Here is a 57,671-nt window from a genome sequence, read left to right as displayed (position 1 = left end):
CCTTTTTCCCTCGCGTCGCGTTCTTTCTTTGGCGTCGCCTTTTCGGTTTTTTCGCTCACGGCACTTTTACCAACAGGTTCAGCAGAAACTTCAAATCGAACCAGCGTCCGACCTCGGCGTTACCCAGATCGAGCAGCGTGGGCAGATACACGAGTAGAAACAGCAAACCGATAACGCTCTTGGCCGGCATCGCCAGAATCGAAACATTCAGTTGCTGGGCATAAAGACCGACGATGGCGAAAGCGGCCTCAATCAGCAGCAACAGGCCTATGAACGGCGCCGCGTAGAGCAATGCGTGCTGCAGGGTCCTGTTCAGCTCGCCAAGCAATATGTCCAGCCCCTCTACCGTCAGGATCGGCATCCATGCGGTGGGCGGCCAAATGATGTAGCTGTCCCAGATGACCTGGGTAATCAGCGAGAGGCCGCCGGACAGGATGACCAGCATGATCAGCACTTCCTGCAGCAACTCGCCCAGTGGCGTCGCGTCGGGCCCGAGGGAAGGGTTCATCTGGCCGCCGCTGAGGGCGCCGCGCTGGCTGTCGAGCAAGGCGCCTACCGTCGCGAACATCCAGAAAGGCATATACAGCAGTAACCCCAACAGAACGCCCAGGACCATTTCCTTGAGCAACAAACCGCCGATCATCAGCCAGTTTTCATGTTGTCCGGACAACACCCGCCCGATGCTCGGCGCTGGAACCATCGCAACCGCGCAGGTCACGGCATAACGCAGCGGCCCCTTGAGGTATTTGAAGCAAAACGCAGGCACCAGCATCATGCACGGCAGAATCCTGGCCATGGCTAATGCGATACCGAGCATCAGTTCGAACAAATACTCGGCATTGAATGGCATCAAACGGCGCCTCCGGTACGCGCGATAAGGTCGAACGCGGTGTTGATGAACAGGATCAATTCAACACCGATCCAGCGGCCGGTCGCCGCCAGGGTCACGCCCACGGCGACCAGCTTGATACCAAAGGGCAGGGTCTGGTCCTGGATCTGCATCAAGGCTTGCACGAGCGACGTCAGCACGCCCACCAGCACCGCGACCAGCAGCGGTGGTGCGGTAAGAATCACCACCAGATACATGCCCTGTTTGAACAACTCCAGCGCTTCCACGGCAGCCTCACAGATAGGAATAGAACAGACTGTCGAGTAACCGCGTCCAGCCCTGGACAAGGACGAACAGCAGCAGTTTGAGCGGCAGCGAAATGGTCATGGGCGAGACCATTTGCATGCCAAGCGCAAGTAGCAGGTTGGACACGATCAGATCAATGACGATGAACGGAATGTAAATCAAAAAGCCGATCTCGAACCCGGCCTGCAGCTCCGACAATACGAAGGCTGGAATCGCCAGCAGCAGATCCTTGCTGCTGGCTTTTTCGGCCAGTTCCGCAGGCCACATACGATGGGTGTTGTCGACCAGATGCGTCAGCACGTCCGGATCGGTGTTACGGCTCATGAAGTTTTGCAGCGGGGCGATGACCGTGTTCACGCTGGCTTGAAGTTGTTCGGTAGTGCCTATCTGCAAAGGATTTTCAGCCACCCGTTGCTGGATTTCATAAGCCACCGGAGCCATCACGAACATCGTCGCCGCCAGGGCAATGCCGTACAACGCCATATTGGGCGGAACCTGTTGAACGCCGATGGCATTGCGCGTTATCAGCAACACCATGGAGATTTTCAGAAATGCGGTGCAGACAATCAAAAACAACGGGATCAGCGAGAGCGCACCCAGAAACAGCGCGAGCATGATCGGGTTCATGCCATCCAGAATCATTGATCAAATACCAAGCGAGTGATTTGCATACCCAAGCGTCCATCCACGTCTACCAGCTCACCGTAGGCGACCACCCGCTCTTCATGGCACAACGTCGCTGCGCCCGGTGCCATGCCCGTGACATCCACCACGGAACCGGCCGCCAGCCGGCCGAGCGCTTCGAGGCTCAGCTTCACTTCGCCACACCGTACGGTCAACGCCAGGGTCACGCCGGACAAGGGCGATGGCGGTTGCGTCGCAGCGTCTTGCGGGAGGGCGTCGTCTGGCTGTGCTGAATCGAGCCGTTCCTGCTGATCGTCGTTCGCGTCCTGGGCCGCCAACTCATCGTTATTGTCGAACTCGTACAACGGTTCTTCATCCTGCGGTTCATTGCTCATGAATGGAGCCTTCTTCGTGAATCAGCCTGAGCTGTAAGTGATCATTGCGGTCTTCGCTACAAACCGCCCAACGCCGGTTGCCCAGTTGCAGGTTTCCTCGACCTTGAACGTCGAAGACTGCCTCGGCAGGCAACAGCACATCGCCTGGACGTAATGAGCGCAGCTGATTGACCAGCAAGTCCATGCGCCCAACGATGACCGGATGAGCCAGGACCCAACGCTCAGGCACGGTTTGTTCGATAAATCGCCACGGTGCATCATTCAGTAACTGCAGCAGCGATTCGGCGCCGAGGCTTAGCGTTCCGTAGGCTTTCTCGCCATGGCGCTCGATGAGCACGCGACAATCCCAGCGGTCATCCAGTGCCGGCTCCTCGGCCAGTGGAGCCAACGGTGCGAGCAGGTCGGACAGCACTGGCGCCATCCGTTGATTGATCAACTGCCAATACCACGCTTGTGGCGGCTCGACGGTGAGCACGGGAACTTCACCGCACAGGCTCAGCAGCGCATCGGCGTTCGACAACAGCAGGGGGCCGTGTCGGCTGGACAAGCCTATCCAGCATTCATCGGCACTGGCGCCGCAGGGTGTCAGCGGACCGAGTGTCATGCGTATCTTTTCAGCTCCGCTGGTGAACTCCAGGAAACGGCCGCGCCCCAAGGCCAGGGAGGCCATTGCGGCCGTGCTCGACAGGCGTCGCAGGCTGAGTTTTTTCATGCGGGCCCCGTCGGCTGTAATCTCAGCTCGACGTCATGGTCCAGCGCCTGGGCGAATGCTTGCTGGCAGGCACCATGATGCTTGGTCAATCGCTCCAGGACGTCTGCGCGCTCCAGACCAAGCTCGATGTCCCAATGGCTGTCTCGTTTCTGGGCGCGAATCTGGACCTTGCCCAGATTGGGCATCAGCAGGGTGGCGCTGAAAGGACGGTTGCCGTGTTGCGGCAACTGCAGCGCCAGCTCATCAATCAACTGTGTCGGTATGCCGTCGAGCGGCGCGAACATCGAGAACGAGCTCGAACCATTGCCCGAGCTGCCCTGGTCGTCCGAATGGGCGGGCGGTAGTGGTACAAGCATCTGCATGAACAACATCGCATCGGCGTCCAGCGGCCTGACGCCGTCGTTGGCAGATCTGACCTCGACCGGACGATTGCGCTGGACCTCGGCGCCTTTGCTCGACGGCGCCGAGGATGCTGCGGCAGTGGGTTTTGCAGCAGGCGCGGCAGGTGCCTGTGGAGCAGGGCGTTGGGGTGGCGTGTGCTTGATGGGGGCAGTCATGTCTCACTTATTCCTCACTGAGTGTCTCGCTCATGCAGGCGAGTTTTTCCACTGCGCGTTGCCGTGCCTTGGCGTCCAACTGTGCTTGTTGCAACGACTGCTCCTGCGCTTCGATGTGCAAGCGCAACTGGCTGACGTCCTGGCGGATCTGGGCGAGGCGATCAAGCATGCTTCGCTCCTTTTCGTGCCAGCGGTCGATATCAGCCAGTTCCAGCGTGGTTTGCAGGTGGGTATCGGCTAACGATCGCCGCTTGCGCTTCTGATTGGTACGCTCCTGGTTCATTGAGCGTTCGCTGGCCAGCAGTTGCTCGCGCAACCTCGCCACCTCTCGTGCAAGGCGTGCACGGGCACGTTCGGCACTGGCCTGGCGGTGCTGGCGCAAAGGACCGAGCAGGCCGATGACGCGCTCCAGCGCCTGGCGCTCCGGGTCCATATCGAGATCTTCGTCCAAGGTCAGTCCACCAGTTGCGAAGTAATGTGATTGAGTTGGGCGAGTGTTTCTTCAAGCGCTACCGGCCCGCGCAGGTCCTGGCGCAGGAAGCGGTTGATGCTGTCGTTCAGCTGTACCGCCAGATCAGTGACCGGGTCGGCGCCGGCCTGGTATTCACCCAGGCGCAGGAGCATTTCCACCTGCTTGTAGGCCGCCATCAGCTGGCGCAGGCGATTATTGGCCTGGACATGCTCGCGGCTGGTGACGTTGCCGAGGATCCGGCTGATGCTCGCGGACACGTCAATGGCCGGATAGTGCCCACGCTCAGCCAACTTGCGCGACAGCACGATGTGCCCGTCGAGCAACGACCTGACTTCGTCGGCGACGGGATCGTTCATCGAGTCGGCCTCGATCAGCACGGTGTAGATGGCGGTGATCGAGCCGTTCTCGCTCATGCCCGCCCGCTCGACCAGTTGCGGCAGCAGCGTGTAGACCGAGGGGGGCAGGCCGCCACGTCCGATCGGTTCCCCGGCGGCGATGCCGATTTCGCGTTGAGCACGGGCAAAACGGGTGAGCGAGTCAATCAGCAAGAGCACTTTCATGCCGCGCTGACGGTAGGCTTCCGCGATAGCGGTGGCGGTGAAAGCGGCGCGTGCACGCTCCATGCTGGAGCGATCGGAGGTGGCGCAGATCAGTACCGAACGCCGGCGTAATTCATCATCCAGTTCATGGTCGAGGAACTCGCGCAGTTCCCGTCCCCGTTCGCCGATCAGGCCGAAAACAATGACGTCACAGTCCATGTTCCGGGCCATCTCCGCCAGCAGCGTGGTCTTGCCGCAGCCCGCTCCGGCAAACAATCCAACACGTTGCCCTTCGCCCAACAGGATGGCGCTGTCAATGGCGCGAATACCGGTGGGCAGCGGGTTGCTGATGCGTGGTTTTTGCATCGGCGGCAGGGCATCGGCGATCACCGCCGTGGTGCTGCGACCATCATGGACATCGGCAAAAGCGCCGAGGCCGTCGCCCAGCAACGGTCGACCGAAACCATCGAGCACGCTTCCGAGCAACTGGTCATCCACCCCTATGCGGTGAGCCATCCCAAGCGGTTGGATACGGGCGCCGACTTGAATGCCGGCAGGGGTGCCAAGGGCGCTGAGCAGTGTGCATTGATCGGTAAAACCGACAATTTCCGCCAGCATTGAGCTGCCGTCCGCCTTGCTGACCTCGCAAAGATCGCCAATCTTGGCCGCGGGCACCTGGCATTCCAGCAGTATCCCGCTCACCGCCGAAACCTTGCCGCTGATTCGCACGGCAGAACAATTGGCCAGTCGCGCACGCTGTTGTCGAGCCCATTGTTCAAGCGCATCGGTCACCAGCTCACCTCGATATGCTGGTCGCCATCGAAGATGATTTTGTGCTCATCTATCCGCGTCAAACGCAGGCCCTGCACCACGTCGCCAACATAAATCTGCAGGCCGTCGGCGGTCACCAGGTGAGCGTTGTTGCCGGCGATGATTTGCACCAGGGTGAACGGCAAGCTGGTCCTGACGATGCCGACTTGATCGACCATCGGGACCGTGGTGGGGTAGCGCTCTTTGAAACTCTTGAGCATTCGCTGATAGACCTCCAGCGCTTCCTCCTTGAGATTGCCTTTGAGCACCAACCCTTCGTCAAGCTCCTCGACGGTGACCTCTGTAAGCAGGCGTTCCGCCAATTGAGTGGTCAGGAGCCGGCGGATCTCTTCCCGATCTTTCAGGCTGGTGTTACCGGAGGATTGGGCGGAAGCCGTCGCCGGGGAGGGCTGCGCCGGACTTTGAGGCGCCTTGGCCGCGGTAACCTTGACGGCGCTCGGCGGGGCTTCGGACTGGCTAAGGCCCCAGGCGCCACCGACCAGGCCTACGACCACGCCAGCGACCACCGCCGATATCAGCTTCAAGGATGGCACGCCTGGCATCGATCTACGCGCGGGAGACGCTGACGACTGAGGCGGTTGGCCGTTGGCATCCGCAGGCGTAGCCAGAGCCGGTACATCAGGCCAGGGCTCTTCGGCGGATGCCAGGCACAGCCAGACGTTTGCGACGGCGAACGGTTGGTTCGGCGTCAGTGTGATGGCATTTGACGCACGCCCTTCGTCGTCGTTGACCGGCATCTGTTCGGCCGCCAGGTTCCAGCCTTCCTCGGTTCTGCTCAACCGACAATGGAGGGAGGCGATGCCCGGGTCGTATAACGCCAGATCGTGGTCGTCGTTGGCGCCGATCACCCATTGGTCACCGACCAACGGCAATGCAGCGCCCTGGTGCAGCCCATTCAGTACACGTAGTTCAAACATCGCGAAGGCACTCGACATCAAGCCGCATAGTCGTCTTCCAAGGGCAAAAATTCATTTTCCAGGTCGAAACGGCCGAGGACCTTCACCTCGGAGGCATTGGTAATCTCGGCAAAGGAGAGCACCGGCACGTGATGGAACTCGTCCTGCAATAACGTGCGTAGCGGAGCGCGCAGATCCTGGGCGACCAACATCACCGCACGTTCTGACGATCGCTGCGGGAAAGCCATGCGCAATTGTTGAACCAGCATCAGGCTGGATTCGCTGTTCAGGGCAAAGAACGTCTCGGTTTGCGTCTGACGCAGGCTGTCACGCAGGATGCCTTCGCTCTCAGGGGTGAACAGCCAGACGAGCAATCCCTCCTGGCTGCAATACTGGTTGTAGATCAGCGACTTGAGGGCAATACGTACATAATCGGTGAGGGCCAGGACATCACGCTCATGTTGCCCATGTTCGATCAAGGTTTCGGCGATCACCCGGATACCGCGCAGGGGCACGCATTCGGAAGCCAACCGCTGCAGTACCTGAGAAAAACGCGCCAGAGGCATGACGCGCTGCAGCTCCTGCGCCAGTTCCGGTTGTTCTGTTTCCAGCCAACCGAGGATCGCTTTGGTTTCCTGCAGCCCGATGAATTGCGGCCCGCAGATCTGCAGCGCGCGCTCCATGCGTTCGATAATCAGCGTACTGGGGCTGATAATTTCCACGTCGCAATTGTTCAGGTGTTCAGCATCGGCCGGTACCCAGATCCATTGGCTTTCCTGCCGTTCCGAACTGCCTTTGCTGTATTGCTGGTCGTTCTCAATGACCTGTGAGGAGCCATCGATAGCCACCAGGGTCTCGCTGAACGTGGCCTTGAGTACAGGAACCTCATAGACCGTAAAGCGGAATTCATCCGGCTCCAGATGCGCCTGGTGTTCGATGATGAACGAGGGCAGCGTCAGCCCGAAGTTCACCACCAGGCGATTGCGCCGTTGACGAATCTCGCTGACCAGGGCTTCGATCCGCTCAAGACTCTGGCTGGGATGAAATTGCAGGACAAACTGGCGGCTGGGCAGGAACATTCGCAGGTCTTCCTGTCCGTTATTTTCCGGGGTTGTCGGGGCGGCTTGCTCTTGATTGCCCTTGGGCTTGGCGCGATTGATCTGCAACAGGCCGCCGCCGCAACAGATGATGGCGATCGTGATGAACACCAGGGTCGGCATCCCGGGCATGGCGGCGAAGCCGAGCATCGCTGCCGAGGCGATGATCCAGGCCTTGGGCTGGCTGGTGATCTGTTCGGCAATTTCACGGCCGATATTGGCCGGCCCGGCGGCGTCTTCGTTCGGCACGCGAGTGATGATCATGCCGGCCGTCACGGAGATCAGCAGCGCGGGGATCTGTGCAATGAGGCCGTCGCCGATGGTCAGTACCGAATACAGCTGCACGGCATCGCCGGCAATCATGCCGTGTTGTATGACGCCAATGGTGATACCGCCAATCATGTTGATCGCGACGATGATCAGGCTGGCGATTGCGTCGCCGTTGACGAACTTCATTGCTCCGTCCATTGCGCCAAACAGCTGGCTTTCCTTGCCAAGCTCCGAGCGCCTGCGCTTGGCCTCGTGGACGCTGATGAGGTTGGCACGTAAGTCGCTGTCGATCGACATCTGTTTACCGGGCATGGCGTCAAGCGTGAAACGTGCGCCTACTTCGGCCACCCGTTCCGAACCCTTGGTGATGACCATGAAGTTCACCACCGTCAGAATCATGAAAATCACCATGCCGACCGCCAGGTTGCCGCCCACCACGAATTGTCCGAACGCTTCCACGATGTGCCCGGCGTCCTGGTCCAGCAGAATCAGCCGGGTCGTGGCAATCGACAGGGCCAGGCGAAACATGGTGGTGATCAGCAGCACCGAAGGGAACGTCGAGAAGGCGAGTGGGCGAGGCAACTGCATGGCCAACATGATCAGCAGACAGGAAATGCAGATGTTCACCGCGATCAGAATGTCCACCAGCCAGGTGGGTATCGGGGTAATCATCATGAACACAATGGCCAGCACGATAAACGCGCCGACGACTTCTGAGCGGCGCATCGCCGCGAGTGCCAGACGGTTCAGCAGGTCGATAATCAGATTCATCAGGCCGGGTTCCCCTTGAGCTGGTTTTGCTCTTGCTGAGTGAGTTCGGCCATCAGCAACAACAGGTTCCCCAAAGCATTCTGTCGGGACTTGAGGTCTTGCCACAGCAAGATAGGCAGCTGTTGGAGCATCGGCCGCAGGCCGTTGAGAAACGACAACTGATGCTTGAGTTGCGCGCCGCCGATAAATTGCGTGAGTTGCAAGGTTTCCTGCAGGTTCATGCCCTTGCCCGAGAGTACGAGCAAGTGTTTGAGAAACGTCGGTGCGCTCACCTGCAGTTGCGGGTTCTTGTCACGCATGCGCCCGAGCAGGTGTTCGCAGCTTTTAAGCAGAGTCGATACATGCCTGGCGGTATTCACGCCATGCATCAAGGTACGTAATTGCTGGCGAGGGCTCGATGGATTGGCTGAGGCAAGGTCGTCGGCAATGGCACGACGCAGGTCGCGCAAGGTCGGCTCGAACTGTGCTTCGCCATCCTCTTGACCCAGTAGCGTGTCGATGAGGCTGGTTATGGTGGGCTGGCCTACGACGCCGTTGTAATACAGCTCCCGCAGATTCTTGCGTCGCTGCGAGTCCAGCCCGGATCTGGAAAAGGCCCGGGCCGTATTGATCCCCGCGCGGGCTCTGTTGCCATGGCGCTGCCTGAGCGCGCTGGCGTGATCCGACAACGCCTGGTGCTCATCCCGGGCACCTTCGTGATGCGCTTGTCTCATGGCTGCTTGCAGCATGACGTGCGCTTTGGCCGGGTCCCCGCCAGCGAAGGCGAGCACCCGGCCAAGCATCGACTCATCAGAGCGTTGACGTTTCAGGGTCTGGCGCAGGGTACGCACTGCTTCATCCAGCCTTTTGTCATGACTGCCCATCAGCATCTGATAAAGCTCACCGAGCTTCATCGCCTTCGATTGCAAGACGGTACCGCCGATGACCAGCTCACGCTGGCTGAGCTCTTTGCTTTGTTGGATCAATGCCGAGGTGAATCGCGCCATCTGTTGTGGCGTGGTGCCCTGGTCTTTTGCGATGTGCGACGCCGTCTGCGTAGCGGATAACGCTGGGCGGACGTTTACCGGATTGACCGAATGAATCGCGACTGGGGTGAAACCGGGGATTTTCATGGGACGGCATCGATGCAAAGAGTCATGCGCAATGAGTGGCGCAAACCCACCATCGGGTTCCTGAACTCAGCACTTTCGCGCGGGCGTGCATAAATGCGCGACGACTTCGATCGGTTTATGCAAAAGATTGCACGGACAGAAAAAAACTTAAAAAAATCTTCATGAAGAACAGCGACTTAGATCGCGCAAACGGTTGGCACACATATCGCTCTTACAGCCGGACTTACCGCCAAATGGTTATTGTCCATGTGTGTAATCAACTCGATCACGTATCCGGCTCCGGCTTCTCTCCTTCGTCAGCTCGATCGCAGGATGGTGCAGAAGGTGCGGTTGTTTATCAGGGCAAAGGTCGCGAACCCTGATGATGCGGAGGATCTGCTCCAGGCAACCTTCCTCGAAGCGCTACGTAACGAGCACAAGTTCCGGCACGACTCGCTGCTGCTGACCTGGCTCTGCGGCATTGCGCTCAACCTCATTCGCAGCCATTTCAGGCGCCTCTACAACCAGCCGTATCATGAAGACCTGCAAGAATGCGGCGTATTGGAGATGGCCGACAGTCGCGATGTTGTGTCCGAGGTCAGTGGTTTGCGTCAGCTGGTGCGAGTCTTTCGTGCGATGGAAACCTTGCCGCCGAATATGGAGGAGGTGATTCGGGTCGCGATGGAAATGGAAGGTAATTACCTGGAGACCGCCGCTCGGCTGGATATACCGGTTGGCACGGTGCGTTCGCGCCTGTCGCGGGCCCGTGAGCAACTCAAGCGGCGAGTCTCCAGCGAGTACTGAGCCCAGGCGAATCTGCACCACGGCGATAAGAACAGGGAACCTCTTTCGCCTCTGGCTCCACGCATTATTTAGATCCCATCTTCACGGAGTGCCCGGTATGCGAATTTGCATCGCTTACAACCAGGGTCCTGATGACAATTCGAAGGCCGGACAGGCTATCGCACGGGTTCCGAACTGGACACTCGAGACAGCATCGGTAAGCGCCGGGAACGTGTGCGCGAACCTGGCCTCCAGCCGAACATTGCTTGTATTCAGGCCAACCGGCATCGAGCTGGCGTTGCAGGAAGCGACCAGGGCGCTCGTCGAAAAATCGCCTTCCGCCAAACGTCAGTTTGCTCGACTGATGAGGCGATTGTTTGGAGTCAACAGTGCCCAGGCCGGTGGTGTGGCTGGCAGTCCGGCCTTGAGCGGTCAGGGTGGGTTGCACTTGCCCGCGCAACTGGAGCCGTATCGCCAGGATATCGTGGATCGGTGGCGACATCGGCGCAGGGCTGCGCGCCTATAACGCCGGCCCCGACAAGGTGAATCGCAACGATTTGGCGGATACCGGAGGGGTAGGGGATCCCGGTTATCCGGCCAACGTATTGAAATTCGCCGAGATCATTGGAAGCGGCAGAGGCCAAAACTGCCTGGCTGATAGACACGTCGCGTTTGCGCAGGACATAAACCCGCATGTAAGGAGTAGCACCTCATGGATATCAATAGAGCCGGCTCGCCCGTGCCACTGCGCACATTAGAGAACCATCACGTTGACGATGCGCGATCAACGCATCTGGAGCGAAGCGGGGACGTGTCGTCTGTTAATGGAGACAACTCTCCAGAGCTGACCGCGTTGAAAGCCAAACTTGACGGCCTGTTCGAACCCCACAGGACGGCTGAGAACCATGAGGCCATCAATGCCTTGATTCATGATCGCGCCGTTGAATTGAAGGAAATGGGAGAGACGCCGGAGACGCTCGATGCGTTGCTCGACAAAGCGGCGCGCATGGATCGTGTCACGGCTCCGATACAAGGTGCGGTGGCTTCCGTACCCTTTGCGGCGGCCTCGGTTATTTTGGACAAGGTGCCCGAGGTGACGGCTCATGTTGCCGATAATCCAGCCTTGACCGGCTTTGTGGCGGGCTCCTTTTCCGGTGCGATGGATGCGGTAGGCGGTGGTCTGCTGGCGAGAGCCACGCACGACACTTATTGGCTGAAGCCGCCGCCGGAAACCTTGGAGCCGGTGATGCAGCAAGCCCTGACCAGCAAAAAGGAGCAAACCAGGGTGAGTAACGCTGGGGAGGCTGCGCTGTCCTGGCAGACCTTCAGTGCTCGCAATGCTGTGCGCTTGGGGGTAGCGGGCGTCATGAATGCCACAGTCGGACCGAAGGCTGCCTCGGCGGTTGATACGGCTATCGCCTCAGCGGGAGGTTTGGCTGCCGGCGCAGGTTATGCCCATCTTATGACCAAAAACGACTTGCAGGCCCATCGTGCCGGGCCCGCCTATCTTTTAGGCCGCACCGACTGGAAGACCCAATATCAAGCGCTGAAAGAAAGTACGGCACTGAGCCCGATGGCAAACGGTGCCAAGCGTATGGCCAAGCTTCCCCTGGACGTCGTGACCGGTACGGCAGAGGCTTTGAGTGGCGCGTTGTCCTTTCAAAGTCTGGTCTCCAACTTGGGCGTACTGGGTGGCGGCTTCGGTTTGGCATCGCTGGCTCGCGATGCGGCCAGAGATCTGGCAACCCAGAAAGGTCTGGGGCCAGGAGAGGTCGCTGCGGTAGATCACACGGTCAACCTCGCCATGTCGGCGCTTACTTTTGGTTCCTATGGGGTGGCCAGTATTGCAACCGAGCCCCTCAGCAATGCGGCCGTAAAAGTATTGCAAGAGGACGTTCCCGCCAAAGCGCAGGAAGTTGCTGATGCAACTCTAGAGGCCGGCAAGGCGCTGGCGCGAGGCGCTGTCACTACGGCGAGAGAAATAACGGACCGCGCGCTGGAGCATCGCAGACTCAGAGAGGGCGGAGGTGCGACGGAGAATCCCGTCTGATTCACGCGTCTCGGATGATGTCGATAGGCGGCAGTCTGGGCTATGAGTATGCGCTTGGCATTTATGCCAAGCGTTTTTTGTGTCGCAGCAAAATGGTGGGGCATTTTAACGCTGTAAATACCTGGCTAAATGTAAGGCGCCAGGATGATCGGCATCACCCTGGATGTTTAGCCTCAGATGTCCTTTATGCGATCCGATCTGTCTATCTGGCCCAGCGTTGAAGCTGAGCCAGTCTGGCCTTGAGCCCTGCTTGCTGTGGGGCAGGCGCCCAGGCAACTTCTCGGGTCGCGGAAGATAGCGGGTTGAGCATAGGCAACGAAGGTGTGTAGTTCGTTGCATATAAGTTTTCCATTGCGCTTACATGTTGCTCGAGCGCGGCGCCTAGCTCTTGCTCGGGTAGGTGCTGCAACCCATGCAGGTTCATATGCCTCAAGGTCCAGGCCATCTGGTCTTTTGTTGTTGTCCTCATTCTCATCGGCTGGGCCGACGTGACGACATCGCGCAACTTGCTTGATGCGGCCAAGCCTGTAGTGGCCAAGTCCGGCGCACGTGTGAGACTCAATAACGGCGAAATTGCGCTCGCGAGCCTCATGCTTTGACGGGGTGAAGTATCAATTAATGATAGAGACTGCTCGATCGTTTTTTTCAAGTGCTCAACGTCTCGAGTGCCGGTGTTTAATTCTGAAAGTTGGCGTTGCAAATAGGTTGTCAGGCGGCGACTCAGTTTTTCATGATCTGCCGGGTGGAGGGGTGAGGCTAATAACCTAAAGGCATCGTCTATTACCTGGGGGGCAGCGCGTCCATGACCAGCATTGAGCTGGCGGAACAATTCCTGCAATTGTTTATGCTCCCGGCCGGCGGTGGGTAAGGTCTGGTGGTAAGCGCGCGCTGTGCTGGCGAGCGCAGCCTTGTCTTTCGCAGGCAAATGACTGGCCACCTCAAGAAAAATTTCTGGCGGAACATTGCTCAAAGGGCTGGGCCGAAGTGAGTGGCCTGCAGATGAATGTTCAAACTGAATGCCCGTCAAGAGTGACGCGCGTGGATGGTTCGCGGGGGCATGCGGTCGCGTTAAGGATGAGTCTCTTGCGGTATCTTGCGTATCGTGTGGATGAGCCGCGGGACCATCGGTAGTCGGCTCGGGCGATGATGGAGCGACCGTGGTGGCGTCCATGTGATTATTGCGCACGCGGGAAATACAGTTACCACCCATTGTGATCACTTCCTTAGTATTAAATCCAATGTGTGGTTCCAGATTCTCTGCGGGTTCCCATGTCGACCAGCCATTCGTTGCCCCTAATCTTCAGTCAAAGGGGCGCCGCCAAAGGCGAGTAACTCCGTGCATACAATCTGTTACCGAACACCTTGAGGACGGCGTTGCGCATCGGAGTCGGCCACGCCCGCATTTTATCCCGGGCTGCGCATTGCTTTTGCGTCCATTCAACGCGGTGTCTGCGTCCGGCGGTGTAACTCGCGAGCGCGCCATCTGGGCTCTCTGCTGCGGCTATCGACTCTGCCAATACCAGCGCATCCTCAAGCGCCATGCCCGCGTTCTGCGCCATACTCGGTGAGGCTGCGTGAGCCGCATCGCCAATGAGCACAACCCGCCCCTTTACCCAATCGTCCATGACGACTTGTTCTATTTTGCTGAAATGCACCAGAGTGCCGGCAGGTATCTGCGTAATGAGCGGCAAAATAGGACCGGAAAAATCGTTGAACAGTGCTGGCAGCGATGCTTGCGCAGTTGTGCTCTGAATGTCCTGGAAGGCGAGCGCGGTATCGGCGTATACATAAATGTCATTGGCGTTTACCGGAATTGCGAGCAAAGCTTTGCGATGACCCAGCATCGCCGTCCAGCTATCAATTGCCGTGGTGTTACGCGTTATGAAACGCCAGCTGACATTGCCGACGTAGGTCGGATTGATCGCCGGGAACAGCATGCTGCGTACCGATGAACCAATACCGTCAGCACCGATGACAATGTCGTAAGTGGCGGATGAGCCATCGGAAAAGTTCACCTGGCATGTCCTGGCTGATTGCTCGATTGCTTCTACCGCCAATCCAAAACGTAGCTGAGTCCGAGACAAGGATTGGCGCAGAATGCCGTGCAATCCAGCGCGAGGAAGTGAGAGGCAGGGCCCACATGATCCCCACACGTCTTGGGTCTGTGTCACAGATAATTGCCTGCCGTTTTTGTCGAGGATGCTTTGGGTGCGGATGACGGCGGCGGCACTTTGAACACGGTCGAGCAGGCCCAGTTGCTTGAGCGCGCGGCCAGCGTTTCCTGGCAGAAACAGTCCTGAGTCACCAGAGATTTCGTCAGGGCGGCGTTCAACCAAATCTGCCTGGTAGCCTTTGAGCTCAAGCGCCCTGGCCATGGAAAAACCGGCGATTCCGCCACCGACAATCAAAATTCTCATCCACAAGCCCTTAGTCATGTTAAGTCTTTGTTACAACAGCCGAAGTTGGCAATTTATTGCGTCGGTGCAATGCAATGATCAGGTAGGGCAGCCATTATCTTCGTGACGTTCGGCGAGGCACGTGAATGACTTGGCGTACTGGAAACTGGAGTGGATGACGCAGCCCTTTATCCTTCAAACACATTGTCGAATCGATGAGTGGTTCCACCGTTACAAAGAGTTCCCAGCGTTGTGTGAGCGCAGATTTACCCCAGGCGCAAGAGATGAGAAGAGCCTGGCCAGCGGTTTTGGCTGGGTCGCAGGAGTACATGCCCTCAAGTTGATTTCAATCAAGGGCAGCGCAGGGGAGTGGGTCCTACCATGATCGCCAAGATCCTGTCCTTAAGCCCTGGCGTCCATGACCCCTTCCTTTGTGATGCTGCACCCGTCCCGCTTCTGGCTCCATGGGCTGTTCGTTCTCCTGCTGTTGATCGCAAACCTCGCCCAGGCCAAGGACTACGGTGATATCCAGCAACAGCGCATCCACCACGTCCTGAGCGCGGTCGATTCGATCTCCGAACCCGAAGGCGCCTTCAACGTGCGCATGCTGTCCGCGGCGGGCAAGGTCGTGGGCTATGTGTTCCAAAGCCTGGACGTGGTGGACATTCCCGCTTATTCAGGCAAGCCGATCAATCTCCAGGTGATCCTCGATCCGGCCGGTGTGATCCTCGACGCCTACGTGCTGGAACACCATGAGCCGATTTTGCTGGTCGGCATCCCGGAGCAAAAACTCCATGATTTCAGCGCCCGCTATAGCGGAATCAAGGTCAGTCAGCGAGTGGTGGTCGGGCATTCCAGTGACACGAATGCGGTGACGGTGGATGCGATTGCTGGCGCGACCGTGACGGCGATGGTGGTCAACGAAGTCATCATGCGCGCCGCCCACGATGTCGCGGTGTCCCTGGGCCTGGTCAAGGGCGATGCGGGGTTGGCCGTGGCGCCGGCCCGTGTGCGCGAGGATCTCTACGAACCCGCCGACTGGAAGGCCCTGACCGGCAATGGCGCCGTGCGTCGCTTGCATCTGACCCGCGGCCAAGTAGACACCTCCTTCAAAGGGACCGATGCCGAGCAAGTCGAACTCGCCAGCGCCGAGCAGGCAGACGACACCTTCATCGACCTGTACGTCACCCACCTGAACCCTCCCACCATTGGCCGCAACCTGCTCGGTGACAGCCAATACCGCACGTTGATGAACGAACTCAAGCCGGGCGAGCAGGCCATTGCCGTGATGGGCAGTGGTCGCTACTCCTTCAAGGGTTCTGGGTATGTGCGCGGCGGCATTTTCGATCGGGTGCTGCTGCGCCAGTTCGGCGATGCCATCAGCTTTCGCGACATGGACTTCCAGCGCCTGGATGATGTCGCCGCCGAGGACATGCCCGAGTTCGACGAAATGGCGATCTTCATCGTCCGTGCCGCACACCATTTCGACCCAGGTTCTCCCTGGAGCCTGGAGCTGCTGGTGCGTCGCCAGACCGGGCCGGTCAGCGGCATCTTCAGCAGCTTCGAGTTGGCCTATCAACTGCCCGAACCGTACTTGGAGCGGCCATTGCCGACGGCTGAGCAACTGGCCGCGGCCGAAGAAGCCAGCCGGCCGCTGTGGCTGACGCTCTGGTATCAGAAAAGTGTCGAGATCACGGTGTTGGGCGTGGCCCTGCTGGTGCTCACCACCATCCTGTTCCTCCAGGATGCATTGGCCCGGCGTCCGCAATTGCTGCATTGGGTGCGCCGGGGCTACCTGGTGTTCACCGTGGTGTTTCTCGGGGGCTATGGGCTGGCGCAGCTGTCGGTGGTCAATGTACTGACCTTCGTTCACGCACTGTTCGAAGGCTTTCGCTGGGAATTGTTCCTCACTGATCCGCTGATCTTCATCCTCTGGGTGTTCACCGCTGGCAGCATTCTGCTCTGGGGACGCGGGGTGTTCTGCGGCTGGTTGTGTCCGTTCGGCGCGCTGCAGGAGCTGATCAACGAACTGGCGCGCCAGTTCAAGGTGCCGCAATACGAGCTGCCGTTCGCCGTTCATGAGCGACTCTGGGCGATCAAATACATCATTTTGCTGGTGCTGTTCGGTGTCTCGCTGGAGTCGATGGCCACTGCCGAACGGCTGGCCGAAGTGGAGCCCTTCAAGACCGCCGTCACCCTCAGGTTCGACCGCCAGTGGTGGTTTGTCGCGTACGCCGTGGGCCTGCTGGTGATCAACCTGTTTACTCGCAAAGTCTATTGCCGCTACGTCTGCCCATTGGGCGCGGCCCTGGCGGTGCCGACCCGGTTGCGCCTGTTCGACTGGCTAAAACGGCGCAAGGAATGCGGCAACCCTTGCCAGCTGTGCGCCAAGGAATGCGAGATCCAGGCGATTCATCCCGATGGCAGGATCAATGCCAACGAATGCCATTACTGCCTCGACTGCCAGATGACCTGGCACAACGAAAACAAATGCCCGCCGCTGATCAACAAGCGCAAGAAGCGCGGCAAGGCGACCGCGGCCGATCCGCAATTGATTCCCGTGGTGCAGGTGACCCCGGCGCCTTGAGGTACCCCAACGATCTGTCCCTTGATTCTTTCATTCTTCATGGAGCACACAGCATGAGCGACAAGAAAACCCCAATCCCTGGCGCAGTGGAAGAACCCAGGGGCGTCAGCCGGCGCAGTTTCCTGGGCACCGGTGCCGTCACTGGCGCGGTGTTGGCCGGAGCCACGGCGCTGGGCACGGGCACGTTCACCCGTGAGTCCTGGGCGGCAGCGGCCAAGGAGGCCAAGTCCAAGGTCCATGTCGGCCCCGGTGAGCTGGACGAATACTATGGTTTCTGGAGCGGCGGTCATCAGGGCGAGGTGCGGGTGCTGGGCATACCGTCGATGCGTGAGCTGATGCGCATCCCGGTGTTCAACGTCGACTCGGCCACGGGCTGGGGCCTGACCAACGAAAGCAAGCGCATCCTGGGGGACAGTGCCAAATACCAGAACGGCGACTGCCACCACCCACACATCTCCATGACGGACGGCAAGTACGACGGCAAGTACCTGTTCATCAACGACAAGGCCAATTCCCGGGTCGCGCGCATTCGCCTGGACATCATGAAGTGCGACAAGATACTCACGGTGCCCAACGTGCAAGCCATCCATGGCCTGCGCCTGCAGAAGGTGCCGTACACCAAGTACGTGTTCGCCAATGGCGAGTTCGTGATCCCGCACCCTAACGACGGCCATACCTTCGACCTGCAAGACAAGAACAGCTTCACGATGTTCAACGCCATCGATGCCGAGAAGATGGAAATGGCGTTCCAGGTGATCGTCGACGGCAACCTGGACAACACCGACGCCGACTACACCGGCAAGTATGCCGCGAGCACCTGCTACAACTCCGAGAAGGCCTATGACCTGGGCGGCATGATGCGCAACGAACGCGACTGGGTGGTGGTGTACAACATCCCGCGCATCGAAGCGGCGATCAAGGCCGGTAAATTCATCACCCTGGACGGCTCCAAGGTGCCGGTGGTGGACGGTCGTAAAACCGATGGCAAGGATTCCGAGTTTACCCGCTACATCCCGGTGCCGAAGAATCCCCATGGGCTCAATACCTCGTCCGACGGCAAATATTTCATCGCCAACGGCAAGCTGTCGCCGACCGTCTCGATGATCGCCATCGACCGCCTGGATGATCTGTTCGCCGACCGCTTCAAAGACCCGCGCGAAGTGATCGTCGCCGAGCCGGAACTGGGCCTGGGGCCGCTGCACACCACTTTCGACGGACGCGGCAATGCCTACACCACCTTGTTCATCGACAGCCAGGTGGTGAAATGGAACATGGAAGAGGCGATTCGCGCCTACAAGGGCGAAAAGATCAATTACATCAAGCAGAAACTTGATGTGCAGTACCAGCCTGGTCATAACCACGCGTCCCTGACCGAGACCAGCGAGGCCGACGGCAAATGGCTGGTGGTGCTGTGCAAATTCTCCAAGGATCGCTTCCTGCCCACCGGCCCGCTGCACCCGGAGAACGATCAGTTGATCGACATTTCCGGTGAAGAAATGAAGCTGGTGCACGACGGCCCGGCGTTTGCCGAGCCCCACGATTGCATCCTCGCCCGGCGCGACCAGATCAAGACCCAGAAAATCTGGAACCGCAACGATCCGTTCTTCGCTGGCACCGTGGAATTGGCGAAGAAGGACGGCATCAACCTGGAAACCGACAACAAGGTCATCCGCGACGGCAACAAGGTGCGGGTGTACATGACCTCGATGGCGCCGGCCTATGGCCTGACGGAGTTCACCGTCAAGCAGGGTAACGAAGTGACGGTGACGATCACCAACATCGACCAGATCGAGGACGTGTCCCACGGCTTTGTCATGACCAACCATGGCGCCAGCATGGAGATCAGCCCGCAGCAGACCTCATCCATCACCTTCACCGCCGATAAGGCTGGCTTGCATTGGTACTACTGCAGCTGGTTCTGCCATGCGCTGCACATGGAAATGGTCGGGCGCATGTTGGTTGAAAGGGCCTGAGTCGGCTCATCGAGGAGACAGGTTCAATGACCGGGAACACGCAGTACCCTAGGGGCCACGCTCGTCGACCGGTCATTGCGCTGGTGCTTTGTCTACTGTCGGGCGGTGCGTTCGGCGCGCCGCAGCCGATAACGAATCTGCCTTTGCAGGCTGAGGGCGAGCAGCAATGGCGCCTGCCTGCGGGGCAATACCGGGGCTCGTTCAGCATTGATCAGCCGATGATCCTCACCTGTGCGCCGGATGCGGTATTCCAGGGGCAGGGCGAGGGCAACGGATTGATCATCCGGGCCCCGAATGTCCAGGTCCAGGGCTGTACGTTCCTGGACTGGGGCCATGACCTGACGGCCATGAACGCGGCCGTCTTCATTCAACCTGCCGCCCAGGGAGCGGTGGTTCGCGCCAACCGGATGCAGGGCCAGGGCTTCGGCATCTGGGTCGATGGCACCCGCGACGTGAGCCTGATCGACAACCGCATCCAGGGCGACCCCAGCCTGCGCTCCCAGGACCGTGGCAACGGTATCCATCTCTATGCGGTGCACGGCGCCCGGGTCATCGGCAATCAGGTGCGCGAAACCCGCGATGGCATTTACATCGACACCTCCAGCGGCAACCTGCTCCAGGGCAATGTCCTGGAGGACTTGCGCTACGGCGTGCATTACATGTTTGCCAACGATAACCGCCTGCTGGACAACATCACCCGGCGTACCCGCACCGGCTATGCCTTGATGCAAAGCCGCCAGTTGACGGTGATCGGCAATCGCTCCGAACAGGACCAGAATTACGGGATCCTGATGAACTACATCACCTATTCCACCCTGCGCGACAACTTCGTCACTGACGTACGCGACGGGTCGACCGGCGACACCATGATCACCGGCGCCGAGGGCAAGGCCCTGTTCATTTACAACTCGTTGTTCAACCGCATCGAAGGCAATCACTTCGAGCGCAGCGCCGTGGGCATCCACCTGACGGCTGGCTCGGAGGACAACCGCATCGCCGGCAACGCCTTCGTCCACAACCAGCGCCAGGTCAAATACGTGGCCACGCGGCTGCAGGAATGGTCGGCCGACGGCCGCGGTAACTACTGGAGCGATTACCTGGGTTGGGACCGCAACGGCGACGGCGTGGGGGACGTGGCCTACGAGCCCAACGACAACGTCGATCGCCTGCTGTGGCTGTACCCGCAGGTGCGGTTGTTGATGAACAGTCCGGGAATCGAACTGCTGCGCTGGGTGCAGCGGGCATTCCCGGTGATGAAATCCCCCGGGGTAATGGACAGCCACCCGTTGATGGAAACACCGGTCCATCCACCATCACGCAACAGTGCTCAGGAGGACGCGTCTTGAACGTCGTCGAGATCGAAGGCGTCAGCCAACACTATGGCGATGTCGCCGTGCTGCACGGGCTGAACCTCAACCTGGCCCAGGGCGAAGTACTCGGGCTATTCGGGCACAACGGTGCGGGCAAGACCACCACCATGAAGTTGATCCTCGGTTTACTGCGGGCCAGCGAAGGGCAGGTGCGTGTCTTCGGTCGCGAGCCCAGCGACCCGAGCGTGCGGCAACTGCTCGGTTACCTGCCGGAGAACGTCATGTTCTACCCGCAATTGAGCGGGCTGGAAACCTTGCGTCATTTCGCCCGGCTCAAAGGCGCGGCGCCGGAACAGGTCGAGCGTTTGCTGGAGGAGGTGGGGCTGACGGACGCCGCCCGGCGCCGGGTGCGCACCTACTCAAAGGGCATGCGCCAACGGCTCGGCTTGGCCCAGGCCCTGCTGGGCCGGCCGCGTTTGTTGCTGCTGGATGAGCCGACCGTGGGCCTGGACCCCATCGCCACCCAGGACCTCTATCAACTGCTCGACCGCCTACGTTGGCAGGGCACCAGCATCATTCTCTGCTCCCACGTCCTGCCAGGCGTCGAGGCGCACATCAACCGCGCCGCGATCCTGACCCAGGGCCGCCTATTGGCCTTGGGCAGCCTGGCTCGGCTGCGCGAGGACGCGGGGTTGCCGACCCTGATCCGCGCCTCGGGGCTGACCCGTTCCGCGCAGCTGCTGCAACGCTGGCGCAGCGACGGGCATGTCACCCAGGGTTGGGGCGCCGCAGGTTTGCAGGTGTCCGCACCGGACGGCAGCAAGCTCGTTTTGTTGCGCCAGTTGCTGGCGCAAGACACCCCCACGGACGTGGAGATCAAGCCGCCGTCCCTGGAGGACCTGTACCGGCATTACATGGTCCGCGCGGCGGCCGAGGAGGCCAGCCAATGAACCCGATCTGGAACATGGCCCGCAAAGAGTTCAGCGACGGCCTGCGCAACCGTTGGCTGTTGGCGATCAGCCTGTTGTTCGCGGTGCTGGCCATCGGCATCGCCTGGCTTGGTGCGGCGGCGTCCGGTCAACTGGGGTTTACCTCGGTACCGGCGACGGTGGCGAGCTTGGCCAGCCTGGCAACGTTCCTGATGCCCTTGATCGCCTTGCTGCTGGCTTACGACGCGATTGTTGGCGAGGACGAAAGCGGCACCTTGCTGCTGTTGTTGACCTATCCGTTGAGTCGCGGCCAGTTGCTGTTGGGCAAGTTCGTCGGTCACGGCTTGATCCTGACGTTGGCGACGGTGATTGGTTTTGGTTGCGCGATGTTTGCCATCGGCCTGCTGGTGGACGATGTCGAACTGAGCCTGCTGCTCTGGGCCTTCGGTCGCTTCATGTTGTCCACCACCTTGCTCGGCTGGGGCTTTCTCGGGCTGGCCTATGTGCTGAGTGCTCTTTCGGCGGAAAAATCCACCGCCGCCGGGCTGGCGCTGGGCGTGTGGTTTTTCTTCGTGCTGGTGTTCGACCTGGTGTTGCTGGCGCTGCTGGTGCTCAGCGAGGGCCGGTTCAGCCCGGACTTGTTGCCGTGGTTGCTGCTGTTCAATCCCACTGATGTGTATCGCCTGATCAATTTGTCGGGGTTCGACTCCGCATCCAATGGTGCCGCAGTGCTGACGCTGGGCAGCGACCTACCGGTGTCGGGGCCTTGGCTGTGGGTGTGCCTGGGGCTATGGGTGGCATTGCCGTTGTGGCTGGCTTATCGGTTGTTCAATCGCCGTTGCCCGTGATTTCTGATCTTGATAAAGGAGCATGTAACGATGAACAAGCTGTACTTCAAGGCGAGCCGACTCTTGGCCGGGGTGTTGGTGTGCCTGGCACTGGTGGCGTGTGACAAGGCCACCTCGCCACCGGCCGTTGAAGCATCACTGGCGTTTCACCCCAGCGATGAGTGCCACGTATGTGGCATGGTCATCAACGACTTTCCCGGGCCCAAGGGCGCTGCGGTGGGGGCCGGTGACGTCAAGAAGTTCTGTTCGCCGGCGGAAATGCTGGGCTGGTGGTTGCAGCCGGAAAACCATCGGGCTGACGTGAAGCTGTACGTCCATGACATGGGGCGCAGTCAGTGGAGTACGCCCGATGATGCTCACCTGATCGATGCCAGGACCGCCTATTTTGTGATCGGCTCCGGGCTCAAGGGGGCCATGGGCGTTGTATTGGCCTCGTTTTCCGATCCCCAGGCGGCGGAAAAACTTGCCAGGGACACTGGGGGGCGGGTCCTGCGCCTGGAAGAGATTGATCAGAAGGTGCTGGGGCAGGCGACGGCCATGTCGCCGATGAGTCATTGAAGCGTTGGGGGCATGTCCCGTATCTGTGTAGCTGAACCACCGCTATCGCGAGCAAGCTCGCTCCCACATTGCGCAACTTGCGCTACAGCCACCGCGGAGTCGTAAAGAACGAAGCCATTTCCGAACGAGCCAACGCCGAGCCGAAGTAGGGGCCTTGCACATGGTCGCAGGCCACGCTACGCAGTTGGCTGAATTGTCGGGCGTTCTCGATGCCTTCGGCGGTGACCATGAGCCCGACGCTGCGGCTCAGCCGGATCATCGCCAGGACGCCTTCCTGGTCATGCTCCAAGCCCAGTTGGGCCAAGATATTGCGGTCGAAACGGATCCCGTCGAACGGCTGGTTCAATACCTCGCGAAGGGAGGCAATACTGGTGCCGAACTTGTCGATGTTGATCCGCACGCCGAGACCTTTCAGGGCATGAAGGGTACTGGCAACGCTCTTATGGTCGGCCAACAGAACCCCTTCGGCCACTTCCAGGGTCAGCCGATGAGGCTCCAAACCGCTTGCCTCAAGGGCCGTTTGCACTTGGTTGAACAGAAAACTACTGCTGAACCACTTGGGCGAAACCGCGATGGACACGCTGACGGCAGTCGGCCAGGTCGCCGCTTCTTCACAGACGTTGATCAACATCCAGTCCCCCAGCCCTTCCAACTGGCCCGACGCTTCGGCGACCGGGATGAAGTCGGACCCACCCAGTTCGCCTTTCTCGGGATGATGCCAAAAGGTCTGGGCTTCAAAACCATGCAGTTGTTCGGCGCTGACGTTGAAACGTGGCAAGTAACGCAATTCCAATTGATCCTCATGCATCGCCTGGCGCAATTGTTGTTCGTATCGTCGACGGTCGCGGGCCACATTGCCCATGGCCTCCACATACACGCGCCAGGTGTTGCGGCCCCCCGCCTTGGCCGCATACAAGGCGATGTCGGCGTGGCGCAACAGTTCATCGGCGTGTTCGACCCCAGGTTGCGCCCAGGCAACGCCGATGCTGACGCCCAGGTACAGCGTATTGCCGTCCAGGTGCATGGGGCGCTGCATGCAATCGATCAAGCGCTCACAGAGTTGATCGAGGTCGTGCGCATCGCCAGGGTCGGGCATGACGATGACAAACTCGTCGCCGCCCAGACGGGCCACCAGGTCGGTGCCACGCACGTTTTGCTGAAGAATATGCGCCACTTCCCTGAGCACCTTGTCCCCCACGGCATGACCCAGGGAGTCGTTGACCGGCTTGAAGCGGTCCATGTCCAGGTTCAATACCGCCAGCGATGTGCCGCCAGATCGATCCAGATGCTCGCGCAAGCAATCGAACAAGCGGTTTCGGTTGGCCAACCCGGTCAGTGGGTCGTGCAGGGAAAGATGTTTGATCTGGGCCAGCGCCCGCAGCTCGTCGGTGATATCGGTAGCGGTGCCGCGAAACCCCAAGGTGCCGGCCTCGATGGCTCGTACCGACAGCTTGCAGGTGCGTATGCGTTGGTTACGCGCGGTGTATTCGCATAACAGCGGAGCGGATGAGGCGCTATCGGCCCCACCGAGCAACCATTGGGCAATCGAAATCGACCCGCCGTGAGGGTGCAGCAGTCGGTGAAGGGGTTTGCCCAGCCACTCCGTAGGGCTGAACCCGGTCACTTGTTCGAAACGGTCGGACAGGTAGGTCAGCGTTCCGGTGGAATCGATTTCCCACAGCCAGTCGGACGACACTTCGGCAATGTCTCGGAAACGTTCTTCACTGCGTTCCAACGCCCTGCGGTGAGCCAGAAGACTGGTGTATTGGCCTTCCTGGGCACGGAGCATCGCCAGCGCATGGCGCAACACCGCCAGTGCCAGGATCCCGAGGAAGAGCAGCGCCAGGACCAACAGGGGCAGCAATACCTTGCGCAGGTCCTGGCCGGGGGTTGGCGGCCTCCAGGCCAGCGCTTCCTGGGCCTGATCGTCAAGCGCCAGCTCGGCCATCCCGACCTGGGCCGTGGTGCTGGAAACATGGGCATCCGGCAGGGCAAAGTCCCGCGCCAGGTTTTGCAGGGTTGTGTCATCGAGCACTTTCACGAACAACAGCAGACTGGGAGGACCCGGAATCTCAGGCACGCTGGTGTCCGTGCCGGTCGTGATGGCGGAAGCAGCGACGAACGCCGGCATGCCCTCGTGGTGCAGCAGCTCCACGACGACTTCATCACGCTTCTCTGGCGTGCTGGCTTTCTTGCCCAGCGCTCGCAGGTTGCCGGCCAGCCAGGTGTCGGCATCGACCTCGCTCATCTGGCCATCGATCACCGAATAGACGGTTTTACCTGTCGGGGATATGACAAACACGGCCTGGTAACCGTAAAGGCTGAAAACGCTACTGCCGACATTTTCCTGCTCGTAGGCCCAGTCTTTATCGACCACCACATGAAGGTGCCGGTAGGCGTCGCTCCACTTGGAATAGTCGCTCAGGTCCCGCGCGATACCGGTGCGGATACCGTCAATGGCCCGCTGGGCAAAAAACAGGCTCTGTTCACGAGCGCGCTGGTCCTGGGCCCCGGTGATGTTGAGCAACACCGCGATAGCCAGGGCGGACATGACAAACAGCAGGAACATGATGGCTGGGAACGTGCGACGGGTGAAACTGCGGGTTGGCGAGCCCGGAGGGAAAACGGAGGAGTTGTGGCCAGCATCTTCAGTCATAAATAAGTCGTCAGCTAAAAAGCGATATCACCCGCACATCCTCTATATCGGCTGTCAGGCTGATTAACTTAGTCATGTTCGATAATGGTGCGCGGGGTAGTGACGATCAACAGCACCGAAAAAGCGGCAAGCGCCGCCAAGGCCATGTCTTTTTGCGAGTCCCACGGGGTCCTGCTGCGCGCCAACAAAGGCCTTGGCGGTGTCTACGGCCAGGTAGGCACCGCCCAGCCATTGGATGATTTCGTAGATGGCCGATGACGACAGGATCAGGTTCCAGGTCAGAAAATACCCGCTGAACCCTTTGGCCGGCACGATCCGCAGCAGCGCTTTGGCTCATAAGATCTAGGCTTTTGGTACGCAGGATCCTGGTTTCGCAAATAATGCATCCACGCTCAACTTCCCCGGCCCCTGCAACAGCAACGGCATCAACGCCACCAGATAAATCAACGGCAGCTTGAAGTTGCCATGGCCCTTATTGGTAATCGCATAGCCTTGGGCCAGTTCGCTCAAGGTTGACCAATCCGCCGGCCAGTGCACGGCGGCGGTGGCGACCAGGGTGACGACGATCAGCACGAGCGCCGAAACGCGTGTGCCCAGGCCGATCAGCAGGGCGATGGCGCAGATCAGCTCTGCCCACATCGACAGTTCCCAGTTCCAGCTGGCCGGCACGTGGTTGAAGGGGAAGGGGAAGGCGGACTGGATCTCGGCGAACCAGTTTTCGCCCTGCCATTTTTCCAGGCCGGATTCAAAAAACTCCCAGGCCAGGAACAGCCGCAGGCCTAGTGGCGCGAGCCACGCTCCGGCACGGTCGAGATTGAGGGGCAGCGCTTTCAGGGCGTTCGAGGGGAGGGTAGGCATGATGAGTCTCCTTGGCTGTCGAAACCCAGCCGCGATACCGGCCGGGAGCACAGGAGTCTTTCAAGCAGGTGTAAGCGAGGTGTGTCTGGAATACCGGCACGTGAAAGTCTGTGTAAGCGTGCCGGTGGCAGATACATTGCCATACAACGTTCAGACCGGCTGGAGCATCACTCGGCCAACAACACCGCCGCGTCGAACCCCACCCGCAGGTTGCCCCAATGGCGGCCGCCGAAGAAGAACGGTACGTCGATCTCGGTCATGATCTCCCCGGTATCGCGCAGGTAGGTCTGGAGCAGGAAGCGCTGGACATTGCCGGCTGCGCGCAGGCCGATCGGGTCGGCGAAGATGCGTTTGTTGCGGCACACCGGCAGGTCGACGGCTTGATCACCGGTGGGTGGCTTGGAGACCCAACTGTTGTTCACCGGGCAATAGCCCTTGCTGTCGACAATGAACGAAACCTTGCCCCCCGGCGTACTGCGGGTGAGCTTGTCGCATTCTTCCTGGCACGCCTGGGCAAAGCGTTCGGTGTAGCTGGTCATGTACTGCTTGGGATCGGTGCCGGGGACCAGTTGGTAACTCTGGTCGAACAGGTTCAGGCCTTCCCTTTGCAGCGCCTCCAGGCGTACCTGGAGAACGTCGCGGCACTGGCTGGCGCGGGTGATGGCGGCATCCAGCTTACCGTGGCCGAGCACGAACCGACCCAACAGAGCCTGGACCTTTTCGGCAACGCCGGACAGGTCCCGGGTGGCCGTCGCCGAATGCTGCATGCGCTGGTCGATCAACTGGCTGTCGGCGTGGATCTGGGTGACCCGCTCGTTGATGCCCGTGTTGCTGTCGGCGAACTGCTGGATATGGGTGGCGATGTCCGCCAGCTTGCCATTGGTGGATTCGAAATCGCCGATCATGCTTTCGAAATGGCCGGAGGCGCGTTCCACCACTTTCTGGGTTTCCCGGGCGCTGTGGCTGATCTGGGTGGTCTGTTCGTGGGTCGAACCGACTTCCTCTAGCATGGCGTCGATGTTGCGCGAAATGTCGTCGGTGGCCCGGCTGACGTTCTGGGCCAGGGTCCGCACTTCATCGGCCACCACCGCGAAACCCCGGCCGCTTTCGCCGGCCCGGGCGGCTTCGATGGCAGCGTTGAGTGCCAGCAGGTTGGTTTGGGCAGAGATCTGCTGGATCAATCCGACGATGGACTTGATGCTGGAGGAGCGTTGGTTCAAGGCCCCTACGAGCGTGGCGAACTCATTGAGGCTGTTGGAGATTTCGCTGATATTGCCGGTCACTTCCAGCAGCTCGGCATAGGAGTCGCGGGCCATGCTCAGGTTCTGGGCGGTGGTGCTGGAAATGCCTTGGGTCTGGCGCGAAACTTCTTCGATGCGGCCTACGGCGGTGTTGCTCTGGTCCATCACTTCCTTGGCGAAGCGCGCCTGGTGGGTGGCGCTGTCGCTGGAATCGCTGATGTTCTTCAGCGAGCGGGCCGACTCCACGGCGATGTGCACGGTCAATGCCTGGACATTACTGATGATCTCCCGCTGTTTGGCCAGGAAGCGGTTGCAGGTGCCGGCTAGTACACGAATTTCGTCGTGGGTCACCAGGGGAAGGTCTTTGGACAAGTCGCCTTCACCGTTGGCGATCTCTTCCAGGGCCTTGGTCATGGCGGTGACGGGGCGCACGATGAGGTGGCGGAAATACCAGACCATGAAACTGATCATGCCCAGCGTCAGGAGCGTGCCAAAGAGCAGGGCGTGGGTAAGGCTGTCGAGCCGGCCTTCGATCTGGCCCAGCAACCCTGCATCCAGTTGTGCGTTGCGCAACTGCAAGACAATGTCTGCGCGTGCACTGAGGGCGACCCAGTACAACAGCCCGCTGACCACGACCAACAGGAAAAGGCTCGACAGCTTTTTGGTGAGCGTATCGAAAAATTGCATTTCGATAGACTCGTACAAGGCCTTTAACGTCTGCATGCCGCTGCTCCTGGGCAAAAAATTGGCTCAATGGAATACATTCGACCGCTGGCGCCAAAGCTTTAGCGCGCTGAGGCGATTTGATATCACTTGCGTGATGTTAGCTGGGTTTGGTGTACCGGGATCCTGTGTGAGCGAGCTTGCTCGCGAAGGCTTAGTGTCAGGTTAATCCGGTATCACTGACACACCGCTTTCGCAAGCAAGCCCGCTCCCACAAAGGTTTGGGGTGATCATCAATTGATACAAAAGATTTACTGGGAATTATTCTCAAAGTATATTCGCTCTCATTAACGTCCCCCTCCCTATGAGTGCCGCGTCTTGAATCGTTCCACCCCCCTCGCTAATCGCAACGTCTTCATCAAGTGTGTATTGCCGACATTGTCCTGCTGCTTCATCGCAAGCCCCGTGTGGGCCCAGGACACACTTGAACTGCCGGCTACGGACATCCAGGGCAGTCGCATCATTCAGGACGAGGGCTACACGGCGTCGCAAGCCAGCACGGCGAGCAAAAGCGACGTACCGATCAAGGAAGAAGCGCAATCGATCAATGTCGTGACCCAGCAGACCCTGGACGATTACCAGGTGCGCTCGCTGGCCGACGCGATGAAGTTCGTCAGCGGTGTGAGCCAGGGCAATACCCTGGGGGGCTCGCGGGACTCGCTGGTCAAGCGCGGCTTTGGCACCAACGACGACGGCTCGATCCTGCGCGATGGCGTGCGTTCGAACCTGGGCCATAACTTCAGCGCCACCACCGAACGGGTCGAAGTGCTCAAGGGGCCGGCCTCGATGCTGTACGGCGCTCTGGAACCCGGCGGCCTGGTCAACGTCATCAGCAAGAAACCCGAGTACATCCAAAGCACCACGTTGAGCGGTTCAGCCTACAGCGAAGGCGGCGGCACCATGGGCCTGGATACCACCGGGCCGCTGGGCGATACCGGCCTGGCTTATCGGCTGATTGCCGAGCGTGGGCATGAAGATTACTGGCGCAACTACGGGGTCAACGAGAGCACGCTGGTGGCGCCGTCCTTGGCTTGGACCGGCGAGCGCGCCTCGTTGAACCTGAGCTATGAGTACAACGAATACTCCAATCCGTTTGATCGCGGTACGGTGTTCCGCAATGGGCATCCGGCGGACATCGACTACGACAAGCGCCTCGACGAGCCGTGGGCCAAGAGCGTGGGGATTCGCGAAACGGCCACGGCGCGGTTTGAGTATGCGCTGAGTGACGCCTGGAAGACCCGGGTGACTTATGGGTGGAACAATGACCGCTACAGTCTTTCGATTGCGCAGCCCAACTCATTGACGGGTAACACACTGCGCCGGGCGGCCAACGGTGCTCATTACGATGATGAAACCCGTTATGCCAGCTGGGATTTCATGGGTAAGCAGGAGCTGTTCGGCCAGCGGCATGATCTGTTGATCGGTGTCGATAACCAGGTCTCCGACCAATATCGCGGGAAAACTTATCGCAATGCGGTTCGCGGTAGTTTCGATATCACTTCACCGGTTTATGGCAACCTTCCGGAGCCCAGCGTGGTTAGCGCTGCCCAAAGCGATCTGCGCAATGAACTCATCTCCAGCTCCATCTACCTGAAGGATAACTGGCACCTCGACGACCGCTGGATCCTGGTCTTCGGTGGTCGCTACCAGCATTACGATCAGTACAGCGATCAGGGACTGGGCAGCAGTTACAAGCTCAACCGTGATGACAACGGTGACGCCTTCGTGCCGTTCCTCGGTCTGGTCTACAAAGCCACCGAGACCCTGTCGCTGTATGGTAATTACAGCCGTTCGTTCAAGCCGAACGATACTGTGGATGATGCCGGCAAAACCTTTGATCCGGAGGAGGGCCGCAGCTATGAGGTCGGCGCCAAGTACGACCCGCTGCCAGGCTTGAACATCAACCTCGCGCTGTTCGACATCGTGAAGAAAAACGTCGTGACGTCCTCCACCGTCAATGGCGTGACACTGGCTGAGGCAGCTGGCAAGGCCGGCTCCCAAGGCCTGGAACTCGACATCACCGGTCGCCTGGCTGAGCGCTGGGACTTGATCGGCACCTACGCCTATACCCATACAGAAGTACTTGATGATCCTACGGACGAAGGGCATCGCCTGGCCGATGCGCCGAAGCACACCGCCAGCCTGTACCTGACTCACCATCTGAACGTGCCTGCCGAATTCGGTGCCTGGCACGCCGGAGCCGGTGCCCGTTACGTCGGCGAGCGCGCCGCCAACAAGGCCAACGATTTCTGGCTCAGCAGCTACACCGTCGCCGACGCCTTCCTGCGCTGGGAGTCGCCGGTACTTGGCCACAAGACCTCGCTGCAACTGAACGTAGATAACCTGTTCGACAAGCAGTACTACCCGTCGTCCACCGGCAGCCAGCTGCAAGTCAACGTTGGCGAGCCGCGTACTGCCCGCTTGAGTGCCAGTGTCACGTTCTGAGGACATCTCAATGATGCTGGCTTGGACCGATGAGCTTGATCCAAGCGTTGTCCAGAAGATGGCTTCCCGCAGACATCAGGCTCATGCACCAAGCAGTGAGTAAAAATTTCCCCCTTTCAGGGCGTTGAATCCCTGTCACCTGCCTTTTTGCACCTATTCGACCCGTTCCAGGGTTCGCTGGAGAAGGCTGAAATAAACGTTTCAGCCTTCTTGCGGTGTTTTGTCGTATAAATGAAAACAAATTTCGCTTTTAAACAACTTCGCGATGGTTTTTCTAGCGCAGTCTTGAGGCATCGCGCTTAGGCACAGCCTTTGCTACACCTCAACAACGAAACCCACCGAACCGCTGGATTCAGTAGGAGTGACCACGCAGATTTAATCAGGGGGCGCACGTCATCCAGACGCAAAGGCCAGATCAGAGACCACTGCTATCGAGGTGCACGGAGAAACAGGGTTCATTAAAACAAAGCAAGGCCAGACCATTGGAATGACGAAGTAATAAGAAATGCCGTGTAGAACGCGGCTGGGAGTTGGCTATGCCCCACGCTTTTTTTAATGAAATGTATGACGCTCAGGGTGGCTGCCGCCCGCATTATCAAGCCTTCGCACGCTGGCTGGCGGACACGCCACTTGAACTGCTTGAACAACGCCGCCGCGAAGCCGACCTGCTGTTCCACCGAGCCGGTATCACCTTTACCCTCTACGGGGACGAGCAGGGGACCGAACGGTTGATCCCCTTCGACATCATTCCTCGCAGCATCAAGGCCAGTGAATGGCAGATGGTCGAGCGAGGCTGCATCCAGCGGGTCCAGGCCCTGAACATGTTCCTGGCCGACATCTATCACGGGCAACACATCCTCAAGGAAGGAATCATTCCCGCCGAACAAGTGCTCGCCAACGAGGGTTATCAGATCGCGATGCAGGGCCTGAACCTGCACCGGGGCATTTACGCCCACATCGCCGGTGTCGACCTGGTTCGCGACGGTGATGGCAGTTACTACGTGCTGGAGGACAACCTGCGTACGCCCAGCGGCGTGAGCTACATGCTCGAAGACCGCAAGATGATGATGCGTCTGTTCCCCGAACTCTTCGCCGCCCAGCGCGTGGCCCCCATCGACCACTATCCGAATCTGCTGCTCGACACCCTGAAAAGCTCAAGCCCCCTGGATAATCCGACCGCCGTGGTCCTGACTCCGGGCCGCTTCAACAGTGCCTATTTCGAACACGCATTCCTGGCCCGTGAAATGGGCGTGGAGCTGGTGGAAGGCGCCGACCTGTTCGTGCGTGACGACCATGTGTATATGCGCACGACCGCCGGCCCCAGGCAGGTGGATGTGATTTATCGCCGTCTCGACGATGCCTACCTCGACCCGCTGTCGTTCAACCCCGACTCCATGCTGGGTGTTCCAGGACTGATCGCCGTCTACCGTGCAGGCAATGTGGTGCTGGCGAACGCGGTCGGCACGGGCGTGGCCGATGACAAGTCGATTTACCCCTACGTCGACGAGATGATCCGCTTCTACCTCACCGAAGAACCGATCCTGAAGAACGTGCCCACCTGGCAGTGCCGTAAACCTCAGGAATTGTCCCACGTACTGGCCAACCTGCCTGATCTGGTGGTCAAGGAAACCCAGGGCTCCGGCGGCTACGGCATGTTGGTCGGGCCCGCCGCCAGCGCGGCGGAGATCGAAGACTTCCGCGCCCGCCTCAAGGCTCGCCCCGAAGCCTATATCGCCCAGCCGACCCTGAGCCTGTCCACCTGTCCGACCTTTGTCGAAAGCGGCATCGCCCCGCGCCACATCGACCTGCGCCCGTTTGTGCTCTCGGGCAAGGAAACCCGCCTGGTGCCTGGCGGCCTGACTCGCGTGGCACTTCGCGAAGGCTCGCTGGTGGTCAATTCGTCCCAGGGCGGCGGCACTAAAGACACTTGGGTAGTGGAGGACTAAGACATGCTTTCAAGAACTGCTTCTGACCTCTATTGGATGTCCCGCTACCTGGAGCGCGCCGAGAACCTGGCGCGCATGCTCGAAGTCAGTTACTCGCTGTCGCTGATGCCCCAGGCCGGGCGTAGCGACGGTCATGCCGAGTTGGCGATGTCGCTGCTGGCGGCCGGTACGCTGGACGATTACAACGCGCGCTATGACGCGCTGAACACCGAACGCATGCTGCATTTCTTCGCCCTGGATGAAACCAATCCCGGGAGCATCTACAGCTGCCTGCGGGCGGCGCGCACCAATGCCCATGCCGTGCGTGGACGCATTACTGCGGACATGTGGGAAAATATCAACGCCACCTGGCTGGAAATGCGCAACATCGCCAGCAACGGCCTGGGCCGTTATGGCATCAGCCACTTTTGCGAATGGGTCAAGGAGCGTTCGCACCTGTTTCGCGGGGCGACGTCGGGCACCATCATGCGCAACGATGCCTATTGTTTCATTCGCCTCGGGACCTTTATCGAGCGGGCGGACAACACCTTGCGCCTGTTGGACGCACGCTACGAAATGTTCGGCGAGGAGTCGGAGGAAGTCAGCGACAATTCGGCGCGTGGCTATTACCAGTGGAGCGCCTTGCTGCGGGCACTGTCGTCGTTCGAGGCGTTCAACGAGATCTACCGCAACGCGCCCAATGCCGAACAGGTCTCGGAGATGTTGCTGCTGCGGGCCGACGTCCCGCGTTCGCTGCATGCCTGTATCGAGGAACTGGACCACATCCTCGCCAGCCTGCCGGGCAATAACGGCCGTCCGGCCCAGCGCCTGGCCGCCGAGCTGAATGCACGCCTGCGCTATTCCGGGATCGACGAGATCCTGGCGTCGGGCCTGCATCAGTGGCTGACCGACCTCATTGGCCAAATCCGTCACTTGGGCCAGACCGTTCATGAGTCTTATCTGGAGGTCGTATGAAACTGTCCATACGCCACGACACCACCTACAGCTATGCCGATGAAGTCTGCACCAGCATCCAGTTTCTGCGCCTGACCCCCAAGGACAGTCAGCGCCAGCGCATCCTTGAGTGGCACCTGGAACTGCCGCGCCTGGTGCGCAGCCAGATCGACCCTTACGGCAATATCCTGCATGTGATGACCATGGACGAGCCCCATGGCGCCTTGGTGCTGACGGCTTACGGTCAGGTGCAGATCGACCAGACCGTGGAGATGGAGACGGACAGCCAGTCGCCGCTGCCGTTTCTGCGCACCAGCCGTCTGACCCAGGCCGATGACGTGCTCAGCGCCTTTGCCCTGGAGCAGTGTGGGACACGCCGCGATCGTGCGGCGCTGACCGACCTGATGAATGGCCTGGCCGCCCGCATGCCCTACAGCCCAGGCACGACGGCGGTCAGCAGCACCGCCGCCGAGGCGTTTGCCGGCGGCGCGGGTGTCTGCCAGGACCATACCCACGCATTCCTGGCCTGCGCACGCAGCCTGGGTATTCCGGCCCGCTATGTTTCCGGTTACCTGTGCACTGAAGATGAAAGCCACCTGGCGAGCCACGCCTGGGCCGAAGCCTGGCTGGACGACGGCTGGTACAGCTTCGACATAACCAACCGCCTGACCCGTCCCGACCGCCACTTGAAACTGGCGGTCGGCCTGGACTACCTCGACGCCTGCCCGGTACGCGGCATGCGCCGAGGTGGCGGGGCGGAACAAATGCTGGCGCGAGTGCAGGTGAGTTCGATGGTGCAAGTGCAGCACCAGTAGGCCAGTGGCCGCAGAACCCTGTGGGAGCGAGCTTGCTCGCGATGACGGCTGCACATCCAACATTGATGCAAACAGACCCACCGTCTTCGCGGGCAAGCCCGCTCCCACAATTGGATTGAGTACAACCGCAAGAGATAGGCCGGCTACTAGGCCACCTTCGCGGGCAAGCCCGCTCCACAATTGGATCGGAGTACGACCGGGAGAACCAGGCCGGCTATAAGGCCGCCTCGCGGTGGACGTTGATCTCGGCGCCCCATTAACCACGCTGGCCGAACGCAGGCATTGCGCAGTGGGCAACCCGGCATGGATGCCGGGTTAGCCGCGCTGGGCCATGGATGGCCCTTCGCGGCGGCCCACGGAGCAATGCCGGAGAGAGGGCACACCGAGCCTAGGCGAGGTGCCGAGTGGTGGGGCATGTACGGAACAACCACATGGGTTACAAAAAAGTGCATTCACATAGGTGACACTTTGATTGAAACGTAGCCGTTCTTGGCATTTCTCGCATTAACATGACCCAGGATCACCGGCCCGAAGATCACATTCCATATCCCATCACCAATCATCTCCATGCCGATGGTCTGATAACAGAGCAAATTACCTACATAAACCCTCATACCGCCTCGATTGATGATCCCATTACTATCGGCCAGGTAACTTTCGATATGGCTCGCATAAGTCATTTCAGGCAGCGTTTCGGGATACATTCGAGTTGAAGGCGTATAACAGGCAGCAGGCGTTTTCTGTCCCAGCGACTCGTGCCCACGCTCGTAATTGTAGTGCTGTCTGAAACGATCAAAATGACGTTGCTGGGCCTCCCAAGCAATGGCCGCAGGTTGAGGCAACGTACTTTTCAGCGTCCGATGCATGCGCTCGTGACGCCCATTTTGATCCGGGCGGCCCGGCTCGATCCGCTCAGGGATGATCCCGAGTCTCATCCACCAGATCGACAGCTGTGACAGCCCCGCACGACTCGTACTGGCAAACGGTACGCCATTGTCGGTACGAATCCGTTCCGGCAGCCCATACTCACGAAAAACCCGCTCGAAGGTTTCCTGGGTTTCCTTGAAGTTGGTGCTGCCCATGCTCTGGCAAGCCAGTAGAAAGCGACTGGCATGATCCATGATTGTCAGTGGATAGCACCAAACACCTGCCCCGGTCAGATACTGACCTTTGTAATCAGCGCTGAAGAGCTGGTTGGGATTCTCTGCCTTGTGCAAAGGCTTGGGATAAACAGCCACACGCCTGCGCAAAGGCCGAGGCGTGATCAAATCAGCTGCCTTGAGTACATTATAAATGGTCGTTTTCGACGGCGGATCCTGATCAGGAAAACGCTGCACGAGGCAGTTTTGAATTTTCTTCGGGCCGGGAATCGTCTCGCCAATGGAGCGAAGCTCAATGATCGCCTGTTTCACGACCAGGGGCACAACATAGGTTTGGTTGTGCCGGCGGCGGCTACGCTCATCAAGCCCACCGGGGCCCTCTGTTTCGTATCGTTTAACCCATTTGTACGCAGTCTTTCGGCTGATCTCATAGTCCCGGCACAGCTGACTTAAGCTGTGCTCTTTGGACAGATAATCCGCGATGAACATCACTTTCAGGTCCATAGGTTTCAGCTCTCTCCAGGGCATGGTCAGATCCTCGCGAAATCGACCCTGCCAGTTAAAAACTGTTACCTATGTGCGTGAACTGATTTGTAACCCATGTGGGTGAGTCATACCGGCAAAAGCGCTTTGGTTACTTTCGCGCTTTTCGAAAGTGACCCGCCGTCAGGGCGGAACCCTAAGCCGCCGTTACCGCAGCAATGGATATGTACTCGGTCCTGCCGCCTTCGCGAGCAAGCTCGCTCCCACAAAAGGATCTCTGCCGAGCGCGGATTTCTTGTCCGCTGAAAGTCCAGCGTGGGCTTACGCCACTGAGAGGTGCACACGTTATAGTGCTTGGCCTAGCCACGCTCCAGGGAAGAGCCGCATGCCTGAATCCACCATCACCCTCGCACGCTTTACGGAAGCCCACATCACCGGTGTCACCGCGCTCTACAACGACCCGACGGTCACTCGCCAAGTGCTACAGATGCCTTTCCAATCCACCGAAGTCTGGCGCAAGCGCCTGGCAACGGATGACGAACGCCAGGTGAAACTGGTTGCCCTGCACCAGGGTGAAGTGATCGGCAATCTGGGGCTGGAACAGTACACCCGTGTCCGTCGCGCCCATTGCGCAAGCCTCGGCATGGGTGTGGCGCAGGCCTGGCAGGGCAAGGGCGTGGGCTCGATGCTGCTGGCCGCGGCGCTGGACGTGGCGGACAACTGGATGAACCTGCGACGGGTCGAGCTGACGGTCTACGCCGACAACGAAGCCGCCATCGGGCTGTATCGAAAATTCGGCTTCGAAACCGAAGGCCTGATGCGCGACTATGCCGTGCGTGACGGGCGCTGGGTGGACACCTTGGCCATGGCGCGACTGCGCTAAAAGAGCCGTCGCCCAGGCAACGTGGCTTTTGCGTACGCCGGCGCCTTGAACCTGTCATCATCCAGCTTCGCAGCACGCCCTTAATCGAGGAACAGCGCATGGACGACGTACAGCAACTGGGCGAGATGCTTCGTCATTACGCAGACAGCGAAGCGCACAAAAAACAGCAGCACCAGGCTCAGTCGGCGGTTTGGGTCGAGCAGATCAAGGTGTTGTTCGAACAAATCGAGCAGTGGCTGGCTCCGGTGATGGCACCCGGTCTCCTGGCGGTGAGTCGAGAGGAGCATGTGGCCCACGGGCCGAGCGTCCCGGTAGAAACGTCTACCTTCAAGACCGAAAAACTCACGGTTTCCATCACGGGCAAGGCGGTGGAGTTCGTCCCGGATCCGATGGGCAGCGGTGGACAAATCTCGCTGGCGGTCATGGGGCTGACGGCGGCGCGGTACGGGAGCATTTCGCTGGTGTATTCGCTAGCGTCCGGGGAATGGCTGTGGCGCAAGACCAATGGACTGAAAGACCCGGATACCTTTGTGTTCGATGCGGACTTCCTGGCCCAGCAGTTACAGAGTCTGATTCCCCCGGGACCGCGTTCAGCCTAGGCGTCCGGTGTCGATGGGCGACGGGATACTCATGGCGTCACCACTTGATCGGTCGCAACATAGGCGAAAGAAGCGCTGTGGCTGAGGCTGGCGGCCGGTGTCAGGCGAATGATCGGTATCACGATATTTGGCTTGGTGGAGCGGTAGAAATCACGCTGGTTATATCGGGCTTCGGCCAGCCCCTGGGAGTAGCCCGCGATATAGAAGAACGCAAGGATTGGCAGATTGTTGGGCTGTCCCGGTGCCCAGGTTTTGATAATGATTTCGTTATGCTCATGGAAGACCTGGGCCGCATAGTTTGGATGGGTCGCCGCCAACAGAGCCCTGGCCCGTAACGATTCACGGAACGCGGGCGCGGCTAGGGTATTGCGACCGTCGGATACATCGAACCCACACTGCTGGCGGTTAAGTTCGGCACTAGGGTTTGGGTATGTCCAGACGTAGACCCATTGCTCGGCTATTGTCACGTTATGGTACTGGCACAGATGGCTATGGTAGGGGTAGTCGGCATGAGGGCCGCAAACTTGAATCCGGCTTTGGGTCCATCCATCCATCGGGTAGGAGCACATATACATCAACTGAATCTTGCCCGCCGGAGCTTCAAGGAACGGGTAGATGATGTAGCCGTTGTGGTAATTGCCACCAAAGGCACTGAAGTTGGTATCCGCCCGCATATAGGAAAAAGACACCCCGCCATTGGTTTCTGAGATCGGGCTGGGGTCCCAGACTTTGTAGATCTCGGCGGGATCTTTTATCGTGAGTCTGTGGGTCACCCCTGAGCAGAGGAATGCCGGTTGAGACTCGGTTCGATTGCAGTTGGGGAAGTTGCGATGGTAAAGCGTAGACAAATAAGCGGCGGTACCTGGTCCATCGATTATTTCAGTACAGTTGATACGGGTGATTTCAGGCGGTTTTGTCCCAAGCTGCGTGCAACTGACCATCAAACCGATCAGCAGTAAACCTACTGACCCCTGCATCAGTTGCCGCAACGCTTTGCCTATTCGTCGGAACGGCAAATACTTCATTGCGTCACTGCCTGATCCGCAGCTACATAGCTAAAGGTGGCGCTTTCGGCGGCACTGTTAGCGGGTGTCAAACGAATGATCGGCACGACAATTTTTGGATTGGTGGAGTTATAGAAGTCTCGCTGGTTGTACCGAGCATCGGCCAACCCCGCGTTGGTGCCACCGGCGACAAAGAAAAACGCCATGATGGGAAACGTGTTCGGCCGACCTGGTGTCCAGGTCTTGATAATGATTTCGTTATGCTCATCGAACCCTCGCGCCCCTACCAGACCTTTGCTCAGTAGAGATTGGTAAAACGCAGGCCCGGCCAGCTGATTGCGGTCATCGTTGACATCAAATCCGCATTGGCGCAGGTATGGATTGCCGCCTGGCATCGTCCACACGCCCAACCATTGTTGCGCGGTGGTCACGCCGGCTACGTGGCAGGGGCGGCTTAGTGCAGGGTATTCGCCGGAGGCGCCGCAGGGAGGCGTTCGATACCAGGACCAGGCATCCATCGGATATGAGCACAGATAGTCCAGGTCTATCTTGTCAACCGGTGCACCGAAGATGGGATACAGGATATAGCCGTTGCCATGCCCCCATGCCAACCTTCCGAAGTTGGCGTCGGCGCGTAGATAGGAGAAGGAGACTCCGCCGCTGGTTATTGAGGTCGGGCTGGGGTCCCAGACTTTGTATTGTTCTGCGGGGTCTTTTACCGTCACCCTCAAGGTGACACCCGAGCAAAGGAAAGAGGGCTGCGAGTCGGAACTGTAGCAATTGGGGAATCTTCGCTCATAAAGCGTAGTCAGGAGCGTGGCGGTGCCCGGACCATCGAGCACTTGGACCCCGTTGATGTTGACGACTTCAGGCGGGACTATCGCGACTTGCGTGCAACCCACGAACAATGCAATTGACCACAGGCCTATGAGTTGGCGGAGGAAATGGCTCATAGTTTCACCGCCTGATCTGCCGCGACGAATGTAAAAGTCGCCTTGTCGGTGGTGGCGTTGGCGGGTGTCATACGGATGATGGGCACCGAGATCTTCGGATTGGTTGAATTGTAGAAGTCGAGTTGGTTGTATTGAGCATCGGCCAACCCAAGGTTGGGGCCACCCGGAATATAGAAAAACGCCATGATGGGGAACATGTTGGGCCGTCCGGGTGCCCAGGTCTTGATGAGAATTTCGTTATGCTGTTTGAACCCCACTACACCGAGCATGGTTTTGGCCAGTAATGAATTGTAGAACGCAGGTCCGGCCAGTTGATTGCGTTCGTCCCGGATGTCGAATCCACATTGGCGAAGATTTGGATTTCCGCCCGGGGTGGCCCATACATCCAGCCATTGTTGCGCGGTGGTGACTCCGGCGTTCTGGCATAACCGGCTTTGAGCGGGATAGTCCGGGTGAGGGCCGCACACTGCAGTCTCGCTTCGCTGCCAGGTCCATGCATCCATTGGATACGAACACAGATATTCCAGGTGAGTCTTGCCAGCCGGTGCACTGAGAGGGGGGTACAGGATGTAACCGTTAGTGGCGCCCCAAGCCAGTATCCCGAAATTGGCATCTGCCCGCAGGTAAGAGAACGATACCCCACCACTTTTTACTGAGAGGATGCTGGGATCCCAGACTTTGTAAACGTTGATGGGGTCTTTTGTTGTCGTCCTGAGGACCACGCCCGAACAGAGGAATGCCGGTTGAGAGTCGGAATTGTTGCAGTTGGGGAATTTGCGATTGTACAGCGTGTTGAGGAATTCGGCGGTACTCGAACCGCCGATCACCTGGACGCCGTTGATGTTGTTGAGTATGGGCTCGGCCTGCGCGAAACCGACCATCAACATGATCAGAAGCAGACCCATTAATTTACGCATGATAAAGCCCCCTGCGATGGAGATGCAGTTCAGGCAAGCTGATCGAAAGATGTCGTTTAATTGAAAGATCGAGTCAGGCGGTCAGCCTCAGAAACCATGAAAAGATAATCGGCGCGTTGGTGCCGGTTTCCCTGAGTGTCCAATTGATCATGATGGGTTTGCCCCGGTTTTCCGCTATCCAGGCAGGGGGCACGGCCAGGTCGGTCTGGCTGGTCCCGGCTGTCATTGGGATTTCCTCGCCATAGCGGGTCGTCACCCCAAACAGAGCCATCCGTGCCTTGTGGGGCGTGAACAGGGGAGGATGGTAAGCCCTGAGATTGGTTTTGCTGGCGTCCAGGGTCGGTTCCCGCAGCATGTGCTTTTGTGGCGTGACGGTAAGGTCCAGATCCTTCGACGGAATGTCCGTGGTGCCGCCGGGCAGGCGAACGGTATAACTGACCTCTGCCCCGGTGCCGATGCAATCCACCACCTCGTTCCTGGGCACCTGGAATCTCAACGTTTGTCCTGCGAACGATACTGTCTGGGGCTCACTGCCCCAGGTCGCGTTGCGTCCTATCCAATACAATTTTACGGTTTGCCCTGGAGCCGACCCGACGTAGTCCACTTCGACATTGGCGAATTGGGCATCGTAGAAATCGTTCTCGAAGTTCAGGCGCTGCCCATTGAGTTCCCTGGCCTCCAGTACCTTTGGCTTGATGAGGTCGAGCGTCGGTTGGCGAATATGCACATCGATATAGGTGGTTCTTGACCATATCGCCTGTGGACCGCTGGAGTTGCCCAGCAAGTCGGTGACCCTGAACCGCAAAGCGAATCTGGGATTGTCTTGCCAGAAGTCGGCCGTTCTCAGAATGATGTCCACACTACCGGCCGCGGCCTCGGCAGCGCTTACTGGGCGCGACAGCTCCTGGCTGTCACGATCCAATGTGATGACATCTTTTTCCCTCATGTACGGATAGCGGACGGTAAGTATCACCCCCCGGTTGGCCGCCGCCGCATCCACGCCGTTAGCGATGACATCGGCAGGCAGGCCCAGGGTGAGGTTGGGATTATCGCCTGGGGTAGAGACTTCGCCTCCCGGTTGTGGCCGGTGGAAAAGTACGTTCAATGGCAGTGACGTTTCGGGAATTGTCTGACCTACACGCAGTACGCTCAGGCGAGTCTGGTTGATGCCATCGCTCAGCAGAGCACCCGGGAGGTTCAGAGTGAAAGATGCATTTTCTTCACCCGGCAGGATGGTCTTGTTCATGACGGGGGTGTCGGAAGTGCCCAGCAATATGCGGGCGTCATCATAGGCCTCCTGTTGGGTCCAGGGCTCCACCAGAAGGGGTAACAATCCATTGTTGAGCAAACGAAGCGGGACACCGCCGTGCGCCGCAGGGTGGTCAACCGCCACCATGCCCACGATGATGACTGGGTCGATCTTCACTATTTCACTGTCTAGGGGCTGGCTGGTCATGTCGCGTTCTCCTGTTGCCAGGTGTCATTTGTTTACCGTCCCGGCGGTGATCTCATGAAAACCCCCGCGCTCGGTTTTGACTACTGTCATTCCTGACAGGTAGGGGTGAAAAACCGGGGCAAAAAAAGTCCACTCATCGGATTTGCCGGTAGAAGTCTTGCCGTGCCATGAAAGACTTCTGTTTTTACAAACAGGCAAAAAACTGCCCATTGGCTATACCTGTAGTTCCGGCCCCGCCCCGTGTGGCTTACAGGAGTGACAGCATGAAGTTCGCGTCAATGATTGGCAGCATCTGCATCGCCTCGCTCGCCTTGGCGGGATGCTCCAGCAAGATCACCCCACCGGATGAATACTCCGGGTTCCTGGGGGATTACAGCCGGCTTAAAGAGGAAAAATCACCGTCGGGTGCCGAGGTGATGCGTTGGGTCGATCCGGACATCGAGCTTGGCAAGTACACCAGCCTCTATATCGAGCCGACCCAGCTATACCCCAAGCCTCAGCCGACCGTGAAGATCCCCCAGGCCACCTTGTTCGGCATCACGGCTTACTACGACCAGGCACTCCAGCGAGAAGCGGGAAAATCCCTACCCTTGGCAACCAGCCCCGGGCCTGGCGTATTGGTGATACGTGCTGCCATTACTGCGGTCAGCAGCAAGACCGAAGGCCTGAAGCCCTATGAGGTGGTGCCGATTGCACTGGTGGCGGCCGCGGTCAGCACGGCCAGTGGCATTCGCGACCAGGAAACCACCTTGGGCACCGAAGCGGTATTTCTCGACGGTGCCAGCCATAAAGTGGTCGCCCAAGTGGTACGCAAGGGTACGGGCAAGCCGTTGTCCAACGAGTCCCAGGTGATGAAACCCGATGACGTCAAAGGTGTGATCGATGGCTGGGCGGCGGATTTGCACCAGTCGTTTCTGCAGCTCAAGGCTAGATAGACACCATGACTTTTTATGTCCGCCCATAGGTCGTTTCGCCATTTCATGGTTAACTCCGCCCTCTATCATTTTCAAACCTGTTAGAAGGAATCCGTTCATGGCTACAGTCACGCTCAAAGGCAACCCGGTTCAAGTCAACGGCCAATTGCCACAAGCCGGTTCCAAGGCACCAGCCTTTTCCCTGGTCGCCGGCAATCTGTCGGACGTTTCCCTGAAGGACTTCGCCGGCAAGCGCAAAGTGCTGAACATCTTCCCAAGCGTCGACACGCCGACCTGCGCCACCTCCGTGCGCAAGTTCAACGCCCAGGCCAACGAACTGAACAACACCGTGGTGCTGTGCATCTCCGCCGACCTGCCATTTGCCCAGGCGCGCTTCTGCGGCGCCGAAGGCCTGGAAAACGTCCAGAACCTGTCCACGCTGCGCGGTGCCGAGTTCATCCAGAACTACGGCGTGGCGATTGCCGACGGTCCACTGAAAGGTCTGACTGCCCGTGCCGTGGTCGTGCTGGATGAAAACGACACCGTGCTGCACAGCGAGCTGGTCAAGGAAATCGCGGAAGAGCCGAACTACGACGCTGCGCTCGCCGTCCTTAAGTAACGTATTTATTACAATTATTAACGGCCTGGACACCTCCAGGCCGTTTTTATTTGTGCTTCAAGGCCTTAGCCGACTCTGCGATGCGTAAGCCCAAGGTAAATTGCCGGTAAAGGCGCTTTGCTAAATACCCGCCAGTGCTTATCGTTCAGCCTCCTGTAAAAGAAGCCCACGCGCCCAATGGTTGATCACTCCATGCAATCCTCTGTTTCCCGTCATTCCCGTCGCTGGCTGTTCGGTCTGTTCGTTGTGGTTGTCGTTGCGCTGCTGGCCTGGAAGTTCTGGCCCGCGGGCCCGGACAAGTCCGGGGCAGAGCAGAAAGCTTCGGCTGGCCATACGGGGCGCTCAGGCGCCATGCGGCCAGGGTTTGGTGGCGCGACGGGGCCGATCCCGGTCCGGGTGGCGCCGGCGGTCACCGGGGATTTCCCGCTGTATTACAAGGCACTGGGCACGGTCACGGCCCTCAATACCATCAACGTGCGCAGCCGTGTGGGCGGTGAACTGGTCAAGATCGCTTTTGAAGAAGGGCAGATGGTCAAGGCCGGGGACCTGCTGGCCGAGATCGACCCACGCCCGTACCAGAACGCTTTGCTCCAGGCCGAAGGCACGCTGTTGCAGAACCAGGCCCAACTGAAGAATGCCCAGGTGGACCTTGAGCGTTATCGCGGCCTGTATGCCGAGGACAGCATCGCCAAGCAGACCCTCGACACGGCCGCGGCGCTGGTGGGCCAGTACCAGGGCACGGTCAAGACCAACCAGGCGGCGGTCAACGACGCCAAGCTCAACCTCGAATTCACCAAGATCCGTGCGCCGATTTCCGGAAGGGTCGGCCTGCGGCAGCTGGACATCGGTAACCTGGTGGCGGCCAACGACACGGCGGCCCTGGCGGTCATCACCCAGACCCAACCCATCAGCGTCGTGTTCACCTTGCCGGAAAACAACCTCGACACCGTGCTCGCCCGCTACCGCAGCGGGGCGAAACTGCCGGTCGAAGCCTGGGACCGTGGCGACGTGAAGCTGCAGGCCAGCGGTGTGCTGCAGAGCCTGGACAACCAGATCGACATCACCACCGGCACCCTGAAATTCAAGGCTCGCTACGATAACCGCGACCAATCGCTGTTCCCCAACCAGTTCGTCAACGTCCATCTGCTGGCCGACACCCTCAAGGGCGTGGTCCTGGCGCCGACGGCGGCCATTCAGTTTGGCACCAACGGCACCTTCGTCTATGCCCTTGAGGGGGATAAGAAAGTCACCATCAGAAAGTTGAAGATCGGTGCCAACGACGGTGAAAACACCGTGGTCACCGAAGGCCTGGCGGCAGGTGACCGGGTCGTGCTCGAGGGCACTGATCGCTTGAAGGAGGGCAGCGAAGTGGAAGTGGTCAACGACAGCCAGGACGTGCCCACCACGCCGACCGAGCACCTGCAAGGCAAAACGGCGGCGACCCCGACTGAACCGGCCGCGGCCGACAAGGCGAAAAAGGGCGGCGCATGAACCTCTCGCGGCTGTTCATCCTTCGCCCGGTCGCCACCACCCTGAGCATGCTGGCCATCGTCCTGGCTGGCCTGATCGCCTATCGGTTGTTGCCGGTGTCGGCGTTGCCTCAGGTCGATTACCCGACCATCCGCGTGATGACCCTGTACCCGGGCGCCAGCCCCGATGTCATGACCAGCGCGGTAACCGCGCCCCTGGAACGGCAGTTCGGGCAGATGCCGGGGCTGACGCAAATGGCCTCCACCAGTTCCGGCGGCGCCTCGGTGATTACCCTGCGCTTCAACCTCGACATCAACATGGATGTCGCCGAGCAGCAGGTGCAGGCGGCGATCAATGCGGCCACCAATCTGCTGCCCAAGGACCTGCCGGCACCGCCGGTGTACAACAAGGTCAACCCGGCCGACACCCCGGTGCTGACCCTGGCGATCACTTCCAAGACCATGCTGCTGCCCAAGCTCAATGACTTGGTGGACACCCGCATGGCGCAGAAAATCGCCCAGATCAGCGGCGTCGGCATGGTCACCATTGCCGGTGGCCAGCGCCAGGCTGTGCGGATCAAGGTCAACCCCGAGGCGCTGGCGGCCAACGGCCTGAACCTGGCGGACGTGCGCACGCTGATCGGTGCTTCCAACGTCAACCAGCCCAAGGGCAACTTCGACGGCCCGACCCGGGTCTCGATGCTCGACGCCAACGATCAGTTGACCTCGCCCAAGGACTACGCCGAACTGATCCTGGCCTACGCCAACGGCGCGCCGTTGCGGCTCAAGGACGTCGCGCAGATCGTCGATGGCGCCGAAAACGAACGCCTTGCCGCCTGGGCCAACGAGAACCAGGCGGTGCTGCTGAACATCCAGCGCCAGCCCGGGGCCAACGTCATCGAAGTGGTAGACCGGATCAAGGCCCTGTTGCCGAGCATCACCGACAACCTGCCGGCCGGCCTGGACGTCACCGTGCTTACCGACCGCACCCAGACCATCCGCGCCTCGGTCACCGACGTGCAACATGAACTGCTGATCGCCATCGTCCTGGTGGTCATGGTGACCTTCCTGTTCCTGCGCCGATTCAGCGCCACCCTCATCCCTTCGGTGGCGGTGCCGCTGTCGCTGATCGGGACGTTCGGCGTGATGTACCTGGCGGGGTTTTCCATCAACAACCTGACCCTGATGGCGCTGACCATCGCTACCGGTTTCGTGGTGGACGATGCCATCGTCATGCTGGAGAACATCGCCCGTTATATCGAGGAGGGCGACAGCCCGTTGCAGGCCGCGCTCAAGGGCGCGAAGCAGATCGGCTTCACGCTGATTTCCCTGACGCTGTCGCTGATCGCGGTGTTGATCCCGTTGCTGTTCATGGCGGACGTGGTGGGGCGGCTGTTCCGCGAGTTTGCCATCACCCTGGCGGTGGCGATCCTGATTTCCCTGGTGGTGTCCCTGACCCTGACGCCGATGATGTGCGCCCGGTTGCTCAAGCGCGAGCCCAAGGAAGAGGAGCAGGGCCGTTTCTACCGTGCCAGCGGGGCCTGGATCGACTGGCTGATCGCCGCCTACGGGCGCAAGTTGCAGTGGGTGCTCAAGCATCAGCCGCTGACCCTGCTGGTGGCCGTAGGCAGCCTGGTGCTGACAGTGGTGTTGTACCTGGCCGTGCCCAAGGGCTTTTTTCCGGTGCAGGACACCGGGGTGATCCAGGGCATTTCCGAGGCGCCGCAATCGATTTCCTTCGCGGCCATGAGCGAGCGCCAGCAGCAACTGGCCAAGGTGATCCTCGCTGACCCGGCGGTGGAGAGCCTGTCGTCCTACATCGGCGTTGACGGCGACAACGCCACACTCAACAGCGGTCGGCTGCTGATCAACCTCAAGCCCCACAGCGAACGGGATGACAGCGCCACCGAGATCATTACCCGTTTGCAGCCGCAGCTGGATCGCCTGGTGGGTATCCGTCTGTTCATGCAGCCGGTGCAGGACCTGACCATCGAAGACCGGGTCAGCCGCACCCAGTACCAATTCAGCCTGTCCTCGCCGGACGCCGAGTTGCTCAGTCTCTGGAGCGGGCGCCTCGTCGAAGCCCTGGCCCGGCAGCCGGAACTGACCGACGTCGCCAGCGATTTGCAGGACAAGGGCCTGCAGGTCTACCTGGTGATCGACCGCGACGCCGCCTCACGACTGGGCGTATCCGTTTCGAACATCACCGATGCGTTGTATGACGCGTTTGGCCAGCGGCAGATTTCCACTATCTACACCCAGGCCAGTCAGTATCGCGTGGTGTTGCAGGCCCAGGCCGGGGAGCGGATCGGGCCGCAGGCGCTGGACCAGATTCACGTCAAGACCACCGACGGCGGCCAGGTCCGCTTGTCCAGCCTGGCCCGTGTCGAGGAGCGTCAGGCGCAACTGGCGATTGCCCACATCGGCCAGTTTCCGGCGGTGATGATGTCGTTCAACCTCGCGCCGGGCGTAGCCCTCGGGCACGCCGTGGAGGCGATTGAAAAGGTCCAACAGGACATCGGCATGCCGGTGGGCGTGCAGACCGAGTTCCAGGGCGCGGCCCAGGCGTTCCAGGCGTCGCTGTCGAGTACCTTGCTGCTGATCCTGGCGGCGGTGGTCACCATGTACATCGTCCTGGGCGTTTTGTACGAGAGCTATATCCACCCGATCACCATTCTTTCCACGTTACCCTCGGCGGCCATTGGTGCGTTGCTGGCGCTGATCCTCAGCGGCAATGACCTGGGCATGATCGCGATCATCGGCATCATCCTGTTGATCGGCATCGTCAAGAAGAACGCGATCATGATGATCGACTTCGCCCTGGACGCCGAACGCAACCAGGGCATGGACCCGCAGACGGCGATCTACCAGGCCGCGTTGCTGCGCTTCCGGCCGATCCTGATGACCACCCTGGCAGCCTTGTTCGGTGCCGTGCCGCTGATGCTTGCCACCGGCTCCGGCGCCGAACTGCGCCAGCCCCTGGGCTTGGTGATGGTGGGTGGGTTGTTGGTGAGCCAGGTCCTGACGTTGTTCACCACGCCGGTGATCTACCTGTACTTCGATCGCTTGGGCCGCCGCTTTGCCAAGCCAGAAGGGAAAGAGGTGCGGGTATGACGGTGCCTAGCGGCAAGCTTCTAGCCGCAAGCGACAAGCTAGAGCCTGCGCACGACTTGCTTTTCTCTTGCCGCTTGAAGCTTGCAGCTTGGGGCTGTCGCCCATGAACCTCTCCGGCCCCTTCATCCGTCGCCCCGTAGCAACCATGCTCCTGAGCTTCGCCATCATGCTGCTCGGCGGCGTGTGTTTCGGCCTGCTGCCGGTTTCGCCGCTGCCGCAGATGGATTTCCCGGTGATCGTGGTCCAGGCCAACCTGCCAGGGGCCAGCCCCGAGGTGATGGCTTCGACGGTGGCAACGCCCCTTGAGCGGTCCTTCGGCGCCATCGCCGGGGTCAACACCATGAGCAGTCGCTCCAGCCAGGGTTCTACGCGGGTCATCCTGCAATTCGACCTGGACCGCGACATCAATGGCGCCGCCCGGGAAGTGCAGGCGGCCATCAATGCCTCGCGCAATCTGCTGCCCAGCGGCATGCGCAGCATGCCCACCTACAAGAAGGTCAACCCGTCCCAGGCGCCGATCATGGTGCTGTCACTGACCTCGGATGTATTGGAAAAAGGCCAGCTCTACGACCTGGCTTCCACCATCCTGTCCCAAAGCCTGTCCCAGGTGTCGGGTGTCGGTGAGGTGCAGATCGGCGGCAGTTCTCTGCCAGCGGTGCGCATCGAGCTGGAACCGCAGTTGCTCAACCAGTACGGCGTGGCCCTGGACGATGTGCGCACCGCCATAGCCGATAGCAACGTGCGCCGGCCCAAGGGTTCGGTGGAGGACGACCGGCGCATGTGGCAGGTCCAGGCCAACGACCAGCTGGAGAAAGCCAAGGACTACGAAACGCTGATCATCCGCTACCAGGACGGCTCGGTGCTGCGGCTCAAGGACGTGGCGAAAGTCACCGACAGCGTCGAAGACCGCTACAACAGCGGTTTCTTCAATAATGATGCCGCCGTGCTGCTGGTGATCAACCGCCAGGCCGGGGCCAACATCATCGAGACCGTCAACGAGATCAAGGCCCAGTTGCCGGCGTTGCAGGCGGTGTTGCCGGCCAGCGTCAAGCTGAACCTGGCCATGGATCGCTCGCCTGTGATCAAGGCCACTCTGCATGAAGCGGAAATGACCCTGCTGATCGCCGTGGCCCTGGTGGTGCTGGTGGTGTTCCTGTTCCTCGGCAACTTCCGCGCCTCGCTGATCCCGACCCTGGCGGTGCCGGTGTCGCTGGTGGGCACCTTTGCGGTCATGTACCTCTACGGCTTCTCCTTGAACAACCTGTCGCTGATGGCGTTGATCCTGGCGACCGGGTTGGTGGTGGATGATGCCATCGTCGTGTTGGAGAACATTTCCCGGCACATCGACGAAGGCGTGCCACCGATGAAAGCCGCCTATATGGGCGCCGAAGAAGTCGGCTTTACGTTGCTGTCGATGAACGTCTCGCTGGTGGCGGTGTTCCTGTCGATCCTGTTCATGGGCGGCATCATCGAGAGCCTGTTCCGCGAATTCTCCATCACCCTGGCGGCCTCCATCGTGGTTTCGCTGGTGGTTTCGCTGACCCTCACGCCGATGCTTTGCGCCCGTTGGCTCAAGCCCCACGTACCGGGGCAGGAGAATCGCCTGCAGCGCTGGAGCCAGGGCCTCAACGAACGGATGGTCCGTGGTTATGCCATCAGCCTGGACTGGGTGCTGCGCCATCGGCGCCTGACCTTGCTTAGCCTGCTGGTGACCATCGGCGTGAACGTCGCGCTGTACGTGGTGGTGCCGAAAACCTTCATGCCGCAGCAGGACACCGGTCAATTGATCGGCTTTGTGCGCGGCGACGACGGACTGTCGTTCAACGTGATGCAACCGAAGATGGAAATCTTCCGCCGCGCCGTGCTCAAGGACGAGGCGGTGCAGAGCGTCGCCGGTTTCATCGGTGGCAACAACGGCACCAACAATGCCTTCATGCTGGTGCGTCTCAAACCGATCAAGGAGCGCGGGATTTCCGCGCAGAAAGTCATCGAGCGTCTGCGCAAGGAAATGCCCAAGGTCCCCGGTGGCCAATTGATGCTGATGGCCGACCAGGACCTGCAGTTTGGCGGCGGCCGCGAGCAGACCACCTCGCAATACTCCTACATCCTCCAGAGCGGTGACCTGGCCTCCCTGCGCACGTGGTATCCCAAGGTGGTGGCGGCCTTCCGCGCCTTGCCGGAACTGACCGCCATCGACGCCCGTGACGGCGGCGGTGCCCAGCAGGTGACGCTGGTGGTGGACCGCGACCAGGCCAAGCGCCTGGGCATCGACATGGACATGGTTACCACCGTGTTGAACAACGCTTACAGCCAGCGGCAGATTTCCACCATCTACGACAGCCTCAACCAGTATCAGGTGGTGATGGAGGTCAATCCCAAGTACGCCCAGGACCCCAAGACCCTCGAACAGGTCCAGGTGATTACCGCCGACGGGGCGCGGGTGCCGCTGTCGACCATTGCCCACTATGAAAACAGCCTGGAGGACGACCGGGTCAGCCACGAGGGCCAGTTCGCTTCCGAGGGCATCTCCTTCGACATGGCCGAAGGCGTGACAGTGGAGCAGGGCACCGCCGCCATCGAACGGGCCCTTGCCAAAGTCGGCTTGCCCGAGGATGTCATCGCGAAAATGGCCGGCACCGCCGACGCATTCGCCGCCACCCAGAAGAGCCAGCCGTTCATGATCCTCGGGGCATTGCTGGCGGTGTACCTGGTGTTGGGTGTGTTGTACGAAAGCTACATTCATCCGCTGACCATCCTGTCCACCTTGCCGTCGGCCGGGGTCGGTGCGTTGCTGTCGATCTATGCCCTGGGTGGCGAGTTCAGCCTGATCTCCTTATTGGGGCTGTTTCTGCTGATTGGCGTGGTGAAGAAAAACGCGATCCTGATGATCGACTTGGCGCTGCAACTGGAGCGTGGCGGCCAGACGCCGTTGGAATCGATCCGCAGCGCCTGCCTGCTGCGGCTGCGGCCGATTCTGATGACCACGCTGGCGGCGATCCTTGGCGCCTTGCCGCTATTACTGGGGGCCGCTGAAGGCTCGGAGATGCGTCAGCCGCTGGGCCTGACCATCATCGGCGGGCTGGTGTTCAGCCAGGTCCTGACCCTTTACACCACGCCGGTGGTTTACCTGTATCTCGATAAACTGCGCCATCGCTTCAACCGCTGGCGCGGTGTGCGCACTGATGCTGCCCTGGAAACTCCGCTATGACCGACCGTTCGCTTTCCAATCCTGTCGCCGCGCTGATGACCGCCCGGGGCTCGCGGGCGCTGAGCCTGGCATTGTGCGTGGCCCTGCTCGGCGCCTGTGCCATCGGCCCGGATTACCAGAGTCCGCCCGCCGCCGCGCCGGTGCAGTACAAGGAGGCCCAAGGCTGGCGCCAGGCCAACCCCAGTGACGCCTTGGCCCGGGGGGCCTGGTGGGAGTTGTACGGTGACGCGCAGCTCAATGGCCTGGTGGCGCAGCTCAACACTTCCAACCAGACCGTGGCCCAGGCCGAAGCCCAGTACCGTCAGGCCCGGGCGCTGGTGCGCAGTGCCCGTGGTGCCTTCTTCCCAACGGTGGACCTGACCGTCGGCAAGAACCGCTCCAGCCAGGGCACCGGCAGCAGCAGTTCGAGCCTGAGCAGTTCGTCCAGCGGCATCCGCGACACCTACAGTGCCCAGGCCGGGGTCAGTTGGGAGGCGGACGTCTGGGGCAAGCTGCGTCGCACGCTGGAAGCTGATGAGGCCAGCGCACAAGCGAGTTTCGCCGACTTGGCCGCGATGCGCCTGAGCCAGCAATCGGAGCTGGTGCAGAACTACCTGCAATTGCGGGTGATCGATGAACAGAAACGCCTGTTGCAAACCACCGTCGACAACTATCAGCGCTCGTTGAAGATGACCGAAAACCAGTACCGCGCCGGTGTGTCTGGCAAGGATGCGGTGGCCCAGGCGCAGAACCAGCTCAAGACCACCCAGGGCGACCTGATCGACCTGATCTGGCAACGGGCCCAGTTCGAAAATGCCATCGCTGTGCTGATGGGCCTGCCGCCGGCCGAATTCAACCTGGCCGAAACCCAGGCTATCCCGTCGTTGCCGCAGATCCCGGTGGCGCTGCCGTCGCAACTGCTCGAACGGCGGCCGGACATCGCCTCGGCCGAACGCTCGGTGATGGCCGCCAACGCCAACATCGGCGTGGCCAAGGCCGCCTATTATCCGGACCTGACCCTGAGCCTCAGTGGCGGCTACAGCAGCAGTACCTACGATAATTGGGTCAGCGTGCCGAACCGCTTCTGGTCGGTGGGACCGCAGTTGGCGATGACACTGTTCGATGGCGGCCAGCGTTCGGCGGAAGTCGACCGCAGCGTCGCCGCCTACGACCAGACCGTGGCCACCTACCGCCAGACCGTGCTCGACGGTTTTCGCGAGGTGGAAAACTACATGATCCAGCTCAAAGTGCTGGAAGACGAAGCCCGCGTGCGCCAGGAAGCCCTCGATGCCGCCCGTGAGTCCCTGCGCCTGACGCAGAACCAGTACAAGGCTGGATTGATTGCCTACCTCGACGTGGTGACCGTCCAGGCCACCGCCTTGAGCAACGAACGCAGCGTGCTGAGCCTGCAACAGAGCCGGTTGATCGCCAGCGTGCAGTTGATTGCGGCGTTGGGCGGTGGTTGGGATGGGCAGCTAAAGACGGATGAGTAAGTCAGAACGAAGCAGGTCCCTGTGGCGAGGGGATTTATCCCCGCTGGGGTGCGAAGCAGCCCCAAATACTTCTGCCACTGCGGTGTGTCAGGCAGGATGAGGGGGGGGGCGCTTCGCACCCCAGCGGGGATAAATCCCCTCGCCACAGATAAAAGCCCTCACCACAGATAAATCCACTTATACAGGTTCCCCTTTGCTTGGTCGGCAGGCAGTCCCGCTTTTGGCCGATGCACTGTCTACGACCTGTCGTGCCGACTTGCTATAGTTCAGGCCTCTTTTCAGCCGGTAAAGGATCACTGCCATGGCACAATATCAAGCGTTCAACGTCGAACTTGCAGACAACATCGCCCATGTGCAGATCAATCGACCGGAAAAGATCAACGCGATGAACGCCGCGTTCTGGACCGAGATCATCGAGATTTTCCAATGGATCGATGATACCGACGCCGTGCGGGTGGTGGTGCTCAGCGGTGCCGGCAAGCATTTTTCCTCCGGCATCGACCTGATGATGCTGGCCGGGGTGGCCAATGAGCTGGGCAAGGACGTCGGCCGCAACGCACGCCTGTTGCGGCGCAAGATCCTGCAACTGCAAGCCTCGTTCAACGCCGTGGACAATTGCCGCAAACCCGTGCTCGCAGCCATCCAGGGCTATTGCCTGGGCGGGGCCATCGACCTGGTTTCAGCCTGCGACATGCGCTACGCCGCCGAGGATGCGCAATTCTCTATCAAGGAAATCGATATCGGCATGGCGGCCGATGTTGGCACATTGCAACGCTTGCCCCGGATCATCGGGGACGGCATGCTGCGTGAACTCGCTTATACGGGGCGCACCTTTGGTGCCGACGAAGCGCGCAGCATCGGCCTGGTCAATCGTATCTACAGTGATGCCGCCAGCCTGCTCGACGGGGTGATGGGCATCGCCCGGGACATTGCCGCCAAGTCGCCGATTGCGGTGACCGGCACCAAGGCCATGATCAGCTACATGCGCAACCACAGCATCGACGACGGGCTGGAATATGTCGCCACGTGGAACGCCGCCATGCTGCAATCGACCGACCTGCGCGTGGCCATGGCCGCCCATATGAGCAAACAGAAACCCGAATTTCTGGATTGACTGACCATGATTTCACGCTGGACCACCGCAGTACTCGATATCGATCTTCCTGGCGGCTGGGCCGTGGCCCGCAGCCCGGAAGGCTTTCTGTTCGATGACAACGGCGCGCTGTTTCCCCGCGACTGGCTCAAGCGCCAGGACCTGTCGATCCTCGCCGAGCACGGCATCGGCCACTTGGATGGCGAGCCGGTCTACCTGCTGGAACTGCACAGTCCGCTGGACATCCCCGGTTGCAACTGGAAAGGCCTGCGGGCCTTCATGCTCGAGGATGATCACACGCTGTACAAAGTGTTGGGCTACGCGGCGCAGATCGGCACCTGGGCCCGGGAGCATCGTTTCTGCGGCAGTTGCGGCAAGCGCATGGGCCAGATTCCGCTGGAGCGGGCCATGTACTGCGATGCCTGCGATTTACGGCATTACCCGCGGATTTCACCGAGCATGATCGTGCTGATCACCCGCGGCGATGAAGTCCTGCTGGCCCGTTCGCCACGTTTCGTCACCGGCGTCTACAGCACCTTGGCCGGGTTTGCCGAGCCGGGCGAGTCGGCGGAGGATTGCCTGATTCGCGAGGTGCGTGAAGAAGTCAGCATCGAAGTGAAGAACATCCAGTACATGGGCAGCCAGTGCTGGCCGTTTCCCCATTCGATGATGCTGGGCTTTCACGCCGAATACGCCAGTGGCGACATCGTGCCCCAGGAAGATGAAATCGAGGACGCCCAGTGGTTCAACGTCCACGACCTGCCACCGTTGCCGGCCTCGCGCTCCATCGCTCGCTACCTGATCGACCTTTATGTGGCGCGACGACTAGGCCACGCTGAACCAGTGCTGCCAGGCTAGGCGCACGGTCAGGCCCAGCACCACGGTGATGAACACCGGTCGGATGAACTTGGCACCGCCGCTGATGGCGGTGCGGGCACCGAAGAACGCACCGACCATCACCGACAGGCCCATGCTCAGGCCGATGATCCAATCCACTTGTCCCGAGAAGATGAACACCGACAGCGCCGCGATGTTGCTGACGAAGTTCATGCTACGGGCCACGCCGCTGGCCTTGACCAGGTCGATGGGGTAGAGCAGCAGGCTGCTGACCGTCCAGAACGCCCCCGTGCCAGGGCCGGCCACACCGTCGTAGAAACCCAGGCTGAAGCCCTGGGTCGATTGCCAGGTCTTTTTGATCGGTGCGTCGCTGTCCAGCGGCGCCTTGGGCGTGCCGCCGAACAACAGGTACAGGCCGCAGGCGAAGACGATCACCGGCAACATTTTGTTCAGCCATTCGGCAGGCAGGTAATGGGCGACGATTGCGCCGGCCAGGGCGCCCACCAGGGTGCCAACGAGGGCGTGGGTCCACTGTCGGGGATGGAACAGCTTGCGCTTGTAGAAGGTGAAACTGGCCGTGGCCGAGCCGAAGGTCGAGCTGAGCTTGTTGGTGCCCAGGACCAGATGGGGCGGCAGGCCGGCCGTCAGCAGGGCGGGCGTGGTCAGCAGGCCGCCACCTCCGGCAATGGCATCGATGAAACCGGCAATGAACGCGACAACGGCAAGGATAGCGAGGGTGGTGAGGTCAACGCTGAGTTCAAAAGGCATGTAATGGGCTTATTCGGCAGGTCGCAGAAGGGCTGCGGGAAGGCCGGTATGTTACCCATAATGACGGTGGGCTGCGACTGCTCCCCACAAGAACGGGCGAATTCAGTCTCGTCGGCGTTCAAACCACATCATCCACGATAATGTGCCGCTCCCCCCTCGAACACTGCTCGATCCGGGCCTGGACCCGATACACCGTGCGCAGCATCTGCTCGGTGATCACTTCTTCACTCGGACCGCTGCCTTGCAGGGTGCCCTGGGCGATGACCAGCACCTGGTCGGCAAAGCGCAGCGCCTGGTTCAGGTCGTGGAGGGCGATGAACACGATGATTGCGTGTTGGCGGGCAAGGGCGCGCATGAACGCCAGGACCTGGACCTGACGGCGCATATCCAAGGCACTGGTGGGCTCATCCATCAGCAACACTTCGGGTTCGCGTACCAGGGTCTGTGCGATGGACACCAGTTGTTGCTGCCCGCCACTCAATTCACCCAGGTTGCGAAACGACAACTCGCTGATGCCGAGGGAGTCGAGTGTGCGGTCCACGATCTCCAGTTCGTCCGTTTGCACAGCCCAGCCCGGTGCCCGTTGCTTGCGGGCCAGCAGCACTGATTCATAGACCGTCAGCCGGGCACTGGCGTTGAGGTTCTGCGGCATGTAGCAGATGCCGTCCAGGCCATTGCGCGACCCTTCCAGCCGCACCTGACCGGGGCCGTCGATCAGCCCCGCGATACGCTTGAATAGCGTTGATTTGCCGGCCGCATTGGGGCCAACCACGGCCACCACTTCACCGCCGGAGAACATCGGCGTCGTGATTGCGTCGAGAATCGTCCGGCTACCATAACGGGCACCCAGGCCCGCCAGTTCAATCGTCACCATGACTGCTTCTTCCCGCCAAGAATGAGAGAGATGAAAAACGGCACGCCGATCAGCGACGTGACCACACCGATGGGAAAAATGGCCCCCGGTATCAAGGTCTTGCTGACCACGGAACTGGCCGACAGGATCAAGGCGCCGGTCAGCAGCGAGGCGGGCAGGAAAAAACGTTGGTCTTCACCGATGAGCATCCGCGCAATGTGCGGTCCCACCAGGCCGATAAAGCCGATGGTGCCGACAAACGCCACCGGAAATGATGCCAGGAGGCTGACCATGACCAGGGTTTGCAAACGCAGCTTGCGCACATTGATGCCGAAGCTTGCGGCTTTTTCATCGCCCAGGCGCAAGGCGGTCATGGCCCAGGCGCGCCGGGCAAAAATCGGCAAGGTGATGAGGATCACCAGGCAAATGACGCCCAGTTTCGGCCACGTGGCCTTGGTCAGGCTGCCCATGGTCCAGAACACCACGGCGGCCACGGCTTGCTCGGTGGCGAAGAATTGCACCAGCGCCAGCAGCGCATTGAAGGTGAACACCAGGGCAATGCCCAACAGCACAATGGTTTCGCTGGTCATGCCGCGGCGCAGGCTCAACACGTGGATCAGCAGGGCCGAGAGCATCGCCATGACAAAGGCATTGAGCGGAACCATGTACTGGGCAATCACCGGCACCAACGCCACGCCAAACGCCAGCCCCAAGGCCGCGCCGAAGCTGGCCGCCGCCGAGATGCCGAGGGTGAACGGGCTTGCCAGCGGGTTGTTGAGGATGGTCTGCATCTGTGCGCCGGCCAGGGACAACGCGGCGCCCACCGCGACGGCCATCAGCGCCACCGGCAGGCGAATGTCCCACATCACCACCCGCACCTGCGGCGCAGCGGATTGCGGTGAAAACAGCGCGCCCAGCACTTCCTCCAGGCTATAGCTGGCAGGGCCGAGGGCCAGGTCCAACAGCACACTGAACAACAGCAACAGCCCCAGCCCGACCAGGATCAAGCGTTTACGCCAGACTTGCGCACGATAGATCGTGCCCAGGGCAAGGTGATCGAGACGCTCGTTCATGGCTGGCCCTGCGTTGGCTTGAGGCTGACGAAGTAGCCAGGCTCGTAGGGCACTGGCAGGAAGCGCTCGTGGAACTCACGAAACGTGGCATCGGGGTCAAGTTCGGCGAACAGTTCCGGGTGGAACCACTTGGCCAGTTGCTGGATGGCGATGAACTGGTACGGGCTGTTGTAGAACTGATGCCAGACGGCATGAAAGTCCCCGGTTTGCTGGGCCTTGATCCCCGCGTAGGCAGGGCGCTGGGTGAACCATTGCAGTTTGCGGCGCGCCTCGGCCAGGTCGGCGCCGGGGCCGACGCCGACCCAGTGTCCACCCGGCGCAAAGGCTTGCCAGTTCGCGCTAGTGACGATCACCTGCGCGGGGTCGGCAACGATGACCTGTTCGGCGTTCAACTGGCCGAAGGTATTGGGGATGA

At 60.1% G+C, this 57,671-nt stretch carries 50 protein-coding genes and 1 pseudogene (2 of these 51 running past the window's edge); 23 read left to right on the top strand and 28 right to left on the bottom strand.

The window, feature by feature from the left end; genetic code table 11:
* The 12 genes in view from sctU to sctW are tightly spaced (at most 17 nt apart) and all read right to left on the bottom strand, a layout consistent with a single transcriptional unit that may run on beyond the window.
* A protein-coding gene (gene sctU / locus LOY70_RS15640; RefSeq protein ID WP_265028337.1) for a type III secretion system export apparatus subunit SctU crosses the window boundary here: on the bottom strand, positions 1-59 show its 5' end (the start). It extends 1,018 nt beyond the left edge of the window; the window shows 59 of its 1,077 coding nt (coding positions 1-59); the start codon lies at positions 57-59; the stop codon falls past the left edge of the window.
* Entirely contained in the window at positions 56-850 is a 795-nt protein-coding gene (gene sctT, locus LOY70_RS15635; protein WP_123417476.1) for a type III secretion system export apparatus subunit SctT, read from the bottom strand. Before sctT ends, sctU begins: the two co-directional genes overlap by 4 nt.
* Positions 850-1,116 carry a type III secretion system export apparatus subunit SctS gene (gene sctS, locus LOY70_RS15630; protein ID WP_092164917.1) on the bottom strand — a complete coding sequence of 89 codons (267 nt, stop codon included), beginning with the start codon at positions 1,114-1,116 and terminating at the stop codon, positions 850-852. Before sctS ends, sctT begins: the two co-directional genes overlap by 1 nt.
* Before the next feature lie 7 nt (positions 1,117-1,123).
* Positions 1,124-1,777 carry a type III secretion system export apparatus subunit SctR gene (gene sctR / locus LOY70_RS15625; RefSeq protein ID WP_092475365.1) on the bottom strand — a complete coding sequence of 218 codons (654 nt, stop codon included), beginning with the start codon at positions 1,775-1,777 and terminating at the stop codon, positions 1,124-1,126.
* Complete coding sequence (locus tag LOY70_RS15620) at positions 1,774-2,154, bottom strand: FliM/FliN family flagellar motor switch protein (protein WP_265028336.1); 381 nt, start codon at positions 2,152-2,154, stop codon at positions 1,774-1,776. Before LOY70_RS15620 ends, sctR begins: the two co-directional genes overlap by 4 nt.
* On the bottom strand, positions 2,144-2,866 hold the full coding sequence (locus LOY70_RS15615) for a type III secretion system protein (RefSeq protein ID WP_265028335.1): 723 nt from the start codon (positions 2,864-2,866) through the stop codon (positions 2,144-2,146). The genes LOY70_RS15620 and LOY70_RS15615 overlap by 11 nt, the downstream gene beginning before the upstream one ends.
* Entirely contained in the window at positions 2,863-3,423 is a 561-nt protein-coding gene (locus LOY70_RS15610; protein WP_265028334.1) for a type III secretion system HrpP C-terminal domain-containing protein, read from the bottom strand. The genes LOY70_RS15615 and LOY70_RS15610 overlap by 4 nt, the downstream gene beginning before the upstream one ends.
* Positions 3,424-3,430: 7 nt before the next feature.
* On the bottom strand, positions 3,431-3,874 hold the full coding sequence (locus LOY70_RS15605; protein WP_265028333.1) for a type III secretion protein: 444 nt from the start codon (positions 3,872-3,874) through the stop codon (positions 3,431-3,433).
* A gap of 2 nt (positions 3,875-3,876) precedes the next feature.
* Positions 3,877-5,226: a FliI/YscN family ATPase gene (locus tag LOY70_RS15600; protein WP_265028332.1), complete on the bottom strand. Its 1,350-nt coding sequence runs from the start codon at positions 5,224-5,226 to the stop codon at positions 3,877-3,879.
* A complete protein-coding gene (locus tag LOY70_RS15595; protein WP_265028331.1) occupies positions 5,223-6,182 on the bottom strand; it encodes an FHA domain-containing protein in 960 nt (319 codons plus the stop codon). The genes LOY70_RS15600 and LOY70_RS15595 overlap by 4 nt, the downstream gene beginning before the upstream one ends.
* A 17-nt stretch (positions 6,183-6,199) precedes the next feature.
* Entirely contained in the window at positions 6,200-8,299 is a 2,100-nt protein-coding gene (gene sctV / locus LOY70_RS15590) for a type III secretion system export apparatus subunit SctV (RefSeq protein WP_265028330.1), read from the bottom strand.
* Positions 8,299-9,411 (bottom strand): type III secretion system gatekeeper subunit SctW, encoded by a 1,113-nt coding sequence (gene sctW / locus LOY70_RS15585; protein WP_265028329.1) that lies wholly within the window; start codon positions 9,409-9,411, stop codon positions 8,299-8,301. The genes sctV and sctW overlap by 1 nt, the downstream gene beginning before the upstream one ends.
* 246 nt (positions 9,412-9,657) lie before the next feature.
* On the opposite strand from sctW, the gene LOY70_RS15580 reads away from it, so the two are divergent.
* The 3 genes and pseudogenes from LOY70_RS15580 (at position 9,658) to LOY70_RS15575 (ending at position 12,223) form a co-directional block, all read left to right on the top strand.
* Positions 9,658-10,194 carry an RNA polymerase sigma factor gene (locus LOY70_RS15580; RefSeq protein WP_265028328.1) on the top strand — a complete coding sequence of 179 codons (537 nt, stop codon included), beginning with the start codon at positions 9,658-9,660 and terminating at the stop codon, positions 10,192-10,194.
* Between the two features lie 473 nt (positions 10,195-10,667).
* Positions 10,668-10,814 (top strand): annotated as a pseudogene (locus tag LOY70_RS29985) (lytic transglycosylase domain-containing protein); the annotation flags it as partial.
* 71 nt (positions 10,815-10,885) lie between these two features.
* Entirely contained in the window at positions 10,886-12,223 is a 1,338-nt protein-coding gene (locus LOY70_RS15575; protein ID WP_265028327.1) for a hypothetical protein, read from the top strand.
* Between the two features lie 202 nt (positions 12,224-12,425).
* Here the strand turns inward: LOY70_RS15575 and LOY70_RS15570 are convergent, their stop codons facing one another.
* Complete coding sequence (locus tag LOY70_RS15570) at positions 12,426-13,250, bottom strand: hypothetical protein (protein WP_265028326.1); 825 nt, start codon at positions 13,248-13,250, stop codon at positions 12,426-12,428.
* Between the two features lie 277 nt (positions 13,251-13,527).
* Positions 13,528-14,658, bottom strand: a complete 1,131-nt coding sequence (locus tag LOY70_RS15565) for an FAD-dependent monooxygenase (RefSeq protein ID WP_265028325.1) — start codon at positions 14,656-14,658, stop codon at positions 13,528-13,530.
* 379 nt (positions 14,659-15,037) lie between these two features.
* Between LOY70_RS15565 and nosR the strand changes: the two genes are divergently transcribed.
* Genes nosR through LOY70_RS15535 form a run of 6 tightly spaced genes read left to right on the top strand, consistent with a single transcriptional unit; the run spans position 15,038 to position 22,824 of the window.
* Positions 15,038-17,206, top strand: coding sequence for a transcriptional regulator NosR (gene nosR / locus LOY70_RS15560; protein ID WP_265028324.1), 2,169 nt, complete (start codon positions 15,038-15,040; stop codon positions 17,204-17,206).
* Between the two features lie 53 nt (positions 17,207-17,259).
* Positions 17,260-19,179 (top strand): TAT-dependent nitrous-oxide reductase, encoded by a 1,920-nt coding sequence (nosZ, locus tag LOY70_RS15555; RefSeq protein WP_265028323.1) that lies wholly within the window; start codon positions 17,260-17,262, stop codon positions 19,177-19,179.
* Positions 19,180-19,205: 26 nt separating this feature from the next.
* Positions 19,206-20,525 (top strand): nitrous oxide reductase family maturation protein NosD, encoded by a 1,320-nt coding sequence (locus LOY70_RS15550; protein WP_265028322.1) that lies wholly within the window; start codon positions 19,206-19,208, stop codon positions 20,523-20,525.
* The gene (locus LOY70_RS15545; RefSeq protein WP_265028321.1) at positions 20,522-21,439 is read left to right on the top strand and encodes an ABC transporter ATP-binding protein; all 918 of its coding nucleotides are present in this window, start codon (positions 20,522-20,524) and stop codon (positions 21,437-21,439) included. Before LOY70_RS15550 ends, LOY70_RS15545 begins: the two co-directional genes overlap by 4 nt.
* Entirely contained in the window at positions 21,436-22,266 is an 831-nt protein-coding gene (locus tag LOY70_RS15540; RefSeq protein ID WP_265028320.1) for an ABC transporter permease, read from the top strand. Before LOY70_RS15545 ends, LOY70_RS15540 begins: the two co-directional genes overlap by 4 nt.
* Before the next feature lie 30 nt (positions 22,267-22,296).
* Positions 22,297-22,824: a nitrous oxide reductase accessory protein NosL gene (locus LOY70_RS15535; protein WP_265028319.1), complete on the top strand. Its 528-nt coding sequence runs from the start codon at positions 22,297-22,299 to the stop codon at positions 22,822-22,824.
* A gap of 82 nt (positions 22,825-22,906) precedes the next feature.
* Here LOY70_RS15535 and LOY70_RS15530 read toward each other — a convergent pair whose 3' ends face one another.
* From LOY70_RS15530 to LOY70_RS15515, 4 genes are all read right to left on the bottom strand, one after another.
* A complete protein-coding gene (locus LOY70_RS15530) occupies positions 22,907-25,480 on the bottom strand; it encodes an EAL domain-containing protein (protein ID WP_265028318.1) in 2,574 nt (857 codons plus the stop codon).
* Between the two features lie 72 nt (positions 25,481-25,552).
* Positions 25,553-25,792 carry a DUF2238 domain-containing protein gene (locus tag LOY70_RS15525; protein ID WP_265028317.1) on the bottom strand — a complete coding sequence of 80 codons (240 nt, stop codon included), beginning with the start codon at positions 25,790-25,792 and terminating at the stop codon, positions 25,553-25,555.
* A 30-nt stretch (positions 25,793-25,822) separates the two neighbouring features.
* Positions 25,823-26,338 (bottom strand): DoxX family protein, encoded by a 516-nt coding sequence (locus LOY70_RS15520; protein ID WP_265028316.1) that lies wholly within the window; start codon positions 26,336-26,338, stop codon positions 25,823-25,825.
* 167 nt (positions 26,339-26,505) lie between these two features.
* Entirely contained in the window at positions 26,506-28,302 is a 1,797-nt protein-coding gene (locus LOY70_RS15515) for a methyl-accepting chemotaxis protein (RefSeq protein ID WP_265028315.1), read from the bottom strand.
* A gap of 318 nt (positions 28,303-28,620) precedes the next feature.
* Here LOY70_RS15515 and LOY70_RS15510 point away from each other — a divergent pair, with 318 nt between their 5' ends.
* From LOY70_RS15510 to LOY70_RS15495, 4 genes are all read left to right on the top strand, one after another.
* Positions 28,621-30,747, top strand: a complete 2,127-nt coding sequence (locus LOY70_RS15510) for a TonB-dependent siderophore receptor (RefSeq protein ID WP_265028314.1) — start codon at positions 28,621-28,623, stop codon at positions 30,745-30,747.
* A gap of 536 nt (positions 30,748-31,283) precedes the next feature.
* Positions 31,284-32,693 carry a circularly permuted type 2 ATP-grasp protein gene (locus tag LOY70_RS15505; protein ID WP_025213813.1) on the top strand — a complete coding sequence of 470 codons (1,410 nt, stop codon included), beginning with the start codon at positions 31,284-31,286 and terminating at the stop codon, positions 32,691-32,693.
* 3 nt (positions 32,694-32,696) lie between these two features.
* On the top strand, positions 32,697-33,647 hold the full coding sequence (locus LOY70_RS15500; protein WP_003201699.1) for an alpha-E domain-containing protein: 951 nt from the start codon (positions 32,697-32,699) through the stop codon (positions 33,645-33,647).
* Complete coding sequence (locus LOY70_RS15495; protein WP_025213812.1) at positions 33,644-34,441, top strand: transglutaminase family protein; 798 nt, start codon at positions 33,644-33,646, stop codon at positions 34,439-34,441. Before LOY70_RS15500 ends, LOY70_RS15495 begins: the two co-directional genes overlap by 4 nt.
* 452 nt (positions 34,442-34,893) lie before the next feature.
* Here the strand turns inward: LOY70_RS15495 and LOY70_RS15490 are convergent, their stop codons facing one another.
* The gene (locus LOY70_RS15490) at positions 34,894-36,069 is read right to left on the bottom strand and encodes an integrase core domain-containing protein (protein ID WP_265028313.1); all 1,176 of its coding nucleotides are present in this window, start codon (positions 36,067-36,069) and stop codon (positions 34,894-34,896) included.
* A 340-nt stretch (positions 36,070-36,409) separates the two neighbouring features.
* On the opposite strand from LOY70_RS15490, the gene LOY70_RS15485 reads away from it, so the two are divergent.
* Positions 36,410-36,907 (top strand): GNAT family N-acetyltransferase, encoded by a 498-nt coding sequence (locus LOY70_RS15485; RefSeq protein ID WP_123344285.1) that lies wholly within the window; start codon positions 36,410-36,412, stop codon positions 36,905-36,907.
* Positions 36,908-37,005: 98 nt separating this feature from the next.
* A complete protein-coding gene (locus LOY70_RS15480; RefSeq protein ID WP_265028312.1) occupies positions 37,006-37,506 on the top strand; it encodes a hypothetical protein in 501 nt (166 codons plus the stop codon).
* Between the two features lie 29 nt (positions 37,507-37,535).
* Here LOY70_RS15480 and LOY70_RS15475 read toward each other — a convergent pair whose 3' ends face one another.
* The 5 genes from LOY70_RS15475 to LOY70_RS15455 form a co-directional block, all read right to left on the bottom strand.
* Complete coding sequence (locus LOY70_RS15475) at positions 37,536-38,531, bottom strand: halovibrin HvnC (protein WP_265028311.1); 996 nt, start codon at positions 38,529-38,531, stop codon at positions 37,536-37,538.
* The gene (locus LOY70_RS15470; protein WP_265028310.1) at positions 38,528-39,463 is read right to left on the bottom strand and encodes a halovibrin HvnC; all 936 of its coding nucleotides are present in this window, start codon (positions 39,461-39,463) and stop codon (positions 38,528-38,530) included. The genes LOY70_RS15475 and LOY70_RS15470 overlap by 4 nt, the downstream gene beginning before the upstream one ends.
* On the bottom strand, positions 39,460-40,380 hold the full coding sequence (locus tag LOY70_RS15465) for a halovibrin HvnC (RefSeq protein WP_265028309.1): 921 nt from the start codon (positions 40,378-40,380) through the stop codon (positions 39,460-39,462). Before LOY70_RS15465 ends, LOY70_RS15470 begins: the two co-directional genes overlap by 4 nt.
* 73 nt (positions 40,381-40,453) lie before the next feature.
* Complete coding sequence (locus tag LOY70_RS15460; RefSeq protein ID WP_265028308.1) at positions 40,454-41,836, bottom strand: hypothetical protein; 1,383 nt, start codon at positions 41,834-41,836, stop codon at positions 40,454-40,456.
* A gap of 24 nt (positions 41,837-41,860) precedes the next feature.
* Positions 41,861-42,046: a hypothetical protein gene (locus tag LOY70_RS15455; protein WP_265028307.1), complete on the bottom strand. Its 186-nt coding sequence runs from the start codon at positions 42,044-42,046 to the stop codon at positions 41,861-41,863.
* A 53-nt stretch (positions 42,047-42,099) separates the two neighbouring features.
* Between LOY70_RS15455 and LOY70_RS15450 the strand changes: the two genes are divergently transcribed.
* From LOY70_RS15450 to nudC, 8 genes are all read left to right on the top strand, one after another.
* The gene (locus LOY70_RS15450; RefSeq protein ID WP_265028306.1) at positions 42,100-42,771 is read left to right on the top strand and encodes a DUF3313 domain-containing protein; all 672 of its coding nucleotides are present in this window, start codon (positions 42,100-42,102) and stop codon (positions 42,769-42,771) included.
* A 97-nt stretch (positions 42,772-42,868) separates the two neighbouring features.
* A complete protein-coding gene (gene tpx / locus LOY70_RS15445; protein ID WP_265028305.1) occupies positions 42,869-43,369 on the top strand; it encodes a thiol peroxidase in 501 nt (166 codons plus the stop codon).
* A 177-nt stretch (positions 43,370-43,546) separates the two neighbouring features.
* Positions 43,547-44,860 (top strand): MdtA/MuxA family multidrug efflux RND transporter periplasmic adaptor subunit, encoded by a 1,314-nt coding sequence (locus tag LOY70_RS15440; RefSeq protein WP_265028304.1) that lies wholly within the window; start codon positions 43,547-43,549, stop codon positions 44,858-44,860.
* Positions 44,857-47,952 carry an MdtB/MuxB family multidrug efflux RND transporter permease subunit gene (locus tag LOY70_RS15435; RefSeq protein WP_265028303.1) on the top strand — a complete coding sequence of 1,032 codons (3,096 nt, stop codon included), beginning with the start codon at positions 44,857-44,859 and terminating at the stop codon, positions 47,950-47,952. The genes LOY70_RS15440 and LOY70_RS15435 overlap by 4 nt, the downstream gene beginning before the upstream one ends.
* A 103-nt stretch (positions 47,953-48,055) precedes the next feature.
* On the top strand, positions 48,056-51,160 hold the full coding sequence (locus LOY70_RS15430) for an efflux RND transporter permease subunit (protein WP_265028302.1): 3,105 nt from the start codon (positions 48,056-48,058) through the stop codon (positions 51,158-51,160).
* Positions 51,157-52,632: an efflux transporter outer membrane subunit gene (locus LOY70_RS15425; protein ID WP_320110184.1), complete on the top strand. Its 1,476-nt coding sequence runs from the start codon at positions 51,157-51,159 to the stop codon at positions 52,630-52,632. Before LOY70_RS15430 ends, LOY70_RS15425 begins: the two co-directional genes overlap by 4 nt.
* A 301-nt stretch (positions 52,633-52,933) precedes the next feature.
* Positions 52,934-53,746 carry a crotonase/enoyl-CoA hydratase family protein gene (locus LOY70_RS15420; RefSeq protein WP_265028301.1) on the top strand — a complete coding sequence of 271 codons (813 nt, stop codon included), beginning with the start codon at positions 52,934-52,936 and terminating at the stop codon, positions 53,744-53,746.
* Positions 53,747-53,752: 6 nt separating this feature from the next.
* Positions 53,753-54,583, top strand: coding sequence for an NAD(+) diphosphatase (gene nudC, locus LOY70_RS15415; protein ID WP_123344274.1), 831 nt, complete (start codon positions 53,753-53,755; stop codon positions 54,581-54,583).
* Here nudC and LOY70_RS15410 read toward each other — a convergent pair.
* The 4 genes from LOY70_RS15410 to LOY70_RS15395 form a co-directional block, all read right to left on the bottom strand.
* Positions 54,551-55,330 carry a TSUP family transporter gene (locus LOY70_RS15410; RefSeq protein WP_123344273.1) on the bottom strand — a complete coding sequence of 260 codons (780 nt, stop codon included), beginning with the start codon at positions 55,328-55,330 and terminating at the stop codon, positions 54,551-54,553. The two genes, nudC and LOY70_RS15410, sit on opposite strands and share 33 nt — an antisense overlap.
* A gap of 118 nt (positions 55,331-55,448) precedes the next feature.
* On the bottom strand, positions 55,449-56,204 hold the full coding sequence (locus LOY70_RS15405) for an ABC transporter ATP-binding protein (protein WP_265028300.1): 756 nt from the start codon (positions 56,202-56,204) through the stop codon (positions 55,449-55,451).
* A complete protein-coding gene (locus LOY70_RS15400) occupies positions 56,198-57,256 on the bottom strand; it encodes a FecCD family ABC transporter permease (protein WP_265028299.1) in 1,059 nt (352 codons plus the stop codon). The genes LOY70_RS15405 and LOY70_RS15400 overlap by 7 nt, the downstream gene beginning before the upstream one ends.
* On the bottom strand, positions 57,253-57,671 hold the 3' end of the coding sequence (locus LOY70_RS15395) for an ABC transporter substrate-binding protein (protein ID WP_265028298.1). Its footprint extends 760 nt past the window's final position; 419 of the gene's 1,179 nt are visible here — the last part of the coding sequence; its start codon lies off the right edge, out of view; its stop codon occupies positions 57,253-57,255. The genes LOY70_RS15400 and LOY70_RS15395 overlap by 4 nt, the downstream gene beginning before the upstream one ends.

The sequence above is a fragment of the Pseudomonas sp. B21-054 genome (assembly GCF_026016345.1).
Taxonomy (GTDB): Bacteria; Pseudomonadota; Gammaproteobacteria; order Pseudomonadales; family Pseudomonadaceae; genus Aquipseudomonas.
Note: the sequence above shows the minus strand (reverse complement) of the source record. Positions and strands in the feature narration are given on the sequence as shown.

Excerpts from the sequence above, each read along its gene's own strand:
- LOY70_RS15490 (WP_265028313.1), bottom strand. The coding sequence starts at position 36,069 with ATGCCCTGGAGAGAGCTGAAACCTATGGACCTGAAAGTGATGTTCATC.
- LOY70_RS15620 (WP_265028336.1), bottom strand. The coding sequence starts at position 2,154 with ATGAGCAATGAACCGCAGGATGAAGAACCGTTGTACGAGTTCGACAAT.
- LOY70_RS15420 (WP_265028301.1), top strand. The coding sequence starts at position 52,934 with ATGGCACAATATCAAGCGTTCAACGTCGAACTTGCAGACAACATCGCC.
- LOY70_RS15540 (WP_265028320.1), top strand. The coding sequence starts at position 21,436 with ATGAACCCGATCTGGAACATGGCCCGCAAAGAGTTCAGCGACGGCCTG.
- LOY70_RS15610 (WP_265028334.1), bottom strand. The coding sequence starts at position 3,423 with ATGACTGCCCCCATCAAGCACACGCCACCCCAACGCCCTGCTCCACAG.
- LOY70_RS15460 (WP_265028308.1), bottom strand. The coding sequence starts at position 41,836 with ATGACCAGCCAGCCCCTAGACAGTGAAATAGTGAAGATCGACCCAGTC.
- LOY70_RS15530 (WP_265028318.1), bottom strand. The coding sequence starts at position 25,480 with ATGACTGAAGATGCTGGCCACAACTCCTCCGTTTTCCCTCCGGGCTCG.
- LOY70_RS15485 (WP_123344285.1), top strand. The coding sequence starts at position 36,410 with ATGCCTGAATCCACCATCACCCTCGCACGCTTTACGGAAGCCCACATC.
- LOY70_RS15435 (WP_265028303.1), top strand. The coding sequence starts at position 44,857 with ATGAACCTCTCGCGGCTGTTCATCCTTCGCCCGGTCGCCACCACCCTG.
- LOY70_RS15535 (WP_265028319.1), top strand. The coding sequence starts at position 22,297 with ATGAACAAGCTGTACTTCAAGGCGAGCCGACTCTTGGCCGGGGTGTTG.
- nudC (WP_123344274.1), top strand. The coding sequence starts at position 53,753 with ATGATTTCACGCTGGACCACCGCAGTACTCGATATCGATCTTCCTGGC.
- LOY70_RS15550 (WP_265028322.1), top strand. The coding sequence starts at position 19,206 with ATGACCGGGAACACGCAGTACCCTAGGGGCCACGCTCGTCGACCGGTC.
- LOY70_RS15520 (WP_265028316.1), bottom strand. The coding sequence starts at position 26,338 with ATGCCTACCCTCCCCTCGAACGCCCTGAAAGCGCTGCCCCTCAATCTC.
- LOY70_RS15405 (WP_265028300.1), bottom strand. The coding sequence starts at position 56,204 with ATGGTGACGATTGAACTGGCGGGCCTGGGTGCCCGTTATGGTAGCCGG.
- LOY70_RS15500 (WP_003201699.1), top strand. The coding sequence starts at position 32,697 with ATGCTTTCAAGAACTGCTTCTGACCTCTATTGGATGTCCCGCTACCTG.
- tpx (WP_265028305.1), top strand. The coding sequence starts at position 42,869 with ATGGCTACAGTCACGCTCAAAGGCAACCCGGTTCAAGTCAACGGCCAA.
- LOY70_RS15615 (WP_265028335.1), bottom strand. The coding sequence starts at position 2,866 with ATGAAAAAACTCAGCCTGCGACGCCTGTCGAGCACGGCCGCAATGGCC.
- LOY70_RS15465 (WP_265028309.1), bottom strand. The coding sequence starts at position 40,380 with ATGCGTAAATTAATGGGTCTGCTTCTGATCATGTTGATGGTCGGTTTC.
- LOY70_RS15495 (WP_025213812.1), top strand. The coding sequence starts at position 33,644 with ATGAAACTGTCCATACGCCACGACACCACCTACAGCTATGCCGATGAA.
- LOY70_RS15475 (WP_265028311.1), bottom strand. The coding sequence starts at position 38,531 with ATGAAGTATTTGCCGTTCCGACGAATAGGCAAAGCGTTGCGGCAACTG.
- LOY70_RS15430 (WP_265028302.1), top strand. The coding sequence starts at position 48,056 with ATGAACCTCTCCGGCCCCTTCATCCGTCGCCCCGTAGCAACCATGCTC.
- sctR (WP_092475365.1), bottom strand. The coding sequence starts at position 1,777 with ATGATTCTGGATGGCATGAACCCGATCATGCTCGCGCTGTTTCTGGGT.
- LOY70_RS15505 (WP_025213813.1), top strand. The coding sequence starts at position 31,284 with ATGCCCCACGCTTTTTTTAATGAAATGTATGACGCTCAGGGTGGCTGC.
- LOY70_RS15565 (WP_265028325.1), bottom strand. The coding sequence starts at position 14,658 with ATGACTAAGGGCTTGTGGATGAGAATTTTGATTGTCGGTGGCGGAATC.
- LOY70_RS15575 (WP_265028327.1), top strand. The coding sequence starts at position 10,886 with ATGGATATCAATAGAGCCGGCTCGCCCGTGCCACTGCGCACATTAGAG.
- sctT (WP_123417476.1), bottom strand. The coding sequence starts at position 850 with ATGCCATTCAATGCCGAGTATTTGTTCGAACTGATGCTCGGTATCGCA.
- LOY70_RS15580 (WP_265028328.1), top strand. The coding sequence starts at position 9,658 with ATGTGTGTAATCAACTCGATCACGTATCCGGCTCCGGCTTCTCTCCTT.
- LOY70_RS15595 (WP_265028331.1), bottom strand. The coding sequence starts at position 6,182 with ATGTTTGAACTACGTGTACTGAATGGGCTGCACCAGGGCGCTGCATTG.
- LOY70_RS15480 (WP_265028312.1), top strand. The coding sequence starts at position 37,006 with ATGGACGACGTACAGCAACTGGGCGAGATGCTTCGTCATTACGCAGAC.
- sctW (WP_265028329.1), bottom strand. The coding sequence starts at position 9,411 with ATGAAAATCCCCGGTTTCACCCCAGTCGCGATTCATTCGGTCAATCCG.
- nosR (WP_265028324.1), top strand. The coding sequence starts at position 15,038 with ATGACCCCTTCCTTTGTGATGCTGCACCCGTCCCGCTTCTGGCTCCAT.
- LOY70_RS15515 (WP_265028315.1), bottom strand. The coding sequence starts at position 28,302 with ATGCAGACGTTAAAGGCCTTGTACGAGTCTATCGAAATGCAATTTTTC.
- nosZ (WP_265028323.1), top strand. The coding sequence starts at position 17,260 with ATGAGCGACAAGAAAACCCCAATCCCTGGCGCAGTGGAAGAACCCAGG.
- LOY70_RS15400 (WP_265028299.1), bottom strand. The coding sequence starts at position 57,256 with ATGAACGAGCGTCTCGATCACCTTGCCCTGGGCACGATCTATCGTGCG.
- LOY70_RS15425 (WP_320110184.1), top strand. The coding sequence starts at position 51,157 with ATGACCGACCGTTCGCTTTCCAATCCTGTCGCCGCGCTGATGACCGCC.
- LOY70_RS15470 (WP_265028310.1), bottom strand. The coding sequence starts at position 39,463 with ATGAGCCATTTCCTCCGCCAACTCATAGGCCTGTGGTCAATTGCATTG.
- LOY70_RS15455 (WP_265028307.1), bottom strand. The coding sequence starts at position 42,046 with ATGGGCAGTTTTTTGCCTGTTTGTAAAAACAGAAGTCTTTCATGGCAC.
- LOY70_RS15440 (WP_265028304.1), top strand. The coding sequence starts at position 43,547 with ATGGTTGATCACTCCATGCAATCCTCTGTTTCCCGTCATTCCCGTCGC.
- LOY70_RS15410 (WP_123344273.1), bottom strand. The coding sequence starts at position 55,330 with ATGCCTTTTGAACTCAGCGTTGACCTCACCACCCTCGCTATCCTTGCC.
- LOY70_RS15450 (WP_265028306.1), top strand. The coding sequence starts at position 42,100 with ATGAAGTTCGCGTCAATGATTGGCAGCATCTGCATCGCCTCGCTCGCC.
- sctV (WP_265028330.1), bottom strand. The coding sequence starts at position 8,299 with ATGAATCTGATTATCGACCTGCTGAACCGTCTGGCACTCGCGGCGATG.